This is a genomic window from Pseudomonas sp. VA159-2, from assembly GCF_024126635.1.
Classification (GTDB): Bacteria; Pseudomonadota; Gammaproteobacteria; order Pseudomonadales; family Pseudomonadaceae; genus Aquipseudomonas; species Aquipseudomonas muyukensis.
Genome location: NZ_JAMYBV010000007.1, coordinates 1 through 53,710, shown reverse-complemented (window position 1 = coordinate 53,710; position 53,710 = coordinate 1). Strand labels below are relative to the sequence as shown.

At 63.4% G+C, this 53,710-nt stretch carries 62 protein-coding genes and 2 pseudogenes (1 of these 64 cut by a window edge); 29 read left to right on the top strand and 35 right to left on the bottom strand.

All coding sequences use genetic code 11. From position 1 onward, the window contains the following. The 8 genes from NJG22_RS08905 to NJG22_RS08870 all read right to left on the bottom strand — a co-directional run. A protein-coding gene (locus NJG22_RS08905; RefSeq protein ID WP_253093812.1) for a phage terminase large subunit family protein crosses the window boundary here: on the bottom strand, positions 1-1,668 show its 5' portion. Its footprint begins 372 nt before the window's first position; only the first 1,668 of its 2,040 coding nucleotides appear in the window; its start codon is at positions 1,666-1,668; the stop codon falls past the left edge of the window. Between the two features lie 4 nt (positions 1,669-1,672). Further along, complete coding sequence (locus NJG22_RS08900; RefSeq protein WP_253093811.1) at positions 1,673-2,254, bottom strand: terminase small subunit; 582 nt, start codon at positions 2,252-2,254, stop codon at positions 1,673-1,675. A 160-nt stretch (positions 2,255-2,414) separates the two neighbouring features. After that, positions 2,415-2,762 (bottom strand): phage holin family protein, encoded by a 348-nt coding sequence (locus NJG22_RS08895; protein WP_253093809.1) that lies wholly within the window; start codon positions 2,760-2,762, stop codon positions 2,415-2,417. A 511-nt stretch (positions 2,763-3,273) separates the two neighbouring features. Continuing rightward, positions 3,274-3,639: a hypothetical protein gene (locus NJG22_RS08890; RefSeq protein ID WP_253093807.1), complete on the bottom strand. Its 366-nt coding sequence runs from the start codon at positions 3,637-3,639 to the stop codon at positions 3,274-3,276. Next, positions 3,636-5,855, bottom strand: a complete 2,220-nt coding sequence (locus tag NJG22_RS08885) for a VapE domain-containing protein (RefSeq protein WP_253093805.1) — start codon at positions 5,853-5,855, stop codon at positions 3,636-3,638. Before NJG22_RS08885 ends, NJG22_RS08890 begins: the two co-directional genes overlap by 4 nt. After that, on the bottom strand, positions 5,845-6,183 hold the full coding sequence (locus NJG22_RS08880) for a TraR/DksA C4-type zinc finger protein (RefSeq protein WP_253093803.1): 339 nt from the start codon (positions 6,181-6,183) through the stop codon (positions 5,845-5,847). The genes NJG22_RS08885 and NJG22_RS08880 overlap by 11 nt, the downstream gene beginning before the upstream one ends. Continuing rightward, complete coding sequence (locus NJG22_RS08875; RefSeq protein WP_253093801.1) at positions 6,065-6,583, bottom strand: phage regulatory CII family protein; 519 nt, start codon at positions 6,581-6,583, stop codon at positions 6,065-6,067. Before NJG22_RS08875 ends, NJG22_RS08880 begins: the two co-directional genes overlap by 119 nt. Positions 6,584-7,155: 572 nt before the next feature. Next, entirely contained in the window at positions 7,156-7,380 is a 225-nt protein-coding gene (locus tag NJG22_RS08870; RefSeq protein WP_253093799.1) for a helix-turn-helix transcriptional regulator, read from the bottom strand. A 103-nt stretch (positions 7,381-7,483) separates the two neighbouring features. On the opposite strand from NJG22_RS08870, the gene NJG22_RS08865 reads away from it, so the two are divergent. The 10 genes from NJG22_RS08865 to NJG22_RS08820 all read left to right on the top strand — a co-directional run bounded on the left by NJG22_RS08865 (position 7,484) and on the right by NJG22_RS08820 (position 14,545). Then, positions 7,484-8,152 carry a S24 family peptidase gene (locus NJG22_RS08865; RefSeq protein WP_253093798.1) on the top strand — a complete coding sequence of 223 codons (669 nt, stop codon included), beginning with the start codon at positions 7,484-7,486 and terminating at the stop codon, positions 8,150-8,152. Positions 8,153-8,398: 246 nt separating this feature from the next. Beyond that, entirely contained in the window at positions 8,399-8,710 is a 312-nt protein-coding gene (locus NJG22_RS08860; RefSeq protein ID WP_253093796.1) for a hypothetical protein, read from the top strand. A 9-nt stretch (positions 8,711-8,719) separates the two neighbouring features. Next, positions 8,720-9,004, top strand: a complete 285-nt coding sequence (locus NJG22_RS08855) for a phage antirepressor KilAC domain-containing protein (protein ID WP_253093794.1) — start codon at positions 8,720-8,722, stop codon at positions 9,002-9,004. Positions 9,005-9,162: 158 nt separating this feature from the next. Next, positions 9,163-9,480 (top strand): pyocin activator PrtN family protein, encoded by a 318-nt coding sequence (locus NJG22_RS08850; protein WP_253093788.1) that lies wholly within the window; start codon positions 9,163-9,165, stop codon positions 9,478-9,480. 53 nt (positions 9,481-9,533) lie between these two features. Further along, positions 9,534-9,941: a hypothetical protein gene (locus NJG22_RS08845; protein WP_253093786.1), complete on the top strand. Its 408-nt coding sequence runs from the start codon at positions 9,534-9,536 to the stop codon at positions 9,939-9,941. Further along, on the top strand, positions 9,938-10,489 hold the full coding sequence (locus tag NJG22_RS08840; protein WP_253093784.1) for a hypothetical protein: 552 nt from the start codon (positions 9,938-9,940) through the stop codon (positions 10,487-10,489). Before NJG22_RS08845 ends, NJG22_RS08840 begins: the two co-directional genes overlap by 4 nt. After that, positions 10,486-12,570 (top strand): DNA cytosine methyltransferase, encoded by a 2,085-nt coding sequence (locus tag NJG22_RS08835; protein WP_253093782.1) that lies wholly within the window; start codon positions 10,486-10,488, stop codon positions 12,568-12,570. The genes NJG22_RS08840 and NJG22_RS08835 overlap by 4 nt, the downstream gene beginning before the upstream one ends. Continuing rightward, positions 12,567-13,088: a hypothetical protein gene (locus NJG22_RS08830; protein ID WP_253093780.1), complete on the top strand. Its 522-nt coding sequence runs from the start codon at positions 12,567-12,569 to the stop codon at positions 13,086-13,088. The genes NJG22_RS08835 and NJG22_RS08830 overlap by 4 nt, the downstream gene beginning before the upstream one ends. Then, positions 13,085-14,077: a hypothetical protein gene (locus tag NJG22_RS08825; RefSeq protein ID WP_253093778.1), complete on the top strand. Its 993-nt coding sequence runs from the start codon at positions 13,085-13,087 to the stop codon at positions 14,075-14,077. The genes NJG22_RS08830 and NJG22_RS08825 overlap by 4 nt, the downstream gene beginning before the upstream one ends. A 213-nt stretch (positions 14,078-14,290) precedes the next feature. After that, positions 14,291-14,545 carry a hypothetical protein gene (locus NJG22_RS08820; protein WP_253093776.1) on the top strand — a complete coding sequence of 85 codons (255 nt, stop codon included), beginning with the start codon at positions 14,291-14,293 and terminating at the stop codon, positions 14,543-14,545. A gap of 11 nt (positions 14,546-14,556) precedes the next feature. Here the strand turns inward: NJG22_RS08820 and NJG22_RS08815 are convergent, their stop codons facing one another. After that, complete coding sequence (locus tag NJG22_RS08815; RefSeq protein ID WP_253093775.1) at positions 14,557-16,179, bottom strand: recombinase family protein; 1,623 nt, start codon at positions 16,177-16,179, stop codon at positions 14,557-14,559. Positions 16,180-16,349: 170 nt separating this feature from the next. Here NJG22_RS08815 and NJG22_RS08810 point away from each other — a divergent pair, with 170 nt between their 5' ends. After that, positions 16,350-16,970, top strand: a complete 621-nt coding sequence (locus NJG22_RS08810; RefSeq protein WP_253094099.1) for a LysE family translocator — start codon at positions 16,350-16,352, stop codon at positions 16,968-16,970. Positions 16,971-17,000: 30 nt separating this feature from the next. Here NJG22_RS08810 and NJG22_RS08805 read toward each other — a convergent pair. Then, positions 17,001-17,375: pseudogene (locus NJG22_RS08805) on the bottom strand (LysE family translocator); the annotation flags it as partial. 133 nt (positions 17,376-17,508) lie between these two features. Between NJG22_RS08805 and NJG22_RS08800 the strand changes: the two are divergent. Beyond that, a complete protein-coding gene (locus NJG22_RS08800) occupies positions 17,509-18,357 on the top strand; it encodes an AraC family transcriptional regulator (RefSeq protein WP_253093773.1) in 849 nt (282 codons plus the stop codon). Positions 18,358-18,394: 37 nt separating this feature from the next. On the opposite strand, the gene NJG22_RS08795 is transcribed toward NJG22_RS08800, so the two are convergent. Further along, complete coding sequence (locus NJG22_RS08795; protein WP_253093771.1) at positions 18,395-18,814, bottom strand: RDD family protein; 420 nt, start codon at positions 18,812-18,814, stop codon at positions 18,395-18,397. 146 nt (positions 18,815-18,960) lie between these two features. On the opposite strand from NJG22_RS08795, the gene NJG22_RS08790 reads away from it, so the two are divergent. Then, on the top strand, positions 18,961-19,575 hold the full coding sequence (locus NJG22_RS08790) for a LysE family translocator (RefSeq protein WP_253093769.1): 615 nt from the start codon (positions 18,961-18,963) through the stop codon (positions 19,573-19,575). Here the strand turns inward: NJG22_RS08790 and NJG22_RS08785 are convergent. After that, positions 19,553-20,239 carry a metallophosphoesterase gene (locus NJG22_RS08785; RefSeq protein WP_253093767.1) on the bottom strand — a complete coding sequence of 229 codons (687 nt, stop codon included), beginning with the start codon at positions 20,237-20,239 and terminating at the stop codon, positions 19,553-19,555. The two genes, NJG22_RS08790 and NJG22_RS08785, sit on opposite strands and share 23 nt — an antisense overlap. A 74-nt stretch (positions 20,240-20,313) precedes the next feature. Here NJG22_RS08785 and NJG22_RS08780 point away from each other — a divergent pair, with 74 nt between their 5' ends. Further along, positions 20,314-20,823, top strand: a complete 510-nt coding sequence (locus NJG22_RS08780; RefSeq protein ID WP_253093759.1) for a DUF3016 domain-containing protein — start codon at positions 20,314-20,316, stop codon at positions 20,821-20,823. A 3-nt stretch (positions 20,824-20,826) separates the two neighbouring features. Here the strand turns inward: NJG22_RS08780 and NJG22_RS08775 are convergent, their stop codons facing one another. Then, a complete protein-coding gene (locus tag NJG22_RS08775; protein ID WP_253093758.1) occupies positions 20,827-21,336 on the bottom strand; it encodes a DUF2867 domain-containing protein in 510 nt (169 codons plus the stop codon). A gap of 96 nt (positions 21,337-21,432) precedes the next feature. Between NJG22_RS08775 and NJG22_RS08770 the strand changes: the two genes are divergently transcribed. Then, positions 21,433-21,675, top strand: coding sequence for a hypothetical protein (locus tag NJG22_RS08770; protein WP_217848042.1), 243 nt, complete (start codon positions 21,433-21,435; stop codon positions 21,673-21,675). A gap of 9 nt (positions 21,676-21,684) precedes the next feature. On the opposite strand, the gene NJG22_RS08765 is transcribed toward NJG22_RS08770, so the two are convergent. After that, the gene (locus NJG22_RS08765; RefSeq protein ID WP_217848043.1) at positions 21,685-22,185 is read right to left on the bottom strand and encodes a methylated-DNA--[protein]-cysteine S-methyltransferase; all 501 of its coding nucleotides are present in this window, start codon (positions 22,183-22,185) and stop codon (positions 21,685-21,687) included. A gap of 298 nt (positions 22,186-22,483) precedes the next feature. Between NJG22_RS08765 and NJG22_RS08760 the strand changes: the two genes are divergently transcribed. Continuing rightward, on the top strand, positions 22,484-23,026 hold the full coding sequence (locus NJG22_RS08760; RefSeq protein ID WP_253093756.1) for a GNAT family N-acetyltransferase: 543 nt from the start codon (positions 22,484-22,486) through the stop codon (positions 23,024-23,026). Here NJG22_RS08760 and fos read toward each other — a convergent pair. Beyond that, a complete protein-coding gene (gene fos / locus NJG22_RS08755) occupies positions 22,999-23,409 on the bottom strand; it encodes a fosfomycin resistance glutathione transferase (RefSeq protein ID WP_253093754.1) in 411 nt (136 codons plus the stop codon). The genes NJG22_RS08760 and fos overlap by 28 nt on opposite strands. Before the next feature lie 409 nt (positions 23,410-23,818). Between fos and NJG22_RS08750 the strand changes: the two genes are divergently transcribed. Then, positions 23,819-24,541: an META and DUF4377 domain-containing protein gene (locus NJG22_RS08750; RefSeq protein ID WP_253093752.1), complete on the top strand. Its 723-nt coding sequence runs from the start codon at positions 23,819-23,821 to the stop codon at positions 24,539-24,541. 119 nt (positions 24,542-24,660) lie between these two features. On the opposite strand, the gene NJG22_RS08745 is transcribed toward NJG22_RS08750, so the two are convergent. From NJG22_RS08745 to NJG22_RS08720, 6 genes and pseudogenes are all read right to left on the bottom strand, one after another. Beyond that, positions 24,661-24,990 (bottom strand): hypothetical protein, encoded by a 330-nt coding sequence (locus tag NJG22_RS08745; RefSeq protein ID WP_253094098.1) that lies wholly within the window; start codon positions 24,988-24,990, stop codon positions 24,661-24,663. 423 nt (positions 24,991-25,413) lie between these two features. Continuing rightward, entirely contained in the window at positions 25,414-26,109 is a 696-nt protein-coding gene (locus tag NJG22_RS08740; protein WP_253093750.1) for a tellurite resistance TerB family protein, read from the bottom strand. 149 nt (positions 26,110-26,258) lie between these two features. Next, positions 26,259-26,798 (bottom strand): annotated as a pseudogene (locus NJG22_RS08735) (sulfatase-like hydrolase/transferase); the annotation flags it as partial. 116 nt (positions 26,799-26,914) lie between these two features. Next, positions 26,915-27,388, bottom strand: a complete 474-nt coding sequence (locus tag NJG22_RS08730; protein ID WP_253093748.1) for a hypothetical protein — start codon at positions 27,386-27,388, stop codon at positions 26,915-26,917. A gap of 35 nt (positions 27,389-27,423) precedes the next feature. Beyond that, complete coding sequence (locus NJG22_RS08725) at positions 27,424-28,470, bottom strand: chitinase (RefSeq protein WP_253093746.1); 1,047 nt, start codon at positions 28,468-28,470, stop codon at positions 27,424-27,426. 36 nt (positions 28,471-28,506) lie between these two features. Continuing rightward, the gene (locus NJG22_RS08720) at positions 28,507-29,142 is read right to left on the bottom strand and encodes a lytic polysaccharide monooxygenase auxiliary activity family 9 protein (protein ID WP_253093744.1); all 636 of its coding nucleotides are present in this window, start codon (positions 29,140-29,142) and stop codon (positions 28,507-28,509) included. A gap of 320 nt (positions 29,143-29,462) precedes the next feature. On the opposite strand from NJG22_RS08720, the gene NJG22_RS08715 reads away from it, so the two are divergent. Continuing rightward, positions 29,463-29,786, top strand: coding sequence for a hypothetical protein (locus tag NJG22_RS08715; RefSeq protein WP_253093742.1), 324 nt, complete (start codon positions 29,463-29,465; stop codon positions 29,784-29,786). Positions 29,787-29,865: 79 nt separating this feature from the next. On the opposite strand, the gene NJG22_RS08710 is transcribed toward NJG22_RS08715, so the two are convergent. The 3 genes from NJG22_RS08710 to NJG22_RS08700 all read right to left on the bottom strand — a co-directional run bounded on the left by NJG22_RS08710 (position 29,866) and on the right by NJG22_RS08700 (position 30,857). Then, positions 29,866-30,390 carry a hypothetical protein gene (locus NJG22_RS08710; protein WP_253093740.1) on the bottom strand — a complete coding sequence of 175 codons (525 nt, stop codon included), beginning with the start codon at positions 30,388-30,390 and terminating at the stop codon, positions 29,866-29,868. A gap of 72 nt (positions 30,391-30,462) precedes the next feature. After that, complete coding sequence (locus NJG22_RS08705) at positions 30,463-30,615, bottom strand: hypothetical protein (protein WP_253093738.1); 153 nt, start codon at positions 30,613-30,615, stop codon at positions 30,463-30,465. Between the two features lie 8 nt (positions 30,616-30,623). Next, entirely contained in the window at positions 30,624-30,857 is a 234-nt protein-coding gene (locus tag NJG22_RS08700) for a PLD nuclease N-terminal domain-containing protein (protein WP_253093736.1), read from the bottom strand. 188 nt (positions 30,858-31,045) lie between these two features. Here NJG22_RS08700 and NJG22_RS08695 point away from each other — a divergent pair, with 188 nt between their 5' ends. Genes NJG22_RS08695 through NJG22_RS08685 form a run of 3 tightly spaced genes read left to right on the top strand, consistent with a single transcriptional unit; the run spans position 31,046 to position 32,551 of the window. Next, entirely contained in the window at positions 31,046-31,549 is a 504-nt protein-coding gene (locus tag NJG22_RS08695; protein ID WP_253093734.1) for a CinA family protein, read from the top strand. Positions 31,550-31,561: 12 nt separating this feature from the next. Next, the gene (locus tag NJG22_RS08690; RefSeq protein WP_253093732.1) at positions 31,562-32,068 is read left to right on the top strand and encodes a hypothetical protein; all 507 of its coding nucleotides are present in this window, start codon (positions 31,562-31,564) and stop codon (positions 32,066-32,068) included. A gap of 39 nt (positions 32,069-32,107) precedes the next feature. Next, complete coding sequence (locus NJG22_RS08685; RefSeq protein WP_253093730.1) at positions 32,108-32,551, top strand: YetF domain-containing protein; 444 nt, start codon at positions 32,108-32,110, stop codon at positions 32,549-32,551. 3 nt (positions 32,552-32,554) lie between these two features. Here the strand turns inward: NJG22_RS08685 and NJG22_RS08680 are convergent, their stop codons facing one another. The 3 genes from NJG22_RS08680 to NJG22_RS08670 all read right to left on the bottom strand — a co-directional run bounded on the left by NJG22_RS08680 (position 32,555) and on the right by NJG22_RS08670 (position 34,266). Next, positions 32,555-32,788 (bottom strand): hypothetical protein, encoded by a 234-nt coding sequence (locus NJG22_RS08680; protein WP_253093719.1) that lies wholly within the window; start codon positions 32,786-32,788, stop codon positions 32,555-32,557. Between the two features lie 66 nt (positions 32,789-32,854). After that, the gene (locus NJG22_RS08675; RefSeq protein WP_253093718.1) at positions 32,855-33,904 is read right to left on the bottom strand and encodes a M28 family peptidase; all 1,050 of its coding nucleotides are present in this window, start codon (positions 33,902-33,904) and stop codon (positions 32,855-32,857) included. Between the two features lie 68 nt (positions 33,905-33,972). After that, positions 33,973-34,266 (bottom strand): DUF6555 family protein, encoded by a 294-nt coding sequence (locus NJG22_RS08670; protein ID WP_253093716.1) that lies wholly within the window; start codon positions 34,264-34,266, stop codon positions 33,973-33,975. A 190-nt stretch (positions 34,267-34,456) separates the two neighbouring features. Between NJG22_RS08670 and NJG22_RS08665 the strand changes: the two genes are divergently transcribed. Continuing rightward, positions 34,457-34,921: a hemerythrin domain-containing protein gene (locus tag NJG22_RS08665; RefSeq protein ID WP_253093714.1), complete on the top strand. Its 465-nt coding sequence runs from the start codon at positions 34,457-34,459 to the stop codon at positions 34,919-34,921. Between the two features lie 356 nt (positions 34,922-35,277). Here NJG22_RS08665 and NJG22_RS08660 read toward each other — a convergent pair whose 3' ends face one another. After that, positions 35,278-35,571, bottom strand: a complete 294-nt coding sequence (locus tag NJG22_RS08660; protein WP_253094097.1) for a hypothetical protein — start codon at positions 35,569-35,571, stop codon at positions 35,278-35,280. A gap of 145 nt (positions 35,572-35,716) precedes the next feature. Here NJG22_RS08660 and NJG22_RS08655 point away from each other — a divergent pair, with 145 nt between their 5' ends. Both NJG22_RS08655 and NJG22_RS08650 read left to right on the top strand, forming a co-directional pair. Then, a complete protein-coding gene (locus NJG22_RS08655; RefSeq protein ID WP_253093712.1) occupies positions 35,717-36,826 on the top strand; it encodes a mechanosensitive ion channel family protein in 1,110 nt (369 codons plus the stop codon). 153 nt (positions 36,827-36,979) lie between these two features. After that, on the top strand, positions 36,980-37,489 hold the full coding sequence (locus tag NJG22_RS08650; protein WP_253093710.1) for a ferritin-like domain-containing protein: 510 nt from the start codon (positions 36,980-36,982) through the stop codon (positions 37,487-37,489). A 40-nt stretch (positions 37,490-37,529) separates the two neighbouring features. Here NJG22_RS08650 and NJG22_RS08645 read toward each other — a convergent pair whose 3' ends face one another. The 3 genes from NJG22_RS08645 to NJG22_RS08635 all read right to left on the bottom strand — a co-directional run bounded on the left by NJG22_RS08645 (position 37,530) and on the right by NJG22_RS08635 (position 40,075). Next, complete coding sequence (locus NJG22_RS08645; protein WP_253093708.1) at positions 37,530-38,405, bottom strand: manganese catalase family protein; 876 nt, start codon at positions 38,403-38,405, stop codon at positions 37,530-37,532. Positions 38,406-38,467: 62 nt separating this feature from the next. Further along, complete coding sequence (locus NJG22_RS08640) at positions 38,468-38,821, bottom strand: general stress protein (protein WP_253093706.1); 354 nt, start codon at positions 38,819-38,821, stop codon at positions 38,468-38,470. 201 nt (positions 38,822-39,022) lie between these two features. Then, positions 39,023-40,075 carry a pyruvate dehydrogenase gene (locus tag NJG22_RS08635; RefSeq protein ID WP_253093704.1) on the bottom strand — a complete coding sequence of 351 codons (1,053 nt, stop codon included), beginning with the start codon at positions 40,073-40,075 and terminating at the stop codon, positions 39,023-39,025. 84 nt (positions 40,076-40,159) lie between these two features. Between NJG22_RS08635 and NJG22_RS08630 the strand changes: the two genes are divergently transcribed. Further along, the gene (locus NJG22_RS08630; protein ID WP_253093702.1) at positions 40,160-40,792 is read left to right on the top strand and encodes a glutathione binding-like protein; all 633 of its coding nucleotides are present in this window, start codon (positions 40,160-40,162) and stop codon (positions 40,790-40,792) included. A 2-nt stretch (positions 40,793-40,794) separates the two neighbouring features. Here the strand turns inward: NJG22_RS08630 and NJG22_RS08625 are convergent, their stop codons facing one another. The 3 genes from NJG22_RS08625 to NJG22_RS08615 form a co-directional block, all read right to left on the bottom strand. Then, on the bottom strand, positions 40,795-42,132 hold the full coding sequence (locus tag NJG22_RS08625) for an MFS transporter (RefSeq protein ID WP_253093699.1): 1,338 nt from the start codon (positions 42,130-42,132) through the stop codon (positions 40,795-40,797). Between the two features lie 82 nt (positions 42,133-42,214). Beyond that, positions 42,215-43,738: an AMP-binding protein gene (locus NJG22_RS08620; protein ID WP_253093697.1), complete on the bottom strand. Its 1,524-nt coding sequence runs from the start codon at positions 43,736-43,738 to the stop codon at positions 42,215-42,217. Positions 43,739-43,741: 3 nt separating this feature from the next. Next, positions 43,742-44,920 (bottom strand): acetyl-CoA acetyltransferase, encoded by a 1,179-nt coding sequence (locus tag NJG22_RS08615; RefSeq protein ID WP_253093689.1) that lies wholly within the window; start codon positions 44,918-44,920, stop codon positions 43,742-43,744. A gap of 141 nt (positions 44,921-45,061) precedes the next feature. Between NJG22_RS08615 and NJG22_RS08610 the strand changes: the two genes are divergently transcribed. From NJG22_RS08610 to NJG22_RS08600, 3 genes are all read left to right on the top strand, one after another. Next, positions 45,062-45,634 carry a LuxR C-terminal-related transcriptional regulator gene (locus NJG22_RS08610; RefSeq protein WP_253093686.1) on the top strand — a complete coding sequence of 191 codons (573 nt, stop codon included), beginning with the start codon at positions 45,062-45,064 and terminating at the stop codon, positions 45,632-45,634. Positions 45,635-45,865: 231 nt separating this feature from the next. Further along, positions 45,866-47,086, top strand: a complete 1,221-nt coding sequence (locus NJG22_RS08605) for an MFS transporter (protein ID WP_253093684.1) — start codon at positions 45,866-45,868, stop codon at positions 47,084-47,086. Between the two features lie 690 nt (positions 47,087-47,776). Continuing rightward, positions 47,777-48,214 carry a hypothetical protein gene (locus NJG22_RS08600; RefSeq protein WP_253093682.1) on the top strand — a complete coding sequence of 146 codons (438 nt, stop codon included), beginning with the start codon at positions 47,777-47,779 and terminating at the stop codon, positions 48,212-48,214. A gap of 251 nt (positions 48,215-48,465) precedes the next feature. On the opposite strand, the gene NJG22_RS08595 is transcribed toward NJG22_RS08600, so the two are convergent. Beyond that, positions 48,466-51,327 carry an HD domain-containing phosphohydrolase gene (locus tag NJG22_RS08595; protein WP_253093680.1) on the bottom strand — a complete coding sequence of 954 codons (2,862 nt, stop codon included), beginning with the start codon at positions 51,325-51,327 and terminating at the stop codon, positions 48,466-48,468. Positions 51,328-51,736: 409 nt separating this feature from the next. On the opposite strand from NJG22_RS08595, the gene mrdA reads away from it, so the two are divergent. After that, positions 51,737-53,632, top strand: coding sequence for a penicillin-binding protein 2 (gene mrdA, locus NJG22_RS08590; protein ID WP_253093678.1), 1,896 nt, complete (start codon positions 51,737-51,739; stop codon positions 53,630-53,632). The last annotated feature ends 78 nt before the right edge of the window (positions 53,633-53,710 follow it).

Below are 53,710 nucleotides of genomic sequence, written 5' to 3'. Positions count from 1 at the left end.
AGCGATCTTGCGCTCGGCCACACACTGCTGGAAGAACTCGTCCGGCAGGTCCTTGGCGAAGTGCAGCGCGCCCGGCCCCTTCTCGAAGCTGTAGCGGTTGTAGATCCAGTCCTTGGCCGTGTCGGTACCGACGATCCAGAGCTCGGCGCCGTTGCGCTCTGTCTGGCCTTTCCAGGTGACGTCCACCTGCGACGGGCGCTGGGCAATCACTGGGCGGCCTGGCTTGCTCGCGCCCTTGAGCGCGAACACATTGCGCCATCGGCGCACGCGGGTGAACTGGTAGACCTCGTGAGTATGGTGACCGCCGGAGTCGATGCCGGCAGCCAGGATCCCCAGGCTTACGCCGCAAGGATGGAGGTACCGAATCTTCAGGCGGTCATCCAACAGCGCCCAGGTGCGCTCGTCGGCTGGATCGCCAGGGATCACCTGGTGATCGACCACCCAGCGCTCCATGCCAGCGCCCCAGGCCATGACCATCAACTCCAGGCGGTTGGCCTGGACGTCGACGGCGGCCGTCAGCGCTAGCGCCCCCACGGGCAAGGTGCCCAGCACGTAGTCTTCTTGCAGCGCTCGGGCCTGCAGCACCTCGGCCTTGGTCTGCTCGATCGCACTGTCCCAGACCTCAGCCAGGCGGGTGTTGTAGAACACCTGCATGGGCTCGAGGTCGCCGCGATCCTGGGCACGCTTTGCCTCCTCAAATTCGCGCGCCAGCATGGCCCAGGAGTGCCAGCCCAACGGGGCATATAGCGCGTTGAGGTGGAAGCTGACCGTCTCTCCATCGCCCTCGGCGTGGGCGCGCCACTCGCCGTTTGCCAGCATGTCGGCTTTATGGTGCTCCTCGATCAGCACATCACAATCGGCCCCTTCGCACTGGTAATGCACCGCGCTGAAGTCTTGCGAGTACAACAGCCGCTCCCACTTCAGGACCTGCATGTGCCCACAGGTTGGGCACGGCACGTAGTAGTGCCGCTGATCTCCCATCATGAAGAGATCGTCGATCCGGGATGCGCCCTTGATCAGCGGGGAGCTGGAGAAATAGAACTTGGCGTTGCGGCCAAAGGTACTGCCCCGCGCCTCGGCCAGCTTGATCGGGTCGCCTTCCTGGTCGACGTCAACGTCCCAGCGGTCGACTTCGTCGCCGTAGATATAGCGGGCCGACAGCTCGGACAGGTTGGCGGCCGAGCCGGCGGTCGTCGCGTACAACGTGCCGCCCTCGAACTCCTTGGTGTCCATGGTGTTGCGGGCATCCCTGGACCGGCTCGCCGCGACGCGCGCCTTGAGCTCGGGCGTTGCCTCGATGGTCTTGCCAATCCGCGCGGAGACCCGCTTGGCCAAGGCCAAGCTGGGCAGCAGCGTCAGGATGTTGGAGGGCGCCATGTGGATCAGCGCGCCGATCCAGTTTAAGGCGATTTGGGTTTTCATCAGCTGCGAGGCGACCTTGGTCACCACCCGCTTGCACGGGTGGGCAGGCGACAGGCAGCGCATCGGTTCGCGGGCATACGGTGTGCGCGCGGTGCGGTACTTGCCAGGTTCTGCTGCCCCCGTGTCACGGGGGATCAGCATGAAATCATCTGCCCACTCATCGACCCACAGATCAGGGTCAGGTGTCAGCCCTCGGCAATACGCTTCGCGGTACACCTTTGCACCGTCTGCGTATCCGGTGGGCATAGGCTTAGCTCTGTGTGATGGCTCGGTCGAGGTCGGCGCTGTTCATCTTGGCGGCCTCGGTGAAGACGCGGCGAAAGGCCTTGTCGAGGTGCTGCTCGATTTCCCACGGGTCGCTCATCCCGGCGAGCTCGGCAGCCAATTGCGGCTTCAACCCAAAGAACCGGTCGCGAAGCATCCGGCCAGCAGTGAAGGCTGCGTCTTCAACGGCCAGCCGCTCGACCAGGCTGCCCTGGATCTTGTGGAACTCGGCCTCGGCCAGCTGGGCGAGGTAGAACTCGCGGTGCGCCTTCGAGCGCTGGAAGTTGTGGCCCGCGCCAGCCGGCATTTCCGGTGGCTGCACCGCAGGTGTGTCGCCGCCAGGTTGGAGGTGGCTTCGGACATCGCGCTCAATCCGGTTTTCTTCATGCCGGGCCGCGACGGCGGCCTTGCTCGGATCAGCCGATTCAGCCAGCAGCGCATCAGTGGCTTCGACGTCGACCTTGCCGTCGGCGCTCAGCACCAGACGCTCTTGCTTGGCGAGTTTGGAAACGTAGGATTTCGACCACCCGTTGCGGGCGGCGAACTCCGATTTGGTGAGGAAAGTCATGTCGGAAAGTCCAGTTCACCCAATGAACTCAAGGGGTTAACCAGTTCACCGCAGTTCACTAAGCTGGTGAACCGTCCGCTAACAAAGAATCGCGGGTTCCCGGTCCCGTACCCCGGCCATATCGCCAGGGTCCCCGGCCCCACCCAGGACTCCGGGCGGTTCACTGGCCTGCCTCGCTGCCTGCTGGCGGCACCTGGGCCAGCCCCAGCCGCTTGGCGGCCCAGCGCTCGTAGAGGTTGATCGCCACATCGGCGCCGGCCATCGCGGTCAAGCAACCCACCGCCGCCGCCGCCCAGACCGAAGCCCCCAGTGCGTACAGGAGCATGTTGGCCGAGAGTCCGCAGGTAACGCAGGCCCCAGACCGCAGGGCCAAGCGACGAACCAACCCCCAGCCTCGGGCGCCCGCCTTGTCCGCCCGCCACATCTCCCCCGACACACCGCCCACCAGGGACAGCACGATCACCATCCAGACCGGCAGCTCGGCTAAGGCTTGTTGCTCGCTGTTCATCCCTTCCCCCAAATGCAAAAACCCCGGCGCCAAGGCCGGGGTTTCTGGTGTGTGGCGGGCTGCTTTGTGCGCCCGCACGTCTCGAAGATGGGTACTTTTTACAGGTCGAGTTTCCTGGCAGCAAGCAAGTTTTAATGCCACCCCCCAATAAGTGGTAAACACCGGGGAAATGTCTGGCGAATGTCTGGAGAATACATCCGCCCGGCTTTCTTTCGCTTTAGTGAAGTCCCAAGAGTCCCAAGGCGTTCGCAATCGGTGGGACTAGCTGAGGCCTTTAAAATCAAGGGCTGTCCCACCGTCTAACTGTTTTAACACTTTCTCACGTATAAGGGAGGAATTATTAACACGCTGCGCGCAACGCGCGCGTAACGCTATGCATGCGCCCTACATGCGCGCCTGCGGGTGGAAGGTGGGACAGCGGGACAGTCCGCCAATTCCGTGGCCTTGGCTTGGCCGACCCGATAAAAAGGAGGCAGGACAAGAGAGGGACGGCGGGACAGAGCAACGCGGATCATGCAGCCTTCTTCCCTTTCAGCAGCCCCTGAATAGCCACATGGGCCTGGTGGAGGCGGTCATAGTACGTCTTTCTGCTGCATCTGCAATAAGCCATCTTCTGCTCGAGGAAGCTGTCCTGGTTGCAGTAGTGCTCCCTGACGATGATGTACAGCTGCGGCTCGAGGTGCTTGTTCACGATGATCTCAATATCAGCCGACTCATCCAGCAGCACCCTGCTACCCCGAGTGCCACGGATTAACTCCCCCTGGCAGTCCATCAACAGGCCCAGCATGCTACCGCCTCCTGAACCACTACCACGCAGATCCGGGGTGTGCAGCTCCTGCGCCCACAGCTTCAGCATCTCGTCGATGTGCTTGATCAAAAGCACTCCTCCTTTGCCATCGCCACAGACTGCTCGAGTGGGCTTGGTGTACCCCACCCCTTCGGCTTCTGGTAAGCCCAGGGACGCACCCCACTTTTCTGCAGTGCTGGCATACGCCGCCGACGCCACCCCAGGCGGTGCATGATGGCTCCCACCCGCATCTGCTCGGGCTTCCCCCAGTGGCCGAAATCCAGATTCAAGGCGTCCTTCAACAGCTCACTGCCCGTGACCGTTTCGCCAACCTGGGACTTTTCCAGCCAATCGAGGATTGGCCCCTCCCACTCATCTACGACGAAACGCTCCTCCTGTTCGCGCGTGAACAGCTCTTCCTCCTCACGGGCCACCCACCAGATGTCGCCGGCCAGGTAGCAGAAGACCGCCTCTGCCCACAGCTGATCCCGTACACGCCTTAACGTCTCGAGGTCGACCTTGGTGCACGCCACCGGCCAATAGCGGCGGTTCCCTGTGGCGTCCTTGAGGTATTCATCCTGGTTGGTCGTACCCACGAAAACACACTGGCGTGGCACATCGCTTGTTCTGCGGCCATAGCTTTCGCGGTATGTGTCGATGGATGCCGAAAAGAACTGCTTAGCCTTGGTGCTCTCAGCCTTGTTGAAACTATCCAGCTCGCCGAGCTCGACGATCCACTTCCCCCGGATCGCTTGGAAGGCGTCCTTGTCGCCCAGCGTGAAGGGCGTGTCCATGAACCACTCACCGCCCAGGACGCTCATGGCGGTGGACTTGCCCGCCCCTTGCGCCCCCTCAAGTATCAAGACGTTGTCAGCCTTGCAGCCAGCACGCATGACCCGAGCGACAGCCGAAATCATCCAGCGCTTGCCGACTTTGGCACTGTAGTCGTTCCTCGCAACACCGAGCACCTTGTGCAGCCAAATCTCCAGCCGCGGGGTGCGATCCCACTCGAGCTTCGCCAGGTACTCACGCACAGGGTGAAAGGCATTGTCGTGGGCCACGACACTGACGGCCTCCACCACATGCGTCGCCTTGACGCGAAGGTTGTACTGCTGGGCCAGCCACTTCATTACGCGGGTGTCATCGATATCGCCCCACTCACCCGGCTCCCCCCCATAGGGCGCGGCTCGCAGTTTCACGATCTTTGAGCTGAACGAGCTGTAGCCGATCACCCCGGCCCAGCGCTCGTCGTTGCTCAGGATGAGCTCGACGTTTTGCATATGGGCAATCAACGAACCGCTCTCAGTACGGGCCAACATGTCTTTCCAGCCGCCAGTAGCCGGGGGCTTGATCACCGCCATCACCTGACGCCGAACAGCATCCAGGCCTTCTGCACAGTGCAAGTCATTGAAGTCGGTCCACTTCACTTCCCGCTCGATGGAAAAGATCGGGGCGACCACCTGGCCGCCCACTACCACCGCTGCATTGTTAGCCTTTTCCTCACCCGGATTCCAAGGCTCGCCGCTAGGCCGCGTGGTCTTCCAGTCATCGTCGCGGCAGATGATGATGGGCCGCCCAGGGAAGCGCTCGCGCATGTGTTTGGCTACCGGCAGCAGGTTGCCGGCATCGAAGGCGATGGCCACCGCCTGGGAGGTCGCCATATGCAGACTAGCGCCGGTCGCGTAACCCTCACACACCAGCACCGGCTCGCCCGGTTCAGGATGGCCGCCAATCATGTGGAAAGCACCGTCTTTCGCCATCCCGTGCGGCCAGTAGGACTTGTCACGCCCGGTGTCGTCCTGAATCGTGGGATAGATCACCTGCAGGCCGACGATCGTGTCCTGGGCGTTCTGCATGGGGATAAGCACAGCGCCCGACTTCGGCGCATAGCGCACCCCGAACCCGACTACCTGCTTACGGTCGAGGTAGGGACTGCGCCCCTTGTCCGGCATGCGCTTGAACATGCCAGACGCCCGGTTGGAAGCTCGACGGGCAGCGTTCGCTGCGATCTCGGCGGCACGGAGCTTGGCCTCGGCCTGGCGGGCGCGCATAACCTCACGCTCTTCAGCGGTCAGCCCTCGCCCATCCGTCTTCACCTTCTGCGTCTCACCGTGGCGCCAGTCCCCGAAGCTGCCGAAAATGAGGGTATTTCCCTTCTCCGTTCGGTGCTCATGCAGGACGTACCAGCCGTTCTTCTCCTTCCCCTTGTCCTGCTCAGTACGGCAGCGAGTCAGTTTGCCGAAGACCAGCGGCTGATCTGGCTGGAGGCCGTAGTCGTGCAGCTGATCGAGAACCTTATCGAGCATATCGAGCCCTCCGACCCTCATGGATCTCCTGGCACTCAATGCAACGCACACAGCCCTTTTCTGCCACCCGCCTGGCTTCAGGGATGGGCTCATCACATTCGATGCAGCCTGCCAGGGACTCACGTACTACCCTTGCCCGGCGATCCGCTGCCGCCGCCAGAGCCGTGTCCAGGTGCCATTGAGCCTGGCTGTTCGCCCGATCGATAACATCACCCACGGTGCGCCCCCCGAGTGGTCTGGTTGACGTACTCAGCACGGCGGTACATGCCCAGCAACCCCTGGATACCCCTGAACACCTGATGCTGGATCTGGGCCAGCTCCTGATCATCGACTTTCCCGTCGCTAATGCTGTGCGCCCAGGTCTCAGACAAACTGGCAACCTGCCGGAAAAACTCAGCGAGCCCCATGGTCAGGGTCTCAGGAATGTCATGCGTGTAGACGTCCGACAGCTCCTGCCAGATGGTGTCGCCCACCATGGCATGCACGGAGTCCAGAATGCGGGGGTCCTTCGTCAGCTCGAGTATCTCGCTGAACTCTTGAACGTTGACGGTGTGGGTCGGATGAGTGGGAGAGAGTTTGTGCTGCAGGGTAGTGGCGTTTCGACCGGTGGTCGCGGCGATGGCGGCAGCGCCGCCCGGATAGTCCCGTACAGAATGATAAAGGGCGAGTTCGAGTGGCAACACCTCACGCTTAGCGCGCTCAATGCAGCTCATTGCAATTCGGCTCATGGCGTTTGTCCTTGTCGGTAGCCTGTGCCTGCGGCGAGTCGTGGTGGGACCTTCGCCGCACAGCTTGTGAGAGGGCAATGCCAGCCAGCCCAAAGGCCGGATCGGCTCCATGCCGGGGCGCCACTCCTTTGACTACCCCAGGCGAAACTATCGCCTCCTGTGGTGCAAGAGGCGCCGCTCCAGCTCCATGCCAGGGCGGTGCGATCGAAGCGCGCGGACCTATGTGGTGTGCCCGCCCACTTGTCACGCAACCCGGCAGCATCGTGGTGCTACTACCGAGCGACGGAGGCGACTACTCGCCTCCCTTCGACACCTGGCATTACCCCTAAAAGGCTGCCAGTGCCGGCGACGAGCGGTGGTGTTACACTCGCCGCATGGCTTGAGAGGGCCATACCGCTGCCCTATCTGTGGTGGAGAAGGCAGCAAACCCAGGCATTCGTGCCTGGGCTCCGTGATCAAGGCAAGTGGATACGTGGTGTGCCCGCCCAACTTGAACACGGCCCGGTAGCACTGTGGTGGTACTACCGGGGGAAACAGGGCGACCGCTGGGTCGCCTTTTTTTTTTTCCGCTGCTAGGCCGCTCGGGGCTCATCCAGTTCAGGTGGGAAGACATCATCCAATGCACACTTCGCCCCCAAATCATTCAATGCTGCCGTTATGGCGCGGCATTCGCTCAGCCCTGGCATGCGATTGCCAGACTCATAGTTACTAACTCGGGTCTGGGTCCATCCCAATCGAGCAACCAGCTCCCTTTGCTTGATACCCGCACCCTTTCTCATTTCCGCAATTCGATTCATGACGAACACTCCGGTTGGCTCGACCAAAAATGTAACACAGGACGTGGTCTTTACAACACGATTAGTGCAAAAAATACATTTCAATACGTGTTAAAAATCAGGGATGAACACACTCGCACAGCGCATCAAGCAGTTTCGTAAAGCCAAACACCTGACCCAGCAGGCGCTTGCCATTGCCTGTGGCTGGGAGTCCCAGTCGCGTGTTGGCAACTACGAGCGCGGGATTCGGGAGCCTAACCTAGCCGACATAGAGAGAATGGCCGCCGCACTCGGGGTAACCCTAGGCGACCTACTGGAAGGCTCAGAGGAGCCCGGTACAGCCCCCAGCACAAACATTTCTTTTGCAAGACGGGCCTTGGAGGGCGCGGTGCCAGTAGTGGGTTATGCACAACTCGGAGTGAATGGTTACTTCGAAGCCCTGGATTTTCCGGCGGGGCATGGTGATGGCTATCTGAATATCCACAGTGATGACCCTAAGGCGTACGGCCTCAAGGTGACAGGGGACAGCATGCACCCCAGGATCAAGAACGGAGAATATGTGCTGGTAGAACCCAGCAAGACCTTCTTCAGCGGCGACGAGGTAATGGTCCGAACCACGAACGGCCGCACCATGATCAAGGAGTTCATTTACCTACGCGATGGGATGTATCGCTTCGATAGCGTCAATGCCGAACACGCCCCGATCCACATCGCAGAGGACGAGATCGAACACATTCACCTGGTGGGCGGCATCCTGAAATCATCACGATTTATGCACACCACAAAAAAATAAAACAAATCGTGTTGACAACATAAAGCACGCCGCGTGATATTTGCCCCACTCTTCCACCACAGAGTGAGGCAACACCATGCACACCACTGCATCGCTACACGTCCACCCAGCCGCAGCATCCACGGACCTCATCTTTAAGGTCCGCCGCCTGGCCAGACAGCACGGCTGCGCGTTCTCCACCACAAAGCACCGCCCCACCACACCAATCATCCGTCCACTGACCCCTGACGATGGGGGGCATGCGGCATGAGCTATGCACTCAGTCATAACGCCTTTACTTGCCTCAAGGCACAAACCAACCTGACCGGACACTTCACACACATCCTTCGCGATGAGTCGAACGGTGCGCTGGCCAAGGCGACGATCCAGACCGAGGTCTATCTCGACCAGGTGACCGTTATCGTTCGTATGGGGCCGACAGTGAACACCCTGACACTGCCAGCGAACTGCATCGCTACTACCAGGAAGATCGCGAGTCACCTCGAGGCCATCGCCAACGGCCAACTGGACACCGCCGACATGCCCCCAATCGAGCTCTTGCTCGACGACGCCGCGTAGGGGATGGACATGGAACGCAACCTTGCACAAACCGCGAAACTGTTTGGGATCTCGCGCAACGAGCTGATCCGCCTAATGCGGGAACAAGACCTGCTGGACCAGAAGAACCTGCCTCGCTATCCCACTCGGGACCGCGACTACCTGCGGAAAAAGGAGGGCAGCTGGTTCCACCCCGTAGCTGGCATGCAATACAGCGAGTCCACCCGTGTGAAGCAGGCCGGGATCCCCTGGCTTGCTGAGCGGCTCCAACTGCAGCTTCCGACACCACCGGAAGACAAGCGCTATGCGGCCTAGGCAGTACGCGGCCCAGATCCTACAACTCAAGACCCGCGAGGAGCGCAACGCTGCGCTCCTGCAGGTCCCCACAGAGTGGCAGGCCCTGGTACGCAAACACTGCGAGACCACCTGGAACCACCCGTCACGCCACAAGCTCAGGGAGAGCCCGACGCCTGATGAGCACTCTTGACCAGCTCCCGCTGCGCCTACCACACGCACCGGACACAACAACGATTGAACTGCTTTATCGCACCTTCGGCGATGTACTCATCCCGATCGACAAAGTGCGCCTGCAGTACTTCCGCAACCTTAACGAAGACACCTTCGCCGAGCAGCTGAAAGTGGGCCGAATCTGCCTGCCAGTCACAACACTGGACACCAGCCAGAAAGCCCTGAAGTTCGCCCACATCCGCCATGTCGCCGCCCTTATCGACAGCAGGGCTTACCTGGCAGATGAAAAGCAGTCTCGACAGACCGAGCAAGAAAAGCAGTAAACACACGACCAGGGCCGCCACCACCGGCCCGCACACCACAAGGAGCAAGACCCATGACCACCCAACAGGTCATCGCCCTAATCGTCATCAGCGCATTTGTCATTGGACTGTTCGCTTACGCTTACTGGTTTGGCCGCAACGAAGGGCGAATTCAGGGCCAGATAGAGCGCGATCGCGAACACAAGGCGACCATCCAGCAACTCGAGGAGTCCCTTGAGCTCCTGCGCAACGACCACCGCCACCTAGCAGATCACGCCAAGCGGCTCGAAGACGCAAGCTCCCTGCAGGAGCACCACTACCACGTGCTTGCCGAGATCGGAGAAGCATTGCGCATTGCGGCAGACACCTGGGCCGCATTTAAAACTGGTAAGAAGCTCGAGCGCGACGGGCGTCGTTTGCGCCTGGAGGCACTCAACCTCGCCAACTTGCTGAAGCCCGCCGAGCAGGAGGCCGCAGCATGAACCAGGCCCACCACCACCCCGGCTTGCTCTTTGAATCCGCGCCGTGCGCCGGACATACCCGCATCATCGCACCGGGACAGACACCGACCCAGACCTCGGAGGAAAGCGGGTACGCGGGAAATCAGGTGAACGCCACCCGAGCCCCCGCTTTGCTCCGTGAAGCTGCAGGCGTCGACGCGCAGAAAACAAAGAGCCTCTGCTGCGTAGCAGCAGGCATTATTTCCACCCTCAGCGCCCCCACCGATTTGCAGATACCCCACGACAGGCTGCGCCAGGCAGCGCCCGCTGATGCAACGCTACTCGCTTCAGATCGCCCGCACGCGCAGCTTGCCAAGGGGTATACGCACCTCCCCTACTTCGCACTCACCGCAGATGAAGAGGCCGTATGCAACTGCATCGCCGACGCGATCAACTCGACGCTTGCGGGGAATGCTGCAGGAGTGTTCGCCTCCGTCGATGAGATGGCCCTGGCCATCCACGACGCCCTGCTACTGCAGGCCGGCGCCCTGCGCCCTGAGCACGGGCATCAGGGAGGGCAACAGGCATGACCTTAATCTCTGCAGCAAAACTACCCACCCCCCAACACTTCAAGACCCAATTCTCCCTGGCGCTGGAGCCACAGGACGACGAGTTGGTGGTCGACTTTTTCTGTGGCGGTGGCGGTGCTGGTACCGGCTTAGAGATGGGCCTCGGCCGCAAGGTTGATGTAGCCAAGAACCACAGCCCGGCCGCGATCAGCATGCACACTGCGAACCACCCGGCGGCGCGCCACTTCACCACCGACGTCTTCGAGGGAGATCCAGACGAAGAGTGCCAGGGCCGGCCGGTGGGCTGGTTCCACATGAGCCCTGATTGCACCCACCACAGCCAGGCCGCGGGCGGCCAGCCACGCAAGCGCGAGATCCGCAACCTGTCGTGGATCGGCCTCAAGTGGGCCGGCAAGAAAAAGCCTCGGATCATCAGCCTCGAGAACGTGAAGCAGATCCTGCAGTGGGGTCCGCTGATCGCCAAGCGCGACAAGGCCACCGGCCGGGTGATGAAGCTGGACGGCACTGTGGCCGCCGTCGGTGAGCGCGTACCGGTACAGCAGCAGTTCCTGGTGCCCGACCCGAAGCGACGCGGCATCACCTGGCGGCGCTTCGTGCAGCTGCTTGAGGGCATGGGCTACCAGGTGGAATGGCGGATCATCAAGGCCTGCGACTTCGGCGCGCCAACCAGCCGCGAACGCCTGTTCATGATCGCCCGCTGCGACGGCCAGCCAATCGTCTGGCCGGGGCCTACCCACGCCAAGAACCCAGCCAAGGGCCAGCAGAAATGGCGCACCGCCGCCGACTGCATTGACTGGAGCGTCCCGAGCAAGAGCATTTTCGGCCGCAAGAAGGATTTGGCCGCCGCCACCTTGCGCAGGGTAGCCAAAGGCATGAAGAAGTTCGTGCTGGACAACCCGCAACCCTTCATCGTGCCGATCGCGAACTGGTCGGGCGAACTGGCCCAGTCTACTGACGAGCCGCTGCGCACCGTCACTTCCTGGCCACGGGGCGGCTCGTTCGCCATGGCTAGCCCTACCCTGGTTCAAACCGGTTACGGCGAGCGCGCCGGGCAGCAACCGCGAGTTCCAGGACTGGACAAGCCACTCGGGACCATCGTCGCCGCCGGCGCGAAGCACGCGTTGTCGAGCGCTGTCATCCTGCCGGCCACGCACCAGGGTGCTGACCGCGTGAACGATCCAAGCGAGCCGCTGCCCACGGTAACTGCCGCCAACCGCGGCGAGCTCATGATGGCGAGTCCGGTCATGGTCGGCGCTGGCGGTCCAGTGTATGCCGGCCACCCAGTAACAGCCGATCACCCCATGGGCACCTTGATGACGCGCAGCCACCGTGCACTGGCGTCGGCACACCTGGTCAAGTTCCGCTTCAACAGCGATGGCGCGGCAATCACCGACCCGATGCCAACCATCACCAGTGGCGGAAACTACCAGCGTCCAGCCGGCGCCGCCCACGCCATGGGCATCTGCACTGCGTTTATCGAGCAGGCCAACGGCGGCTTCAACACCACCCCGGCCAAGGGCGCCGACGAGCCAATGACCACGGTCACCAACACCGGCAGCCAGCAGCGCCTGGTGACCGCCAGCCTGGCCACCCTACGCCGCAACTGCACTGGGCGCGCCGTTGATGATCCAGTACCCACCATGACCGCCTGCGCCGAACATCATGCCCTGGTCGAGTACAAGCTATCGCCGGAGCACGAAGAAGGCGCCCTGCGCGTCGCCGCATTCCTCATCAGCTACTACGGCACCGAGAACACCAGCGCAGCAGACGCGCCAGCGCCTACGGTCACCACCAAGGATCGCCTGGGCCTCGTCACGGTGTTCGTGAAGGGTGCCCCGTACGTGATCGTCGATATCTGCCTGCGCATGCTCCAGCCGCACGAGCTTTACCGCGCCCAGGGCTTCCCGGCCAGCTACATCATCGACAAGGGCGCCGACGGCAAGCCATTCACCAAGACCGAGCAGGTGCACATGTGCGGCAACAGCGTCAGCCCGCCACCAATGGCAGCCCTAGCCAGGGCCAATGACCCGTGGAAGCGCCGCATCCAACACAGCGACCAGCAAGCGAGGAAGGCAGCATGAGCCGCACTCAACACATCATATTCACCGCGACCTCGCTTGAGCACGCACTTTCATCCGTTCGCCACCTCCACGACATGAGCACAGAGCTCATCGCCCAAGAGGTGTTCCGGCAGATGTCGGAGCTAGCCGCTCATCGACTGACACCAATGACCATCTGGTGTGGCTCAGGCGGGCTGTACCAATCAAAGCTCGATGCAACTCGTAACGGCGAGCAACAGATCGAATCGGCCGTTCTGGTCGAAACTCCGGATCTCGCAGATCTGGCCGTCGACATGAACGACGCGCAGGACGCCATGAGGGCAGCCGACTTTGCCAATCGCCGATACTCCGCAGCAGTCCAGCACACATCCCCCAAGGGGGCCAAAGTGCTGGCTGATGTAGGAGGCCATGTCATTACTGTGGAAATCACTGGTCACGGCGCTTATTGGAGCAGGCCAGGCGAGCTGTTCGGCACCAATGTGAAAACCGGAAAGGCCCGGCACTTCCACCATAGACACGTTCTGGAGGTGCAGCCATGAATAACACCAATCGAATGGTCAGCGTGCCCTGCGAGCTTTTGGAGCAAGCTCTCGACGCAGCTGCAGCTGTCGGCATGCAGGACGTAGCGGACGAACTGAACCGCATCCTCACCCCGTCCAGCACAGAACGCCATGACTCGACAGCGGTGCTCTGGCGACACCGAGAGAACAAACCTGGGCGCGTCTGGAACTACACCGAGCATAAAGCAGTTGCAGAAATAGCTATCCGGCGCGAGCAAGAGGTGCAGGGCTTTGCCGACGCACGCGAGACCGAGCGACTGAGCGAGGAAAACCTGCATTACCGGAACCTGCAGATCGAAGCTGACGACCTTATCACGTCGTTACGCGCCCAACTCGACACCCTGCGCGCCCAGCTAGCAGAGCAGGATGCGCTGTTACGTGATGCAGCGCTGCATGCAAGCTGGATGGAGCCCAATAGCGCAGCTGTGCTCAAGCGCATCAAGGCCGCCCTATCCGCCAGCGCAGAGCCGAGCGACTCTCCCGGATGCACCTGGACCTTCACGGATAGCACCTTCGCCTGGGGCACCAGCTGCAGCAACAGCTTTACCCTGATGGAAGACGGCCCGCGCGAAAACGGCATGGAGTTCTGCCCCTACTGCAGCAAGTCGATCATCCAAAAGCCGACCAACGAAGAGCTGGAGGCCATCTGCGAAGGGCTCAGCAAGCCAGCCAGGCAGCACCAGGCTGCGCCAACTCCAAAGACCATACCCGCCACCTTGATGCAGGCCATGGAGAACTTGGCGGTGAGGTCCGCGGCTTCCAACCATCCGCCTTTCCTTCTGCCGGCATCGGCGCGCCAGGCGCCCTTGGTGATGCTGGGCGGAGTCTGCTTGCGAGTCTCCTACTCCGGCCTCAAGTGGTACCACGATCAGCTGATCAACGACCGCTGGGAGCCGCTGTCGGTAGATGAGTTCGAAGCCTTGCTGACCATTGCTTTGCAAGACACCACCCAGGGGAGCAATCCATGAGTCCACATGCCATTAGGCCACGCATGGCCACTCACAGCCTCGACCTGCCAGCGATGTGCGATATCTGCGGGAAAGCGCGCTCGACACGCAATCACGCTGACTGCAGCAAAGCCAGGCAGCAACGAAAAAACGTCGAGTGGCAATTCTACATGGCAAACGTGGCAGCTAAACGAGCAATGGGGAGACGGGCTTGAGCCCGCGAGGATACAGTAAATGAAAATCGCAATTCCCAACCCATCACTGGAGGGAGCAAAGCTCTCCGCGACAGTCAGCACTGGCTTTACCGCGCATACAGAATCAGGCGCCAAAGCCCGGATGGCTATCATTGATGATCAGGGCAACATCCTCGCGGCGGGCGAAGATGTTGCCTGGGCAGCTTGGCGTGTTTGTGTCGAAGTACAGGAGAATTTCTGGGAGGGCCAAGGCCACCTGGTGGTTCATACCCGCCCCCCTGGGCAACTCAAGTAACGCTGCAGTCTTCATGAAGGGCGGTCAGCCCCGGCCGCCCAGTTGCTCGTCTTCCGGTCTACCCGTAGCCAACGTTTTTGGCCAGCCTTCGAAACCAAGAGCACGTCAATATCTCGGGACTTTCGCCCGGCCGGGATCACGCCCCGCATGTAGATGACAATCCGCTCGAAAGTGTCCAGCATCAGCTGCCGGACGCGCTCACGCACAACGGTATCCAAGGCATCAACCCCGGCGGCCAGGTCGGCCCACACCTGGGCATTGGCCGGGGCCTGGCTGGCAGTAGCGGCAACCATTTTCCGATCAACTTCCTGCACCTTCGCTTTAGCCCCCTGGTAGCGCTGCTCCAGCTCCTGAAGCTTGCGCACCAACACCAACGGCGCAACACCCTCCCCCTCACCCAGCGCCAGAGCCTCAGTGAGCCGCGATATCTGGCCCTCAATCTCGTCGCAGGCGCCCTGAGCCTCAATCCTCATCTGCATGAGGCTTTTCCCCTCGAGGGCAGGCTCTTGCAGGCGCTGCAAATTCATCTGGTCCGAACAGTACGCCATCACGGCGCGCTCAACTGGGGCCACGCTGCAACTTCCTCCCGCATCACACCCTTGCCCATCCATATACGACACACACATGATCCGGCGATGCCCGTCGGCCATAGAACCGTCCGTCCGCCGTTTCTGCATAACGTTCTGAGCTGACATCGATGTACCGCAGTAGCCGCAGTAAGTGATGCCAATACCGGTGACCACACCAGGAATGACGCCCTTGCCCCTGCGCCGGAACCGCTCACCGTTCACGACCTGCAAAGCTTCAAATTCGCTGTCCGATACAAGCCTGGGGTAGTAGTCGGGCAGCGTGAATTCGTCACCGCCAACGGATATCTGCTTGGCTCCCTTGAGCGCCGGGAGCCGCACAAGGCGATAGATTCGCTCGCCACCGTTGCCGACATTTGAGGTGTCGTAGCCGCCATCGACCATGAGCTGATAGATGCGGCCGCCGCCCAAGCCCTCCAGATACCGGTCAAGAGCAAAGCGAACGGCGCGCGCGCGCTCCTGAATGAACTCCCATTTCCCATCCTGAAGCTGCAACCACCGCGGGTCACCCCCATTGCGGATCAAGCCACGATAGGTGCCGTCGATCCAGCCCTGGCACTGCCGGCGGATCGCGGCCGAGACGCGCTTGCTTTTGGTGTCGCTTTCTTCGTGCGCCCGGATCATGACCAGGAGGCTGTACACCAAGTCCATCGGTTGGGCTTTGAGCCGCTCGCGGTTGTACTCACGGCCGTCGCTGGCAGTGACCACCGTCACCCCACCGCCGATGATCTGCGCGAGTTGGGCCTGGGCCTGGATCGGCTCGGCCCGGCTCAGGCGGTCCAAGCCCTCAACAACCAGGACCGAGCCAGGCGCAATACGCCCGTCCTCGATCGCCGAGAGGAACACGCCCAGCGCGCCCTGCTTGATGTGCCGTTGGTGATATGCCGACAAGCCTTCATCGCGAAGGGTCAGCGACTCGTCGAGCGAAAGCCCTCTCTCTTTTGCCCAGGCTTTCGCGTATTGCGCCTGGCGATCGGCGCTGTGGCCGCTGGCTTGCTTGGGGTCTGAAAATCGTAGGTAGCTGTAAACCTTCGGCCCGGCTTGCACTGCTGTCGGCTCCAATTGGGAAAGGCGGGGCCGTGAGTATATAGATTCTCAAGCGCTTGGGTGTCTCTCAGCCACCTGCCACCTCAACGGGAATTGCGTCTGATGCATTGCTACCAGCGCCGGCTTGATGAATGATGGCAACCAAACCACAAGACCATGATGACCAACCTATGAACGCCTCGACACTACTCCTTTTTATACCGGCGTGTTTTGCTTTGAACATGGCCCCTGGCCCAAACAACTTACTTTCAATCAGCAATGCCACACGGTATGGGTTCTTGGCGTCTTGCGTTGGTGGAGTTGGCCGACTATTAGCATTCACCGCAATGATCGCTCTTTCGGCTGCGGGTCTGGCTGCGGTACTTGAAACATCTGAATTGGTTTTTCAAGCAATAAAAATATTAGGCGGAGGATACCTAATATATATAGCGATTAAGCTGTGGACAGCTAACACTCAAGAAGAGAACTCGACGGACACCGCACAAAAGAGCCTGCTGCAACTTGCCAAACAAGAATTCCTTGTTGCCATTGGAAATCCGAAAGCAATTTTAATATTTACGGCCTTTCTGCCACAATTCATAGACCCCAGCCAAAGCATCGGCCCTCAATTTGCTGTGCTGGGCGCACTGTTCATTCTGCTTGAGCTAGTTGCTCTGGCTGGATACGCGATGATCGGCCTGCACCTACGGCGCTGGTTCAATCGTCCATCGGGTAGACGGCTGTTTAATCGCACATGTGCGGTCCTGCTTGCCGGCGCTGCCACGCTTCTGCTGACTGCGCGCCGCGCCTGAATCAAGGCGTTGTAGGGGTATATATTCTCAGGCCCTCGGGTTGCCCGCCGCCACCCAGAACTCCTGGCGCGCCAGCTTCCAGGTGCCGCGAGGCTGCTCGCCGGTTCCTGCCGCCTGCGCCAGCGGTGCCCGCCACAACTGCCAGGCGATGTAGAACAAGTAGCCGGCGCCCAGCACCTTGATCGCCAGGAACAGGTATTCGCTGGTATGCAGCACCACCGCCAGGCCCATGGCCGCCAGGACGATCATGCCGCTGAAGGCCAGCAGGCGCCCGGCACCGGCCACGCAGGCGATGCGCAGGCCATAGCGGCTGGCGTTGTGCAGCGACAGCAGGTTGTTCGGCCCGGGGGCCATGTTCAGGGCAAAACAGGCAGGGATGAACAGCAGCAGGCTCGACAGGTCCATTCTTATTCTCCTTCGCGGGCTCGCAGCGTCGCGCCCGTGGGGTCACGGCGTCAAGCACAGCGACGCGCCGAATGACCGGCACAGTGGCCAGCAGGTAGACTGCGGTTTTCCGCCAGCCTCCAGGCCGCCAGCCATGTCCCCTCACCGCAGCGAAATCTGGCACGACCCGGCCCTGCCCTACGTCGAAAGCCGCCGCGCCTGCCAAAGCCGCGCCTGTTACCGGGCCCATAGCCACCCGAGTTTGTCCATCGGTGCGGTGGACGCCGGGTTCAGCCGTTTTACCGGTGCCGGTGAGGGTGAGGTGCGACTGACCCCGGGCACCTTGGTGCTGGTGCCTGCCAAGCGGGTGCATGCCTGCAACCCCGAGCCGGGGCAGGCCTGGAGCTACCAGATGCTGCACCTGGATGCCCAATGGCTGCGCAGCCTGCGCCTGGAGTCTGGGGTGGCCGCCGGGGAGCCGGGGGCCGCGGCACGGATCGTGCGATCGAGGACTGTCTACCAGCAGTTCTGTGCACTCAACGCGCTGCTGTTTTCAGCGGCGCCGCCGCTTGCGAAAGAGGCCGCGCTGGTGGCGTTCATCGGCGAACAGGATTTTGCCGCGCACCCGGCCCTGCTGCCGGCGCCAGCGCTGCAACCATCGCTGTTGGGCGAACTGCTGGGACGGCTTGAGGCGCAGGCGCTGGACGGGGTTAACCTGGGGCAGTTGGCCGAACAGGCCGGCATGGGGCGTTACCAGCTGATTCGCGCCTTTGCCGCCGCCACAGGGCTTACGCCCCATGCTTACCTGCTTAACGCCCGGGTGAACCAGGCGCGCACGCTGTTGCGCCAGGGGCAGGCGTTGGCGGAGGTTGCCTACCGCCTGGGGTTTGCCGACCAGGCGCATTTCCAGCGGGTGTTCAAGGCCCATGCCGGGGTGACGCCTGGGGTGTACCGGGCATCCGCCATTCCCCCAGGCGCCGCGATGACGGGCAGCGGCCCGTAGGCGCCAGCCTTGCTGGCGAACCAGGCGACGCGCGGCCTCAGGCCTTGATCACGATGGTGTTGGCCAGCATGTCGCCCAGCCGCTTGCGCGAGCCGAAGAAGATGAAGATCCAGTCGAAGATGCTCAGGAACGGCGTCGTGATGTTACGCACGAACGACTGCCCAAGGCTGCAATTGAGGTAGCTGCGCTCGTCCACTACACAGATCCCCAGCAGTTTCTTGCCCACGCTCTGGCCATTGGGCAAGGCATCGGAGAACAGGTAGTACGCCAGCGGCACCCCCAGCGCGAGCAACGTGGCCATCTGCTCTGGCAATGGCAAGCATTCGACGACCCTGAAGGTCACGAAGAAAATCGCGTAGGTTACCAGCACATCGATCATCTGCCCGCCCCAGCGCCGGCCCAAGCCAGCAAGGTTCTTGGGTTTCTGATAGGTGGGCGGGGTATCGGAACTGCTCATGAATCCATTCCATTGCAAGGGGTGAGCCCTTGTATCGGCCAGTGTTCGCGCGGGTTTAGCGCCGTCTCGGTGCCCTTGCAATAATCTTCAATACCCCGCGTTCGAGCACCGCCAGACTGCGGTTTTGCCTGCAAGGAAACCGCCCCATGCAACAGTTCCTGATCATCGCCGCCGCCCACTTTCTCGCCCTGCTCTCCCCCGGCCCGGACTTCTTCCTGATCGCCCGCGCCGCTGCCAGTGCGGGATGGCGCGTGGCCAGCGGCGCGTGCCTGGGAGTGGCGCTGGCCAACGGCGTGTTCATAGCCGCAGCCTTTGCCGGGATGTCGTTCCTGCAGGCCGGCAGCGCCCTGTTCGTCACCTTGCAACTGGCCGGCTGCGCCTACCTGCTGTACATCGGCCAACTGTTTTTGCGTCATGCCGGGCACAGCCGCCTGGAGCCAGGCCAAGGCCCTGCAACGGCCACGGGGTGGCTGGGCAACCTGGGCATGGGTTTTGCGTCGGGCATCCTCAACCCCAAGAACGCCCTGTTCTACGCCAGCCTGGCGAGCATGGTCGCCGGCAGCGCCGCCCTGGTGAAGCTGGCCTACGGCAGCTGGATGTTCAGCGCCGTGCTGCTCTGGGACTTACTGGTGGCCATGGCCATCGGCAATCGCCGGGTGCTACGCCGCTTCGGCCTGGCCCTGCCCTGGCTGGAACGGGCCTCGGGGGTATTGCTGATGCTGCTGGCCATTGGCGTGCTCATGCATCTGCTGTGGGGCTGACCACGGTCAGGCTGGCAAGGTCCAGCAGGCTGAAACAGCCACTGCTCCAGCCACGGGTGTCCAGGTGCCAGACATTGCCCAGCACCTTGACCGCAGGCACCGGCGTATGGCCCACCAGCAAGGCGCGCAACCCCTGCACAGGCGTGCTGTCGCCCGCCTGCAGGCGCCGCCGCGACCACTGACACACTTCCCGAACCGCCGCATCGTCCAGCCCCGCGGGCACCTGCGCCCAGTCGCTGAAGGGGCTGTCGGCGTGCAGCAAGCCAACCGGGCCGTCGGCGGTTTCGACCTGCAGCGCGACGGGCAGTCGCTGGAACGCCTCGACGAAAGGCCGCTGCGCCTGCGCTGGTAGATCGAGAAACCAGCCGCCACCGACAGCGCGGTAGGTTTCCAGGTCGACGCGACCGCCGCACAGGTGATTGATCGCCAGCGTCTCGTGGTTACCCTGCACGGCATGGAACCAGGGCTTGTCCAGCCACGCCAAAACCTGCAGGCTGTCCGGGCCACGGTCGACCAGGTCCCCCACGCTGAAGAGGCGATCGAGCGCAGGATCGAACCCCACCGCGTCCAGGCAGGCCTGCAAACGCCCGAAGTGCCCATGGATGTCCCCCACGGCCAGATCGCGCCCCAGGGTATTGGCGGCTAGCCGCCGAAAAGCGTTCATTGCATCGATCCTCTGCTAGGTCGCGACAGCGGCGTAAAATAGACAGGCAAGCCGTCCGCCCCCGGAGGTGCATCATGCGTACCGCCCTGGCCTGTAGCCTGCTGATGGTGCTGGCATTCGACAGCATGGCACAGGGCACCCCGACCGCGCAGGTCGAGGTGCGTTTCGACCACCCGCAACGCTTTCGCGACGCCAGCCTCGAAAGCCCCGGCTATTCACGCGGCGCCGACCCGCAAGTGCTCGAGGCGCTCCGCCAGCACTTGCACAAACTTGGCCAGCGCTACTTGCGTCCCGGGCAGCACCTGCTCATCGATATCCGCGACATCGACCTGGCCGGGCGCTTCGAGCCCTGGCACGGCAATGCCTACGATGTGCGTTTCATGCGCGATATCACCTGGCCGAGCATCGACCTGAGCTACACACTGGAGCAACCCGGACAAGCGCCGCAAAAAGCTGAAGAGCGCCTGAGCGACAAGATGTACCTCAGCCGCCCGGGGCGTCTTGGCAGCAGTGACCGGCTGTACGCCGAAAAAGCCATGCTCGACGACTGGTTCCGCCTGCGCTTCGCCAGGCCCGCGTCCTGACCGTCAGGCGCGCAACCGACGCAGGGCGATTGGCGCGATCAGGCGATGGAATGGCGCTACCGGCAGCATGTACAGCCGCCCCAGCCAATTGTGGGTGCGCACCACCGTACTGACCCGTACTTCGCACTGGCCTGCGGCGAGCGGGCGGCGCAGCAGGGCGATATGCACGTCCAGGTGACGGTCGCAATCGGCAAGCAGCACCTCGTGCGCCTGGTTGGCGAGCAAGGTGAAGATCCCCACCCGCTCGCCCGGCTGGTAGCTGTCGGCGCCACGGGCGGGATCGATGGCGGTCAGACGCCCGAGGTCCTTGAGGCCCAATGGCGCCACCAGGCGGTTGCGCAGCGCCATCAGCTGGTCGATCCAGCCCGGCATGTCGGCCATCAGCCGCAAGAACAGGGCCATGGCCGGCTGCTGCTCATCGGCCAGGACGATAGCCCGACAATGGCGAAAACTGGCCTGGGCCGCATGCGCGGCGATGAGTGAGTCGGCGGGAATGGTGGCGGTACGGGTCATCGATGCTCTTCCATGAAATCCAAGCCTGGCGCCTGGTGAAGGCGGCTGCGCCGATAGTATCCTCGGGGCTTGTCTCAACGCCAAGGAAGCGGCGACATGAAATACCTGTTGTTGACCCTGACCAGCTACGGCGCCAGCTACTACCTGGTGGGTTTGCTGATCCGCGGGCGCCTGGCCGACCTGGCCGAAGGCCTGCGCCACCGCCCTGACGCGCCGCCAGCTGGGCAGTACCTGCGGGAAGTCGAGGAACATGCGCGGCGTGCCCATCGGCACTACAGCCTGTTTGTCGGCACGGCTTCGACCTTGCTGCTGGTGAGCCTGGCGGCCTGGCTCGGCTGAACACCTGGCTCAGAACGCCAACGCCAGGCTTTGCCGCCCCTCGAGCGCCAGCAGGTACTGCTTGGCCGGCAGGCCGCCGGCAAACCCGGTGAGGCTGCCCGAAGCGCCGATCACCCGATGGCACGGGGCGATGATCGAGATCGGGTTGCGCCCGTTGGCCGCGCCCACCGCCCGCACCGCGCTGGGGTGGCCGATCTGCTGGGCGATATCGCGGTAGCTGCGGGTCTGGCCAAAGGGGATGCTCAGCAGCGCCGCCCATACCTGGCGCTGAAATGCCGTGCCGGCGAAATCCAGCGCGAGGTCGAAGCGTTGGCGCTGCCCGGCGAAGTACTCGCCCAACTGCCGGGCCGTTTCCCGCAAGGTCGGGTGCTGGTCGTCGCGATGCAGCGCGCCCAGGCGCACCCGGTTCTCTCGCTCCTGCTCCCACAGCACGGCCGCCAGGCATTCGCCGCGCGCGACCAGGGTGAGGGTGCCGACCGGCGATTGCAGCAAGGTGAAGGCACAGGACATGGACAGGCTCCGGGCAGTGGCTGATCGAGGCACTCTACCCAGGCCGGGGTGGATGCGCACTCGGTTTCTTGCTCTGGCAGCGTTTCTTGGCCGCGCCGTACACTAGTGTGGTGTTTTGCAAATACGACCAATAATTCGCGAGTGATTTTTGTGCCCAAGCAAGGCGTCGCGACGAGTCGTAGCCCAGCTACGGCGAGGAGCGACAACGCAGCATGGGCGCAAAAAGCACCGTGAATTGTGGTCGTTATTTGTGAAACACCACACTAGCTTGCCACTGGTCTTGCCAAGGATGAATAAAGTGCCCTCGCCCAACCCGCAGATTACCCTCGAACGCTTTGCCGAAGCCCATGTGCCAGGCGTCACCGCGCTGTACAACGAAGCGGCGGTATGCCGCCAGGTCCTGCAGATGCCTTTTCAGTCGGCCGATGCCTGGCGCAGGCGCCTGACAGGGGACAGCGAACGGCACTTGCAATTGGTGGCGCTGCACCAGGGCCAGGTCATCGGCAATATCGGCCTCGAGCAAGTGAGCCGGGTGCGGCGCATGCATGCCGGCGTGCTGGGCATGGGCGTTGCCACGGCCTGGCAGGGCCAGGGCATCGGCTCACGGCTGTTGGCGGGCGCACTGGAGGTTGCCGACAACTGGATGAACCTGGCGCGCCTCGAGCTCACCGTCTATGCCGACAATGAAGCCGCCCAGGCGCTGTACCGCAAGTTCGGCTTCGAGGTCGAGGGCCGTCTGCGCGACTATGCGGTGCGCGACGGCCAGCTGGTCGATGCCCTGTACATGGCGCGGTTGCGCCGCCCGGCGGCGCCTCAATCGAAGAACTGCATGCCCTCGTAGGGCTTGGCCCGGCAAGCCGCCAGCCTGGAGCGCAGGTCACCGACATGGGCTTCGAGCTGGTGGCCGTCAGGGTCGAGAAAGTACAGCGACTCCCCCTCGCTCTGGTCCTGCTTCCACAGCGCCACACCGGCCTCGCGCAAGCGTTGCGCGAAAGCGCTGAAGTGCTGCTGGGTGATCGAGAACGCATAGTGGGTGTAATTGCGCGGCAGGTCTTGGGCCTGGACCTGGTCGAGCGCCAGGCACAGCCACAGATCACCCAGGCTCAGGTAGGCGCCCCGGGCCCAGCGAGCCTCGAGCCTGAAGCCCAGCACCTGGTGGTAGAAATCGACACTGCGCGGCAATTGAGCGACCGCCAGGGTCAGGTGATTGAAACCGGCCAGCATGGCAAATCCCTGTAGGAGCCGGCCTTGCCGGCGAAGCTGACCACGCGCCCTGGCGTGTTCGCCGCGACTTTACCCAGAGGAGGCTTCACCAAACAAGCCGTTTCACTCCCGCCCCTCATGACGCAACGCCGCTCATGCAATATTTGGCAACATCCTCGCTGCCTGCCACCATGAAACCGAACGGACCCAATGCTGTCCCATTGCCATCGGTAACGGCAGAGGTCGTTGCAACGGGCCAGCCCCGGACGCCCTCGAGCCCTGGTTACCGGCGGGTGGCGCAAATGCTGCCCTTTATTTTCAAGGCTGAAAAGAGCGAATCATGAAACAGAATCTTCTCCTCGTGGCCGTATGTGCCGCCCTCCTCCAGGCCTGCACTTCGGCTTCCACACCACACGAAGGATCGCCCTCGATGCCTGCAACCAGCGCCACTGTCGCCGCCCAGCCGGCACTTCCTGCCTACTATTGGAACCTGGTATCGGCCACCGACGCCTCGGGCAAGCCCATCGCCGCCCTGGCCAAGGGTGTCGAGCGCAAGTTGCGGCTGACCTTCGGCGAACAGAACCTGAACATCAGCGGCGGCTGCAACGGCCAGTTCGGTGGTTACAGCTACCAGGACGGCGTGCTCAAGGTGCAGTCCCTCGCCTCGACCCTGATGGCGTGCGAAAAAAGCCTGATGGACCTGGACGCCCAGGTCGGCCGACTGCTCAAGGGTGACCTGCGCACCGCCATCAGCGGCCAGGCCCCGCAGCCGCTGCTGCAGTTGACCACCCAGGACGGCTCGGTCCTCAAGTTCCAGGGCGAGGCCACCCCAGAGACCCGCTACGGCAGCAAGGGCGAAATCAAGTTCCTGGAAGTGGCCGCCAAGACCGTCCAGTGCAACCACCCGCTGATCCCGAACTACCAGTGCCTGCAAGTACGCGAGCGCCGCTATGACGACGCCGGCCTGCAACTGCCGACCCAGGACGCCTGGCACCCGCTGTACCAGTCCATCGAGGGCTATGAGCACCAGGACGGTGTACGCAACGTATTGCGGGTGAAGCAGTACGCATGGAAGAACGCCCCCGCCGACGCACCGTCGCAGGTCTATGTCCTGGACCTGGTGGTCGAGCAGGACGCTTCGGGCAAGCGTTGACAGCCCCCGGCAGGCCATCGCCGATGGCCTGCCGCCTCACCCCGCTGGCAATGAGCGGGGTCACCTGTGCGGGTGCGCGCCCATGCCCAAGCCTCACCGTCACTTCGCGGTGAATGCCTTCAATCCAGGCAGGCTTTAGCGGCCTGGCGCAGGTGGTTGGTCGACAGGAAGCTGCCTTTGTAGAACGTGGCGCGGCTGCCATCGTGGGATTTGACGACTTCCAGCACATCATCGGAGGTCACCGAGCTGGACGCGGTGATCCGATAGCCATTGGAAATCGATTTCTGCGTGGTCTGCGGCGCCAACGCCTGCCACTTGGGTAGCACACAAGCGGCATATGCCTCTGGGGTTTTGCGAGTGAGCTTGCTACCGGTTGGCTCGCCGGGTGTAGCGCAGCCTGCAAGGGAAGCAAGCATGGCCGAACAGATAAGAATACGAAAAATTGGCATTTGCAATTGATCCCTATGAGCTGCCGGATTCTAACAATTGCCGTCAAGGACCGCCAAACAACCAAAGTAGAACTTCGAGGCTTTTGCTTATCGAGTATGCGTTAGGCAAAACTACGACCCATCCTGAGTGACAAACGCCATGACCCAAGCCCTACAAGGCCCCCAAGCGGCCGTCCGCTCATTTCAGAAGCGATGGCGGCTTGAAGCAGTTCTCTGGGCTCCTCCGCTGACAAGCCCGCGCCAGCCACGCCTCCACACTGCTGATGCGGTTCGGGTGGAACTCATCCAGCAGGCGTAATCGCGCTGAATGATGTTGTGATTCACCTCGGCCTTCTCCCCGCTGGTGCAACCCTCCAGGTCCCAGCTGCGGCTTACGCCACGTGCCGCCGACAGATTGGCGAGCAGCGCAGGCAACTCCCCGGCTCAGGCGGTGCCCTTGGCCTGCTGCTCCAGATGCACCTGCAAGGTCGGGTCGATTTGCAGGGCGCTGGCCAATTGGTCAAGGTAGGCACGCTCTGCGGCCTGCTGGTCATCCACCAGCATTACGCTGGCCAAGTACATTTCCGCGGCCATGGCCGGATCCTGGGCCGATTGCGCCACCTCGGCGGCGTCGAGGGGTTTGCTGAGTTCCTCATCCAGCCATCGCTGCAGTTGCGGATCGCTGGTGTGGCCTTTGATTTCGGCGCGGATCAGTTGCTCTTCTTGCGGATCGATGCGTCCGTCAGCCTTGGCGGCGGCAATCAGCGCGCGCAGGATGGCATGGCTGTGATCGTCGGCCTCGGCGCCGGACAATTGATCCACGGTACGCACGGCCTGTTGCGGGGCTGTCGCCTGGCTGCGCTGCCAGCGTTGATAAGCCTGGAACGCCATCATGCCCAGCGATGCCAGCGCGGCGTAATTGACGCTGCCCGTGGCGCCTCCCTGGCTAGCGCCGCGCCCGCCTAAAAGGCCGCCCAGCAAATCACCCAGGCCAGCACCTGGCGTTGCCCTGCCGCGGCCCAGCAATCCCCCCAGCAAACCGCCCAGGCTGTCTGGCCCTGACAGGTTGCTGCTCCCTTGTTGCGCCTGCGAGCCCTGCCCGGCCCGCAGCAACTGTTCCAGTAGATCACTCGTGTTCATGGTGCCGCCCTCGGTCGGTAGTCACTGCTCGGTCCAGCAACGATAGTCCCCTCGAGGCGATCCGCCATGACCGTCGGGCCGGCGGCTGGCCTGGGTTGACCGAGTACAGCGCACTGCCATGCCTGCGGGGCCCTGCATTGCCCGGCGCACTACTGGACGGCGGCCATCTTGCCTTGGCAGTGGTGCAAAATATCCAGCTGTGGCTGGTACAGACTTGTCTGTACGCCGTATAGGCCCAGTACCGTGTGGAACAGATTGTCATGGCTCAGCTCGGCGCTGCCGGCTTGCTGTTGCAGGCAACCGCGATCAACGCCCATGCCGCCCAATGCACCGTTGCCGAACCACATCAGCATAGGCACGTGGGTCTGCGCTTTCGGCGCAATGGCGTAGGGCGCGGCATGCAGGTAAACGCCGTTCTCGCCCAGCGACTCGCCATGGTCGGAAACATAGAGCATCGTGGTATCGAAACGCGTTTCGTTGTGCTTGAGCAACGCCACCACCCTGGACAGGAAATAGTCGGTGTAGAGGATGGTGTTGTCGTACACATTCACCAGCTCCTCGCGGCTGCAACTGCCCAACTGGTTGGTGTGGCACACCGGGGTGAAGCGCTCCATGGCCTTGGGGTAGCGCTGGTAATACTCCGGGCCATGACTGCCGTCGGCATGCAGGACGATAAGCGCGTGATCCTGCTGGCTGTCGATGGCGCTTGCCCTCGGACATTGAACGCACTCCTTGCATCGAGCGTCGGATAAAAGACAGGATCAGCGATCTTCATGACCGTGGGCCTAAATCTAGCTGGCATTCGTCAGATAGCTGCCGAGTCGATATCTTTTTTCCAGGGGCCGGATTGGCCCGTTGCGCGCAGTGCCGGGAATGCAGCCAGGCCATGGCGAGCAGACTGCAAGGTGCGCCTGGCAGCCGCGATCAAGCGATCGGAGCGCTTGAACACCGCGCTCGCCTCCAATTGCGCCGTGTGGGTCGCGAGGGCTGGGAAATCGTCGGCCTTGACCCACTCGGGCACCCTCTGTTGCACGAACGACCAGGCCACCGCGGTGGTGAGCGCCGCCTGGTCTGGCCGCTCGCCTTGCGCCGGCCGCGCCACCCGGTGCCTGTCGAGCTCGGCACAGGCCGCCAGCAACTGCCCGCAGATGCGCTCGACCCTTAGCTGACCTGCCACCGCGTCGCCTGTACGCCCGCCGTTTTGCCCGCACCGAATGTAAAACAATCCGCTGCCTCGCGGCAGCGGATTGTCATGGCAGGCCACTTGCGCAACGGGCATCCGGCACGTCTGCCGGGCGCCGCTGCGGCCAACGGCTAGCGGGCGTTGGCCGACACCGCCTCATGGGCGGCCTTGGCGCCGTTGATCAACGGCCCATAGCGCCGGCTGAACTCCTGGTTGTAAGGCACATGGTCCTTGTTGACCCCACTGTCCCAATTGACCGACCAGGTCATCAGCCCCTTGATCGACACACCCTTGGCATACAGGCGCTTGAACGCATTGGTCAGCGCAGTCGGGTTGCTGACATAGCCGGTGGCTGCGGCGTCGACGTTGGCCGGCAGGCCGATCACCAGCTTGTCGGGGGCAATGCGGGTGAAGCCGCGGGTGCCAGTGGCCAGACTTTCGCTGAGGTAGAAGAGGAAGTCCTCCTTCAGCGCCTCGTTGTTCTGGGCAATCCAGGCGCCGCGGCCATTGTTGGCCTCCTCGACCCACAGCCCATCGCCACCCTGGTTGTAGAACTGCGGGGCGATGAAGTCGTAGTACCCCTCCAGCGCCTTGAGGTAGTCGACGTAGCGCCCGGCGCTGGTCAGGTAGGGGAACTCCGGCGCCATGCTGATGATGAAGTGCTTGCCCTGGGCCTTGTAGTGGTCCTTGACCAGCTTCAGTGCGGCAGGCAGCACGGTCTTGTTACTGGCGAAATCAATCGCGCTCTGTTCAAGATCGATGTCCAGCCCATCGAAACCGTAGGTTTCCACCAAGCGGATGATTTCGTTGGCCAGTGGCTGCTCATGCCCCTTGTTCAAGGCGATATGCGCATCGGCGCCGCCCAGGGACATCAACACCGCCCGGCCCTGGCTGTTGAGCACGCCCACCTGGCGGCGGAACTCGGCGTCGGACAGGTTGTACGGCTTGAAGGTCGGGATGCCGCTGCCTTTCATGAACGCCACTGCCACCACGTTGTAGTCGCGCGGTACCTCCTCCAGGCTCATGTTGGCGAACTGCCCGCGTTGGTAGCCATCGGCAGGGCCAGCCGGCCAGTTGTGCCAATAGCCCATGAGGATCTTCTTGCCTTCCAGGCTCGGCATGCTCGAGGCGGCATCGTCCTGCCCCGCGGCGTGTTGGTTGAAGTCAATGTTTGCCATGTTCTAGTCCTTCAGAACGCATGGAAGATGGCCGGCTTACTGGAAGTCGACGTCGAAGGCCTGGTAGAAGGCGTTGCCGGTGTTGGCGACGATCCACATCAGCACGATGACGTGACGGCCTTTCTTGTTGGCCGGCAGCTTCACCTCGTGGTCGACCTTGGCCTTCAACTCGCCGGCATGGCTGTAGTACGGCACCTGCGGGTAGAAGTCCTCGGCGAAGGGTTGCGCGTCGAGCTGCGCGCGGCTGATGCGCTGCTTCGGGTCCCAGCCATCCTTGGTGATCAGCCAGCGATAGCCGCGGGTGGTGTGGGGCGCGGTGTACTTCCAGGTCACCTTGAACACTTGCCCGGCGTCGACCTTGATCAGCGGCCAGGTGAAGGCGCGGTTGAGCTTCTTGCTCATTTCCTCGTCGGTGAAGTTGACGCAGTCGCGGGCATCGGTCTTGCCGCCGCTGAGGATGTAGCCATCGGCCGGTGGCGCGACGCTGGGGTTGTCGCTTTGGAACGGCGCCGGGAACGGACCGGCGGCCAGGGCTGGGAAGTTCTTGCCGCCTTCCATTTCATCGACCTGCCAGCCGCTCAGTACACCGAGATCGATGGCGACCATGCCGCGGGAAGCTGGGGTGGTGACACGACCGTGACGCAGTGGGCCTTGGGTTTGTGGTTTGTTCATGGGTATTGCTCCATTGAGTTTGAGAACTCTCCCTTTCCAAAGGAGAGGCCTTCACCCTAACCGAGCTGTTTTTTCTGTCCACGGGGGCTTTTTGCGCGCAGCAACGCCTTGGCACCGGACCGGCCAATGAATACTGGATATTTATACAGTTATGGCGTCACATGCTGACTGTAGCCGAGGCAAATGTCCTACATAACGAAGGGATATTGTGCGGTAGCGCGTGCTGCCGCCCCTGCGGTGTCCGCCGCCCATCGGTTCGACCGCACCCACGGCGCCGGATGAGCGCCCAATGCCTGTATGCATCTGCTTGGAGACACATCATGAACAGCATGCCGGCAAAATCCCTGCTGCTCGCCCTTTGCCTGGGCGTCAGCACCCCCCTTGCATGGGCGGCCAGCGACCTGGAGCAAAACAGCCCAGGCGCGCCCGGCACTCCAGGTGCCAATAGCGGCGCGCCACAGGGCAGCGGGCCAAGCGGTTCAGGCACGCCGGGAGACGCAATGGGCAACGGTAACGACACAGGTCGCAATGGCACCGACAACACCGGCGGCGACGGTACCGACACCCCCGGCATGGATGGCGGGGGTTCGGGGGGCAGCGATACCGGCGGCAGCGGTGACGCCGGTGGCCGCGGCGGCAGCTAGATCGCAGTGGCCTGTCGGCACGGCCGGCATCGGCTCTAGCGCTGTTTCCCGGCGCACCCGCTGCGCGCCAAGCCGTCCTTCAGGCCAGTTGAATGAAAACCGAATAAGCCCCCAGCACCATCCAGAACACCAGGAAAATCCAAGGCGTACGCAAGGAAAACAGCAACGACTTGCGATGCACCGCACGGGATGTTTCCGCCTCGCTGAACAAGGGTGACTCGTCGTACGCCAACCCCATGATTGGCTCGCTACGCAACAAGTGGCTTTGCTTGAGCTGCCAATGGTCGATGATGCGGTACGCGGCATGAATGCCCGGCCAGGCATTGAGCGAGCTGAGCACCCCCAGCAAGGCGAGAAACGGCGGTACCAGCAGGGTGAACATTTCGCCCCAGCTCTGGTTGAGGTTGCTCATGGATGACACGAAGGCGATCACCAGAAAAGACTGGGCAGTCAGGTAGGCATCGGTACGGTTGGCCAGGATGCTGGTCTCGTACTGGATCTCCCGGCGGTAGAAGTCCAACCGCTCCTTGGGCGAGCCGAACATGTGCGCGTTGTGTTCGGTGACCAGGTGTTCCGGCGTCGTCGGCGTGATGATGCGTGGCACAGGCAGCTCCTGTTCAGGGGCAGCCCTCGTTGGCAAGACAAGGGTTGCCCACGAAGGCTCATGGCAAAGCGCTCAACGCCTGTTCTGGCCTTGCTCACGCGCGGTTTTCTGGGCCGTGGAATCATGGGCGGTACCGCCTGACCCGTCCGGGCGCTGCGCGTCGTTGTCACGTTCCTGCTCGCCCTGGGGCCTGGCCTGCGGCTTGAGCTTGTCAGTTTTTTTCATACCCCCTCCTAGCCTTTGCTGTGCTCGGGCGACGACGGCCCGGTGCCACGCTTGATGCCGCGTGGTCCGAAAGCGCCCCAGATGGCCAGGCCAACGATTGGCAGCACCACCAGCAGCAAGGCCCACATCGCCTTGGTGGCATCGGATTTGTCGCTGCGAAATACGCTGACGATGGCCCACAGGTCGAGCAGCAGGATGATCGCCACCACGGCTATCCAGAAATAGGTCACAGGATCAGTCATGACTCTCGCTCCTCTTCAGCTTGCACATGCCGCCAAGCCCGCGGGCTGCGGCTCCTACAACAGGGAAGGCGGCAAGCGGGGCAAAGTTCAGGACGATTGCCGGGGGCATGACGGACGGGTCATGCAAGCCGACTGAACCAACCGCGGCGCAGGCACGTCCATTCACAATAACGACGCGAGTCCCAACGATGACCTGCAATCCTGTGCGTGAAACCCTGGCCTACCTCAAGGCCCACAAGCTGGTGCTGACCACCGCCGAATCCTGCACGGCCGGCGCGATCGTCACCCTGTTGGCTGCCGAACCCGGGACCGGTGAAGTGCTGGAAAGCGGCTACGTGGTGTACTCACCCAGCGCCAAGAAACGCCTGCTGGGTGTGAACCCCGAGACCATCGAGCGCTACGGCCTGACCAGCGAGGCAGTGGCCTGGGAAATGGCACTCGGCGCGCTGCAGGACAGCGAAGCCACGGTCGCCATCGCGACCACCGGTGTGGCCGGCCCGGCTGCCGAAGGCAGGATCCCGCCCGGCACCCTGTGCTTTGCCTGGGCCTTCGTCGGCGAACCGGTGGCGGTCTTCACCCGGACCCAACGTTTTTTCGGCGAGCGTGAGCAGATCATGCGCCAAGGTGCGCTCCATGGGCTGTCACGCCTGGCCCATTATCATCAACGCTGGTTGCGCGGCGAACGTGCCTGAGGAACCCCGGCCATGAGCGACGATGAACTGATTTCCCGCCAGCACCCTGTCGCCGAAGACATGCGCATGCAGCGCAGGGTCTGGCGTTTCGAACGGGTGGGCTGGTATGTGCTGGTGCTGATCGTGTTGCTGGCGCTGGCCGGCCTGTTCGGCAATGGGCCGCTCAGCGATGCCGAGGTGACCAGCAGCGACGGGCGCGTGCAAGTCGAATATCAGCGCTTGAGCCGCAGCGGCACCACTGAGAACCTGCGCATCACCGTGCGTGGCACCGCCGGCGAAGCCGTCACGGTGTTGCTGGGGGGCTCGCTGTTGCGCGAGGCCAGTATCGAGACGCTGCAGCCCGAGCCATTGGCCTCGTTGTCCCATGGCAAGGCGCTGATGCTGCAATTGGGTACCAGCAAGGACGGCATCGCCACCCTGTACCTGACCTTGCGCAGCGAACATGTCGGTAGCCTCGAAGGGGTGGTCAGGGCCGGCTCCCGCAGTGCCGTGCGTTTCAACACCTTTCTCTATCCTTAGCGGCGCACGCCGCCACCGGCATGAATCGAGGTTCGGGCCATGGATTCGATCCTTCGCGCCGCCGCCATGTACATCGCCCTGATGCTGTTGTTTCGCGTCGCGGGGCGGCGCTCGCTGGCCGACCTGACCACCTTCGACTTCGTGCTGTTGCTGATCATCGGCGAAGCCACCCAGCAGGCCTTGTTGGGCGAGGACTTCTCGTTCACCAATGCCATGCTGGTGATCGCCACGCTGATCGTGCTGGATGTCGGCCTGTCGCTGGCTAAACTCAACTCGCGCACGCTCGCCCGGCTGCTCGACGGCCATGCCACCCTGGTGGTGGAGCATGGGCGCTTCCTGCATCGGCGCATGCGCAAGGCGCGCCTGACCGAGGACGATATTCTCGAGTCGGCCCGCGACAGCCAGGGCATCGAGCGGGTCGAGCAGATCAAGTTCGCCATCGTCGAGCGCAACGGCAAGATTTCGATCATCCCCCAGCAATGACGGTCAGCGCATCAGGATCGCCTGGTGCGGCTCGATGCCGGGGATCGTCACCAGGGCACGCCGCTGCACGAGCCAGGCGCGCATCCGCCCGGCATCGAAGATCTGGCCCTGTTCCATCATGCTGCGCACCAGCGCCTGGGATATCCGGTAACTGCCGCATAGGGCGCAATGGCGCTGTTCCCAGCCCGGCGGGCAGGTAATGGACTCGGCATGGCCGGCGCAAATCAGACAACTCATGACAACCCCCACTGTTGTTATTGGACGGGAGAACAAAGCGATGAACCTTGGCGCCTGGCCCGGCGCTCAGTTCGGTTTGAGCAGGTACTCCACCAGGCTCAGGGCACAGGCGTGGATACCTTCGACCAGCACCATCTCGAAGCCGTGGGTATTTTCGGTGGGGATGGCGAGACAACCTGCGCGCGCATCGATACCTTGGCTCATGACGGCACTGGCATCGGAGGCGAAATCCACCAGTAGCGCCACCTGCGGCGCATAACCGGCCTTGCGCACGGCAGCCTCCAGCGCCTGCACCACCGCGCGGCTGTAATAGCCTTTCTGATCGCCTGTGTTGATGATCGGGTCGGCGCTCAGCCGCGTACCATACTCCTCCAGTACCGGCCCCACCTCTACTGCCAGGGTGGTATCGCCCGGCAGCCTGGACGCTGCATACATCGCACCGGCATTGGATTCCTCCTCCAGGGTTGTGAGCACGAACCAGACGTCCTGAGCAAGCTCGCCCCGCCTTTGACCCAGCCGTCGCGCGCATTCGATGACAGCGGCAAGCGGCGCCCGGTCATCAAGGAAGTGCGCCGCCAGGCAGTCGTGCACCTTGAACGGCCGGCGCCAATGTTGGCTCAGCACCACCCGCGTACCGGGGCGTACCCCTGCCTGGCCCAGCACTTCAGGGGTCAGGCGCGTGACCACATAGACGTCCCGCCATTGCACCGCGCCCTTGAGCACATCCTGGCCATTGGCCGTGCCGCCGCTGTTGTGCATCGACCCATAGGACAACACCCCTGGCAGCACCTGTTGTTCGCCGAGGATATCAACCGGGCAGACACCGAAGCTCACCGGCTGCGCCCCGCCCAGGGCGAGCACCTCGAGCGTGCCATCGGCGCGAACGTGCTTGACGATCATGGCAATCTCGTCCAAGTGCGCCATTACCCGGATGGCCTGGCGTGGATCGGCCTCAGCCGGGCCACGCATCAGCCCCAGGACGTTGCCGGCGCCATCGATGCTCACCTCATCGCAATACGCTTTCAGCGCCCGCTCGCAGATGGCCCTGACTTCATGCTCCTGGCCACCCGGGCCGCGGGCAAGGAGCAACGCTTCAAGCAGTGAAAGATCTTCCATGGCCGGGCCTCGACTCGGATCAGGGCAGTACAGGCCAGGGCGCATGTCCGCCCTGGCCACGCGCAGGGTCAATGCTCCGAAGAGCTTGCGGAAAACTTCTTTACATCGATCGGCGGCGCGACGAATTCCGGCCCCTGGCCCGCAGGGCGCCAGCGCACATTGCTCAGGCCATAGCGCTCGGCCATCGGTCGGCTGACCTTCTTGATCTTGTGTTGGCCAAAGCGGGGAATGATGCCCACCCCCGCGTCGCAACTGGCCCAATGCCATGCCTCGGCGTTGTCCATCCGTTCCAGACGAATGATGAACGTGCGAAAGGCTCCGTGTAGCTCATACTCGATCACATACAACTGCTGTCCTGCCATGTGGACGCTCCTCCATCGGTTCAGGCTAATGGAGCGGACACCTATGCAAAAGATTCAGTTATTTTGACCCACTGGTCATCATCGCCGCTGCCGAGCCCTGGCTGCCGACCATCATCGCCATTGAACCCTCGCCTCGCTGACCGACTCCACTCCTCGCAAGCCCGTGATTTCAGCCAACGACGAGGTCTTTATGAACGCCATCGACTTGTTGACCCAGGACCACAAACTGGTGAAGAAGCTGCTCGAGGAGTTGTCCGCCACCACTGAGCGCGCCGTGAAAAAACGCGCCGAGCTGCTGCAGCGCATCGAACTGGAACTGCGTATCCACACCGAGCTGGAAGAACAGATCCTCTACCCGGCCATCAAGCAGGCCGGCGGCAAGGAGGAAGAGAAGATGTACTACGAGGCCAAGGAGGAGCACCGCACCGTAGACTCGCTGGTGCTACCCGACTTGCTGCAGACCGAGACCGGCACGGTGGAGTTCGCGGGCAGGGTCAAGGTCATGAAGGAACTGCTCGAGCATCACATCGAGGAAGAAGAAAGCGAGCTGTTCCCGACCGCCAAGAAGTTGCTCGGCAAGGTCGCGCTGGAGGAGATGGGCCAGGCCATGGAGGCACAGAAGAAATTGCTCAAGGGCGAACAGCGCGCGGCCTGAGCCGCCAAGGCCGGTGGGAGCGGGTTGCTCAGGCTTACCAGGCCCCTCCCACCGGTCGTGCAAGGCCGTTGCTTGCCGGCTGCCTGCTCCGACTGTCGCTCGACCAGCCCGGCTCGCTCGCGCCATCACACTCGGTTTGAACATCGGATTGAACAGCGGTGACTGGCTTGCGGCCTAACCTTGGTAACCCTTTACCCAGGAGCCACCCATGGCCGACCCCAGACGCCTCGATCCTTACGTCGATGAAATCCCTCGCGACCCCGGCGAGCCCGTGCCAATGCCCGAGCCGGACCCGCCGGCCCCCGACTGGCCCGAAGGTCAAGTGCCGCCCGAGGAACAATCCGACGGCTGAGCCTTCATCTCATCCCGACGTGCGCCTGCCCCACCGTTGCGCGGGCCACGCGCCGAGCGTATGCAACCCCCCACACCAGCGCCCGGGCCATGGATTCGCCGGGACGCTGGTCATAGGCGCGCTCGCACCGCAGAACGCCATCGGGCCCATAGACGCCAATGAACAACTGCGTAGCTCCCGTGCGCGAGAGGCGTGTCTGCACCTCCAGCGAGGTACCGTCGCCGAGGGTTTCGACATGGGTCTGGTGATGCAGGATCGGATCGTGCCATTGCCGATATGCCTGGCCTCTTCGTTTCATCGAGTTGTCCTCGCTGGATCTGTCCTCGATAGAGTCGAACCGCGCCATGAACGGTCATTTGCGCCGACAAAGGGACCGCCGAAGAACGCACATACATGAACAGCATCATGCCAATCCCTTCACCGGCTACCAGGAGGTACACCCCATGAACGATCGCATCGCCACGCTTTTCACCGACACCGCGCTGTTCGGTATCTCCATCCTCAACCTGCTGCTGGCGCTGGGGGTCGCACTGCTGACCTTCATCGTCGCCCGCGCGGCCATCAGTTTCGTATTGCGCCGGGTGCAACGCTGGTCCGAGCATGACGGTGCGTTCAGCCAGGTCCTGGCCAAGGTGCTGGCCGGGACCAGCAATGTGCTGTTGCTGCTCGCGTCACTATTGATAGGCCTGGGCATGCTCGACCTGCCAGAGCGCTGGCTGAACCGGGTCGGCAGCCTGTGGTTCGTGGTCGCCGCGCTGCAAATCGGTCTATGGGCCAACCGTGCCATCGGGCTTGGGCTGCGCCGCTACTTCGTCCGCCACGCCAGCAATGGCCTGAATCAGGGCAGCGCGCTGGCGACCTTGGCCGGCTGGGGGGCACGCGTACTGCTGTGGTCGGTGGTGCTGCTGGCCATGCTGTCGAACCTGGGGGTGAACATCACCGCCTTCGTCGCCAGCCTCGGCGTGGGCGGCATCGCCGTCGCGCTGGCTGTGCAGAACATCCTCGGCGACCTGTTCGCCTCGTTGTCGATCGCCGTGGACAAGCCTTTCGAGGTCGGCGACTTCATCGTCATCGGTCCGCTGGCCGGCACCGTCGAACACGTCGGCCTGAAAACCACGCGTATCCGCAGCCTGGGCGGCGAACAGATCGTCATGGCCAATGCCAGCATGATCAGCAGCACCATCCAGAACTACAAGCGCCTGCAGGAGCGCCGTATCGTGTTCGAGTTCGGTCTGTCGTACGACACGCCTACGGAGGCGGTGAAAAAAGCGCCGGACATCGTCGAGGAAGCGATCAAGGCCCAGGCGCAAGTACGTTTCGACCGCGCCCACTTGCGCGGCTTCGGCAAGGAAGCGCTGGAGTTCGAATGCGTGTACATCGTTAAGGACCCTGGTTACAACCTGTACATGGATATCCAGCAAGCCATCAACTTCCGCCTGCTGGAACGTTTCGCGCGGGTCGGAGCCAAGTTTGCCGTGCCGGTTCGGGCGATCAAGGTCACGGCGCTGCCACAGGACGCCAGCCTCCAGAGCCCGCGCATCGAGGGGGCGTAGCGCACAGCCAAAGGGTGCCCCCCCTCTGCCGCCATGTGCAAGGCGATCCACGACCGGCTTGGCGCACTGCTGCCACCCGTCGAGCCAACCGATCCTTCCCTGCTCCCTGGTATCACAACCAGTACCCACCACTGGAACGAAGAGGTATCGCAAATGGCAACAGTCAAAGACAACCTGCTCGACTGGCTACGTGACGCACATGCCATGGAGCAGCAAGCTGAAAGCATGCTCAAGGCTCAAGCCGAGCGCCTGGAGCATTATCCAGAACTCAAGGAGCGTATCGTCCAGCACATCGAGCAGACCCAGGGCCAGCAGCGGACCTTGCTGCAATGCATCGAACGCTTGGGCGGCAGTACCTCCACCCTCAAGGACATGGCCGGCAAACTCATGGCCTTCGGCCAAGCCGTGGGCGGTATGGTGATGAGCGACGAGGTGGTCAAGGGGGCGATGTCCGGCTACGTATTCGAGAACATGGAAATCGCCTCCTACACCGTGCTCATCGAAGCTGCGCAAGCCGCAGGCGACAGCGCCACGGCGCAAGCGTGCCAGTCGATACTCCAGGAAGAAGAGGCAATGGCCGCCTGGCTGAAGGATCACCTGCCGGCGATCACCCGGGCGTTTCTCGCCCGCTCCGCCGATCCGGACGCCGAGGCCAAGCGCTGAGCCATCGGCCCCGCACCGGTTCGCCCGGTGCGGGTAACGCTTACGGCTGCTTGCCGTTGACCTTGCCCAGTTCCGCCCCGGTCAGGGGCTGGGCATCCGGGTTGGATTGGGTCCTGATCTTCATCGCCTCGACCGTGGCGGCCGAGGGCTCGTCAAGCTGCACGGTAGCCATGCCATCGCCTCCGTCCACGGCCGGCTGGGGCTGCTCGACATACTCCCAGTCCTGCCCCTGGTTCCACGCCCCACGCGTCTCCAGGCCCTGGGACATGTTGAAGTAGGTGCGGTTGAACTCGGGATCGCCGGACAGTTTGCCTTGCGGGAAGTTCGGCTGTATTGCATGCAGGGCCTTCTCGAAGGACATCTGGTGGGCGATTTCACGGCTCATCAAAAAGCCCAGCGCATCCTTGATGCCAGGGTCGTCGGTGACGTTGATCAAACGCTCGTAGACGATCTTGGCACGGGCCTCGGCGGCGATATTGGAACGCAGGTCGGCCGTCGGCTCGCCAATGGTGTCGATATAGGCCGCAGACCAGGGCACGCCTCCTGAATTGATCAAGGCGGCGCCGCCGCCATACAGCAAGCTGGTAATGTGCGAATCGTTACCGGCCCCGGTCAGCGAACGGTACAGCTCACCCTCGGCCTCGATGCCTTCGGCCAGGCGCCCCTTGGCACCCTTGTTGAGCATGACCACGATAGAGCCGATGATCTCCAGATGGCTCAGCTCTTCGGTGGCGATATCGAACAATAGGTCCTTGCGCCCTGGATCGTCCTCGCTTACCGCCTGGGTGAAGTAGCGCATGGCCGCGGCGAGTTCACCCTGGGGCCCACCGAACTGCTCCAGCAGCAGGTTGGCCAGGCCAGGGTTGGGCTCGGCGACACGGACGGTATATTGCAGTCGCTTGTTGTGCATGAACATAGGCAATCCCTCATCGGCAAACGGGGCAGCCAACCGACCGCCCCGGTTCGCTTCACGGACGGTTAGCGGTTGTCATCGCTCTTGCGACCGCCGCCGTGGCTGTGCTGGCCGCCGACGCGGCCGGCTTCGGAGGCTTTTTCACGGTCGTTGGCGAAGTTGCCACCCGAGGCCTGGCCACCCTTGTGACCCGCCTCGGCAGCGCGCTCTGGGTCGTTCTTGAAGTTGCCACCGGACATCTGGCCGCCCTTGTGCCCAGCCTCGGCGGCGCGCTCCGGATCGTTCTTGAAGTTGCCACCGGACACCTGGCCACCCTTGTGCCCCGCTTCGGCAGCCTTCTCGCGATCGTTGGCGAAATTGCCTGGGTTGGTATTGGCGTTACCGCCTTGGTTACCACGGTTGTCTTGATTGTTAGCCATGATCAACACCTCATGTCGGTCACACAGGAAAGTCTGTGTTCAGTAGTGACATGGGCCAAGCGCCACGTAGCTCAAACAGTTCAAGGTTCGCTGACGAAATGCGCCAAGGATTGCCGCCGCGGTTTTTAGGCCTCGGGAAACGGGGCCATGGGCTCATTGAGCAGCTGTATCGGTGGCAGTGCCCGTTAGTACGCTTGCGGCCTACCTCAAGCCATACCGACGCAGGGCCTGGCGCAGCGCGTCAGTACCGACCGTGCCCTCACAGGCCAAGGCCTGCAGCGCAACGAAGGTAATCCAGTTGCGCTCCAGGTGTTGGTCGGCGGCCAGCGTATCGGCGCCCAGGGCGCTGAACGGGGCATCGACATGCGCGCCCAGCTGATTGACCACGAAAGCGTCATAACCGGTCACCGCCACCACCGGCACCCCTGAAGTACCCAGGCATGCGTGCAGGTGCGAGCGACGGGCGTCGCGCTGGCGGTGGCCACGATTCCAGCGTTGCACGGCGGCCGCCTCGCGGGCCAGGCGCGTGTAGCTGGGGCAGCTCCATACCTCGCAAGTCACGCCCCAGTGCTGTTCGAGCTGGCGTGCAGCGGCGCGGACCTCCTCAAGCATCTGCCCCGCCCCCAGCAAGCGCACCTGTGGGGCTGCGCTGCCGCACAAGCGGTACATGCCACGGTAGGCATCGCGACGGTCGCATGCCGGCGATTGAGCCGCTGCATCGTGCAGCGTCAGGTAGCAAAAACCCGGGCGCCCCTCCAGGTAGAACTCGCGCAGCGCCCCGGCCATGATCGCCTGCGCCTCGGCCCCGCAGGCCGGATCGAACGGCAGGCAGTGCCAGTTGGCTGCCAGCCACAGGGGTAACCACGGGTGCGCGCCCTTGGCCCAGCGCGAAGGCAGTGCCTCGATGTCGTTGAGGATGATGCCGCGATCGGCGGTCTGCGCCGTCAGCATCTCCAGGTGGGCCGAGGTGGCCGAGCGGGTGAAGTAGAACAGCGGCCGCTCATCGTTGCGCGCGCTGTCGCTGAACCACAACGGCCAGGCACTGATGGCCAGGCCCGGCTGCTCGGGGTCGGCGCGGTCGTCGATCAGCCAGAACTGGCCGTGGCTATGCCGATCGCGCCGCAGTGCCTCGACCAGCCCGAGCGCTGCCCGGCGCGGCGAACCGGGCTCGAGGGCCGTGTGTTCAAGACTGCGCAGGCAGGCCGCTGCCGCCTGGCAGGTGTGTTGGGTGCGTTGCAGATGCAGGGTGTCCATGGGGCGTCCCTCCCGATACCGCCCTTGCACGGGCGTGGTGGATGAGGCAATCTGATTGCAATTGCAATCAAAAAGGTAACACCGATGAAGACCTCCGCGCCACTGCACCTGTACACCGCCGACACCCCCAACGGCCAGAAGATCTCGATTGCCCTGGAAGAGCTGGGCCTGGCCTATGGGCAGACCTTCGTCGACCTGAACAAGGGAGAGCAGAAGACCCCGCAGTTCCTGCGGCTGAACCCGAACGGCAAGATCCCGGTGCTGGTCGACCAGACCCGCGACCTGGTGCTGTTCGAGAGTGCCGTGATCCTTACCTACCTCGCCGAACGGCAAGGCGCGCTGGCAGGCGACAACGCCGATGAGCAGCGCGTCGTGCAGCAGTGGTTGTGTTTCCAGATCGCCAGCGTCGGCCCCATGCTCGGGCAGCTCTGGTGGTTCCGCCACGGCTCGGGCAGCGACAACCGCGAGGCGCTGCAGCGCTACAGCCGCGAGGCGTTGCGCTTGTATGGCGTGGTCGAGCAGCAGTTGGCCGAGCGGCCGTTCATTGCCGGCGACCGCTACAGCATCGCCGACATCGCCCTGTTCACTTGGCTACGCACCCACGAGGAGCTGGGCCTGGAGCTGCAGCCATTCCCCGAGGTACGCGACTGGCTCGAGCAGATCGCCCAGCGCCCGGCGGTCAGGCGTGGCCTGGCCCGCTCGGGCGGCTACGCCTGAACTCAAGCCTGGGGTTCGGCCAGCAACTGGGCCGCCGGTTCGCTCGCCTGGGCCCGATGGGGGGTGGCCACGAAGTCTTCCTTGCGCAGCAGCAACAGCGCCAGCAGCGAGGCGACCCCGGTGGCCACGTAGAAGTACCAGGGCGCGGAAATATCGCCGGTGAGCTTGATCAGCCAGGTGGAGATCAACGGCGCGCTGCCACCGAACGCGGCCACCGGGATGTTGTAGGCCACGGCAATGCCGGTGGAGCGGATGCGCGTGGGCAGCAGTTCGCTCATCAGCGCATAGGTGGACGATGCATACAGCCCGAACAGGATCGCCACCGCCATCAGCGGCCAGAACAGCGTGGCCGGCGTGGCATTGGGCGCGGCCTTGAAGAACCAGTACATGGCCAGGGTCGCCAGCACGCCGATCACCATCAGGAACGGCTTGCGTCCGTAGCGGTCGGTGAAGGCGCCGCCGAACGGCATCACCAGCGCCGCCGACAGGCTGGCGACGAACACGTAGAGCAAGGTGGTGCCGCTGTCGAACTTCAGGGTGTTGGACATGTAGGTCGAGGCGAAGGTCAGCACCAGGTAGAAGATCGAGCTGTGCAAGGTGATGATGAAAAACACCAGGGCAATCGCCCGCTTCCACTGCCACACCTCGCGCAGCGGCGCCTTGGAGGTCTGGCCGGCCTCGACCAGGGCGACGAACTCGGGGCTGTCTTCGAGCTTGAGGCGGATATACAGCGAGATGAAGCCCAGCGGCCCTGCCACCAGGAACGGAATGCGCCAGCCCCAGTCCTGCATCAGCTCGGCGCCGAGCATCCAGGTCATGCCATTGGCCACCACCCCGCCCAGCACCAGGCCCAGCACCGCGGTCACCATCAGCCAGCAGGTGGCGAAGCCCCGCCGCCCAGGGCCGGCGTATTCGGAAATGAAACTGGTGATGGTGCCGATTTCACCCCCGGCGGAGAAGCCCTGCACGCAGCGGATCAGCACCAGGATGATCGGCGCGGCGATACCGATGCTGGCGTAGGTCGGCAGCAGCCCGAGCAGGAAGGTCGAGCCGGCCATCATCACCAGCACCGTGACCAGCGTCTTGCGCCGGCCGATCTTGTCGGCCAGCGGGCCGAAGAACAACCCGCCCAGGGGGCGAATGAAGAAGCTCAGGGCAAAGGCCGCGAAGCTGGCCAGCAGGCTGCTGGTGGGGTCGTCGGAGACGAAGAAGGCCTTGCCGATGTACAAGGCCAGGAAGCCATAGACGCCGTAGTCGTACCACTCGATCAAGTGGCCCGAGGTGGCGCCGAGAAACGCCCGGCGCCGCTGGCGCAGGGTAGTGGAAGGTGACATGCCCATCACGGGAACTCCTGTCGTGAAACTGTCCATGAAAATGCAGCGTTTGAGCGCTGGCGTGGGTTTTTATGGGTGAAACACCCCACTACGCCAAGGGCTCGGTCGGGTCCTGCAACCACTGGCGCAGGCGGGTTTTCAAGATCTTGCCGTAGCTGTTCTTCGGCAGCTCGGCACAGAACAGGTACTTCTTCGGTTTCTTGAACGAGGCCATGCGCGCCAGGAACCACTGGTTCAGCACCTGGGCGTCGAGGCTGGCGGGCGAACGCGGCACCACGAAGGCCACCACCGATTCGCCCCACTCGGCATCGGCCTCGCCCACCACACAGGCTTCGAACACCTCGGGGTGCTGCATCAACACCTCCTCGACCTCCCGGGGATAGATGTTGCTGCCGCCAGAGATGATCACGTCCTTGCTGCGGTCGGTGAGTGTGAGGTAGCCCTGGGCATCCAGGCAACCGATATCGCCGGTGCGCAGCCAGCCATCCACCAGGGTGGCCGCGCTGGCCTGCGGGTTGGCCCAATAGCCGTGCATCACCGCCGCGCCGCGCACGGCGATCTCGCCGGCCTGGCCGGGCGCCAGGGGCTGGCCGGCGGCATCGAGCACGCGCACCTCAACGCACGACTGGGCGCGGCCCACCGAGGCGGCGATGCTCGGCCAGTCCGCTTGGCTGCGGTCGGCAATGCGCTCACGGGACAAGGCGGTGATGGTCATCGGGCACTCGCCCTGGCCGTAGATCTGCACCAGCCGCGGGCCAAAGGTGTCGAGGGCCTGGGCCAGGTCGGCCAGGTACATCGGGCCGCCGCCGTAGACGATGGTCTTGATGCCTTCGCCGGCATAGCCCTGGTGGCGGGCCTGTTCGACCATGCGCTTGACCATGGTCGGCGCCGCGAACAGGCTCACCTGGCCCAGCGCCTGGGCCAGCTCGAACAGTTCCTCGGCCTGGAAACCGCGCGACGCGGGCACCACGTGCCGGGCACCGCAGCGCACATGGATGAAGTTGTACAGGCCGGCACCGTGGGACATTGGCGCGGCATAGACCACGGCATCGTCGGCCGCCACCGGATCGACGTCCAGCGGGTAGCACAACGACATCGCCACCAGGTTGCCATGGGACAGCATCACCCCCTTGGAACGCCCGGTGGTGCCTGAGGTGTAGAACAGCCAGGCCAGGTCGGCATCCAGGCACGGGTGCGGCGCCAGCAGTTGGTCACCGGCCACTGCCGCGTCCTCGGTGGGCGCCGCCAGCTCGCGGCAGTCGCCAGGCAGGGCATCGAAGACACCGCCGTGGTCGGTGTAGATCAGCCGCGCCCCGGCATTGCCGGCAATCCAGGCCGCCTCCAGGGCGTGCAACTTGCTGTTGATCGGCACCGCCACCGCCCCGCTCCACCAGATGGCGTAGAGCAGCTCGAGGTAGCCGCAGCTGTTCTTCATCAGCAGCGCCACCCGCTGGCCCGGCGCGATGCCGTGCACCTGGCGCAGCTCCAGGGCTCGAGCCCTGACCCGGGCGGCGAACCCCTGGTAGTCGGCAACCTGGCGGGTGCCTTCGAACAGCGCCGGGCGAGTGGGCCAGCGTTGCGCCGCGTCGAGCAGCCAATGGGCGATATTCATGGCCTATACCCGCACCGCCTGCAACACGCTGGCATAGTTGGCCACGGCCATGCCGCCCATGTTGAACAGCAAGCCAAATTCCGCCCCTGGCACGCCCAGGCCGATGGGCCGGCCCGTCAGTTGGGCGAAGCCCAGGGCATGCATCGACACCCCGGTGGCGCCCACCGGGTGGCCCTTGGCCTTGAGCCCACCCGACAGGTTCACCGGCAAGCGCCCGCCCTGGCGCACGATGCCGTCGTCCAGCGCGCGGTGCCCCTCGCCACGCGGCGCCAGGCCCATGGCCTCGTAGATCAGCAGCTCGGCGATGGTGAAACAGTCGTGCACCTCGGCGAAACTCAGGTCGTTCAGGGTCACCCGGGCCTGGCGCAGCGCGCCATGGATCGCCCGTTGCGGCCCCTCGAAGGCCAGCACATCGCGCCGGGTCAGCGGCAGGAAGTCGTTCACCTGGGTCATGGCGCGAATCGCCACCTGGCGGCGCATCCTCCGGGCGCGCTCGGGCGAGGCCAGGATGATCGCCGCCGCGCCATCGCTGATCAGCGAGCAATCGGTCAGGCGCAGCGGCGGCGCGACCAGCGGGTTGCCCGGCGACACGTTGTTGCAATGCTCGAAGTCCATCACCCGGTGCATCTGCGCCAGTGGGTTGGCCATGGCGTTGGCGTGGTTCTTCACCGCGATCGCCGCCATCGAGGCATAGGGGCTGTGGTAACGGTCGGCATAGGCCTGTGCCACCTGCCCGAACAACTGGGCAAAGCTCAGCCCGGCCTCGCCTGCAGCGTTCTGGTAGCCGGCGCCGGCCAAGGCCTGGGTGACCTCGGCGGTGCTGTTGTGGGTCATCTTCTCGGCGCCCACCACCAGCACCAGTTCGGCGGCGCCGCTGCGGATCGCATTGATCCCGGCCTGGATCGCCGCCGCGCCGGAGGCACAGGCGTTCTCGCAGCGGCTGGCGGGTTTGAAGCGCAGTTGCGGGTCGGCCTGCAGCATCAGCGACGCCGGGAAGCCGTCGGCTACCAGGCCCGAATTGAAGTGGCCGAGAAACAGCGCGTCGATCTCATCGGCATCGATTGCGCCGTCCGCGAGGGCATCGCGGGTGACCTGGACAATCAGGTCTTCGAGGTTTTGCCCTTGCAGGCGACCGAACGGGCTGTGCGCAGCCGCGACGATGGAGACTGAATCGTGAAACATGGTGATATTCTTCTGTCCTTGAAGCGAGTATTCCCTACAATGGGCCAGCGGCCGAACCCCAGGCTAGTTGGGGCAACTACCTACGTCAGTAAGTAGTGGCCGATTCCCGGCATGGCCCCAAGCACCGAGGCAGGACGCCCGATGACTGTCGACACCCTTCCCCTGCAGGACCTCGAGCGCGTGGCGTTCCAGGCCTCCCCCGCCCCGCAGATGGTCACCGCCCATCGGCGCATGCTCGATTGCAACCAGGCGTTCGTGCGGTTGTTCGGTTATGAGCGGGAGGAACTGCGTGGCAACCTGACCTTGCTGCTGTACCCTTCCCACGCGGATTACCAGAGTATCGGCGAACGCAGCGAGCACTGGTTGAAGACCGGCCCAGGGGCGTTCTATACCGATGAGCGCTTCATGCAGCATCGCAATGGCGAGGTGTTCTGGGCCCGCGCCCACGGTTTCACCTTGACCCTGGACGACCCTTTCAGGCTGATGGTGTGGCATTTCGAGCGGCTCGACCGGCAACCGGCGCCAGCGGTGCGATTGACCCCGCGGGAGCGGGAGATTTCGTTGCATATCGTCAATGGCCTGACCTGCAAGGAAGTGGCGCGAGCGCTGGGAATTTCCCATCGCACGGTGGAGGTGCACCGAGCGCGATTGATGAGGAAGTTGCAGGCCAAGAACAGCGCGGAGCTGGTGTCGAAGATCATTTTCATCCGTTGAGTGTGCCGCGCCATGGTCAGCGCTCGATCTGCCAGGCGCAGCAAGGCTACCGCCCTGCCCCCGCAAGCCCCCCAAAAATGCTCTACCCAGCCCGTTTCCATCGATCACACTGATGATCACTATCACCCCATCCACCTGTTGAACCCGCCGAACCGGCTTTTATAATCGCGTCCAATTTTCCCCTCCCCCTCGCCTGCATCAGGCGACTGTCCCGCTCGGAACCCCATACCCATGCCCAACCCTTCCCCCCACAGCCCTCCCGAACACAGCCAGCAAAGCCGCAAGCAGCAATGGCTGGCGATCCTCTCGGTCGCCGTGGGCGCCTTCGCCCTGGTGACCAGTGAATTCCTGCCGGTGGGCGTGCTCAACGACGTCGCCGGCGACCTGGGCATCAGCGCCGGCCACGCCGGCCTGATGGTGACCCTGCCCGGGGTCATGGCCGCCCTCGCCGCGCCCTTGCTGTCGGTAGGCATCGGCACCCTGGACCGGCGCTACCTGCTCAGCGCCCTGACCCTGATCATGATCATCGCCAACGCGGTGGTGGCCTACGCCACCGATTTCAACCTGCTGCTGCTCGGCCGCGTGCTGCTGGGCATCAGCATCGGCGGCTTCTGGGCCACCGCCATTGCCCTGAGCGGACGCCTCGCGCCCAGGGGCGTAGGGGTGGCCCAGGCCACCTCGATCATCATGGTCGGCGTCACCCTGGCCACCGTGCTGGGCGTGCCGGTGGGTACCTGGCTCAGCGGCCTGATGGGCTGGCGCATGACTTTCCTGGTCACCGCCCTGCTGGGTATACCGGTGCTGCTGGCCCAGGTCCTGCTGCTGCCACGGCTGACCCCGGACAAGGCCATCCAGGTCAGGGACCTGCCGGCGCTGTTCGTCAACCCCCTGGCCCGGGTCGGGCTGATCGCCGTGTTGCTGATCGGCTTGGCGCACTTTGCCGCCTACACCTATGTCGCGCCCTTCTTCAAGCACAACGCCAACTTCGCTGGACCGACGATTGGCTCACTGCTGTTGCTGTATGGCGTGGCAGGGGTGATCGGCAACCTGTTCGCCGGCTTCGCCGCCAACCAGAGCGTGCGCCACACCTTGATGCTGGTAGCGCTGATGATCGGCATTGGCACCGCGCTGTTCCCCTACTTCGCCACCAGCCTGACCGGCGCCGCCATGCTGATCGCGCTGTGGGGCTTCGCCTTCGGCGCCTTCCCGGCCTGTGCCAGCATCTGGATGTTCGTCGTCGCGCCCAAGGATGTCGAACGCGGCATGCCGCTGTTCGTCGCCATGTTCCAGGTGATCATCGCCCTGGGTTCGTTCTTCGGCGGGCAGATCGTCGACCAGCTAGGCAGCGCGGTGCTGTTCAGCCTGGCCACCGCCCTGGTCGGCTGCGGCCTGGTCACGGTGCTGGTGCTGGGGCGCAATGTCAGCAATCGCCTGGCGGCCCAGCCTTCCTGAAGGAAAGTTGACGGCGACCTGCGCATGGGTTTGTAGGAGTGGGCCAGCCCGCTCCCTGGCGCCCGTTGTCACGGGACAGGCCCAGACTTTCGCATCCTCGCGATAAAGGTTCGCAGTTGAGGTCGTTGCAGGTTGTCGCTACGAGCAACTAGGTAGTAGGTAAAGCGCGAAGGCCAGAACCAATCCTCCCCACCAGCCTGCCACTGCGCAGCACCTCTTCGACGTGCTGCGCCGTTACCACCGCAATACCCAGGTTACTGGCCGCCGCGCGCAACGACAGCAAATATTTATCAAAGCTCGGCCCCCACCAGGTGTCCGCCGTAATTTATGTAGCGCCTGGCAGATCGAGCGCCGCCCGCGCGACGCATCGCGGATGAATCCGCTCCCACATTTTTTTTTGCAACGTGGCCATGCCTGATAGGCCATGGCTGTGAGCCTTGTGCGCTCGATGCGATTTTTGCGTGGGCGTTGAAAGAGGCGATCAATATCGGCGCTCGTAAATCGATGGTGTGCCAGGAAGTAGAATTGACGCTGCAGCGCTGGACTAAAACCCTAACGGGTTGACGCGACAACCCCCTTAAAATACAGGATTAAAGAAAGCCATAAACTAGTAAATTTACCAGTTGCCATCATCCATAAGTGTCTTACCATGTCCATGTGTCGATTGACACTCAACCTTGGAGAAATGTCATGAAAACCGCATATTCATCTTTAGATGAGGCGAAAGACTATACCCTCAATTCGGGTGATCAGCCATGCAGCGCCCCGCAGCTGATTAACAACGAGAAAGGCGAAATAGCCGCACTCACACATCTCGGCACAGGCAGCTCGAAAAGCAAAAGCTTCGGCGTAGAAAATTCGAGAGTGGGTGACAACTTTGTCAGCAAAGCGAATCTTGAAAAATACAAAGCCATATACCTAAAAGCCAGAAACAATAAAACGGGCCGATTCTTACTCCGCATTGATAAGAGCGGAAGTGACAAGAGCCTGTATTACATCCAGGTCACCAATGACTATAATGGTTTCTGGAGTGAAGATGCGCGGGTGTCGGGCCTTAATGGTGTATTCCCGGCCAGTTTCAGTAACGAGACTGAATTCGATGTATACGGCACTAACGATGCCTCTTAAAAATTAGATTTTCTCTATTGCCTAGCCGTTGTAACTCAGGCACTGAGCTGGTGATCTGTGTAGACCGTGAAGGTGCTAATTTGCGCATATCCACGGTCTTTTTCCATATGCAGCTTTCCACCCGGGTTAATTCGAAGACCGTAAAACGCCGAGGATATGCGGTAGTCACTCCAGAGCCTGACAGGACCTGACCCTGGCGTTCAATCTTCTGTGGCGGTTGCCTTGCCGCTATTCCCCAGCCAGGCCGGCGTCTACAAAGGCGCGCCAGATACCTCGGGCTGCAGCTGGCCCAGCCAATAGCCCACATCCACCTCGTCGATCTGCTCAGGCCGCAGGAACCGCTCGGCGTACTCCCGGTACACACCACCGCTGAGGAACAGCCGCAACAGCTGGCCGTCGATATGGTTGTCGCGGGCCATGAACACCAGGATCTTCACCGACTCCGACAGGGTCTTCGGCGCCTTGTAGGGCCGGTCGGCCGCGGTCAGCGCCTCGAAGATATCGGCAATCGCCATCACCCGTTCGGCAATGCCCAGGTCCTCCTTGGCCAAGCGCCGCGGGTAGCCACTGCCATCCATCTTCTCGTGGTGGTTGCCGGCAATCGCCGGCACCCGCCGCAACTGCCGGGGGAACGGCAGCGAGGTGAGCATGATGATGGTCTGCACGATGTGCTCGTTGATCTTGAAACGCTCTTCATCATTGAGCGTGCCGCGGCGGATGGCCAGGTTGTACAGCTCGCCATGGTCGCTGGCATTGGCCGGCAAGCGCATGTCGAAACCCCAGGTGTTGCGCGGGTCGTCCCTGGCCACTGGCGGCTTGCGCTCGCCCCAGGGCACCTGGTGTTCGGGGCGGTCGGCCAGCAGATATTCCTCCACAGGCAATGACGCCGGCGGCTGGCCGGCGAAGCGACTGTGTTCGTCGCGGGAGATGCCCAGGCGGTTGTCGAAATGCCGCAACCAGCGGCGTTGACCAATGCGGCGCAGGCGCGCGATGTCTGCATCCTCCATGAACTCGCCGCCGATGTTGGCCTTGGCGACGAAGGCGAACTCTTCGCGCAGCTCGGCACGGCATTGCGCCAGTCGCTGCTGCAACGCCGGCTCTGCCTCGCCCTGGCTCAGCCCCTGCCAGTAGGCGATCTCGGCGTCGCGCCAGAGCACCTCGAAGCGCATGCGCACTTCATGGATACGGTTGTACAGGGTCTCAAGCTTGGTGGCCTTGTCTACCACGTACTCGGGGCTGGTGACCTTGCCGCAGTCGTGCAGCCAGGCCGCCACGCGGAATTCGTAGCGCTCGGCTTCGCTCATGGTGAAGTCGGCATAAGGGCCACGGTCGGCCTCCACCGCCTTGTCCAGCAACATCTGCGCCAATTGCGGCACGCGCTCGCAATGGCCACCGGTATAGGGGCTCTTGGCGTCGATGGCATCGGCCAACAGCTTGATCATGCCGTCCAGCAAGCGCTGTTGGGCCTCGACCAACTGCCGGGTCTCGATGGCCACGGCGGCGGCGCCGGACAGCTCCTCGACGAAACGGCAGAACGGCTGGCCCATCTCGTCCTGGATGTGTTCGAGCTGCAGGACCAGGATGCCGAGCAACTGCTTGCCGCGATCGTTGAGCACCACGGCCAGGCTGCGGCCTTGCAGGGCCAGGGCCTGGGTCACGGTGGCCGCCAGGTCGTCGCCGTCGCTGACCTCCAGTTGCGCGGGGTAGGCCTCGCCCCGGCAAGCAGCGGCCAGGCGCAGGTGGCCTTGGTCGGCTTCCAGCAGGTACACCGCCCCCGCCGCCACGCCGGCGGCATCCACCAGGTGGCGCAACACGCCGTCTAGCATGCGTTCGAGCTGGCTCTCGCGGCTGAGGGTCAGGGTGATCGCCTGGAAGCTGCGGATCGTGACGGACATGCGGCTGAGCACACGACTCAGTTCGCGCACCTCGCTGACCCGCGAGGTAACGCCCACCTCGCGGCTGAAATCGAAGTCGGCCAGCCCCCGCACCTGCTCGGCCAGCAAGCGCAACGGGCGGCCGATGCGCTGCCCGAGCAAGCCTCCGAGCAACAGCAGCAAGGCCATCAGCGCCGCCGTCCACAGCAACTGGTCGAACAATACCTTGCGCGCCCCGGCCAGCAGTTCGTGGGCCGGCACGGCGATCAGTACTTGCAGGTTCTGCCCAGCCAGCGCCAGCGGCACGCGCATGCCGTACCAGGTCTGGCCATCCACCTGGTAAGGCTGCGGTCGGCTGCCTTCGGGCAACACGGACTGGACCTGCTGCAAGCTGGGCACCCCCAGCTCGGCAATATGCGACAGGCGCACGGCCTCGCCCTCGCGCACGATCACCCGTTGCAGGTCGGGATAGGCCACCACGCTGCCCTGATCGTCGACCACGGCAATTTCGGTACCGGGAGTGATGCGCAGGTCGCGGCTCTCGCTGGCCAGGTCGTTGACCGAGACATCCATGCCGATCACCGCTGCCCCGTCGACGCTGCGCAGGGCCATGCTCAGGCCGATCTCGCGGGTGGTGAAGAACACATAGGGCCGAGTGAGCACGGTGCTGGCTTGCCGGGAAGCTTCGACGAACCACGGACGCAAGCGCGGATCGTAGCGGTAGTCGGGTTTGTCCAGGGTCTTGAGCAGGGTCAGCGCGCGGTCGTAGAAGCGCCACTCGCCCAGCCGTGCGCCCCCTTCGCCATGGCTGACGCTCTGCACCAGGAAAGCCGTGCCAGGCGGCGCCTCGAGGCGCTGCAGCAACTGCCGGTCGCGCAGCCGTCGCACCAGCAGGAAATCGCCATTGGGGTAGCCGACATAAGCCGCGCTGAGCATGCGGTTGGCGTTCAAGCTCTCGGCCAGCTGGGGCAGGCGCTCCAGGCGCTGGGCCAGGTTGCCGGCAACCGGGTTGAAGGCCAGCAGGCGGATGCTGCTCTGCGCCGGTTCCACCAGGCGCCGGGCACGCTCCTCGATGGTCTTGCCCACCTGCAGGGCCGCATCGCCGGCGGTGGCCACCAAAGTTTGCCGCACGCCAAGGTAACCCTGCCAGGCCAGGGCCGCGCCGAGCAGCAACATGCCGAGCATGATCGCCAAGGCCACCAGCAGTTGCAGCGAGATACTGCGCCCACGCTGGTTCATGGCTGTTCGCCCCTGCCCTGGCCGATGGCGCGGTACTGCGCAAGCCCCGCTGCACGCTCAATCAACACGTAACCCATCCCAGGTACTCCCAGTGTGGCGGTTTCAATAGTGTAATCAGCCAAAGCGATTGTGCCGGCCTGATGTGAAACCGCAGGCAGCGAGGCGACCTGAATACTGGCACATTGACACTTAGCCCTCCAGTGCCCGCTTCCGGCAAGAGCCGGCCAGATGAACGAATCTTCATGAAGTGTCCAACCGCCCTGCGGCTGGGGCCGCAGCTTGCTGGACGGGCCGCGGCCCGCCCCACGCGCCTTGAGCGCCCTTGCCCGCTTGCGTAGCATCCCCACGCTTTTTCTGCGAACGGGCTTGCCTCGCCCCCTATGCGCCCTGCCCCAAGACACGAGCCCTCATGCCCCAACCCATCCCCCTCAAGGACCACGAAAAGGAAAAGCACCTGGTCAACCGCCGGCTGCTGGCCTGCGCCGTCCTGGTGATGAGCCTGTGCGCGGTGCTGGTGGGCCGCCTCTACGTGCTGCAAGTGCTGCAGCATGACCAGCAGAGCGCGGTCTCGGAAAACAACCGCGTGCACGTGCTGCCGATCCCCCCCGAACGCGGGCTGATCTACGACCGCAACGGCGTGGTGCTGGCCGACAACAAGCCCAGTTTCAACCTGACCATGACCCGCGAACGCGCCGGCGACTCGGCCAAAGTGCTGGACAGCCTGCGGCAGATCCTCGGCTTGTCCGAGGATGATCGTCAGCAGTTCGACAAGGACCTGCGCCGAGGCCGCAAGCCTTTCGAACCGGTCACCCTGCTGGTGGGCCTGAGCGAGGAGCAGATCGCCCTGATCGCGGTCAACCAGTTCCGCCTGCCGGGGCTGGAGGTCGAGCCGCAGTTCATCCGTGAATACCCGCTGGCCGAGCATTTCGCCCACTCGGTGGGGTACGTGGGACGCATCAACGAGAAAGAAGCCAAGACCCTCGACAGCACCGAGTACCGAGGCACCCAGTCGATCGGCAAGACCGGCATCGAACGGTTCTATGAACAACAGCTGCATGGCCAGGTGGGCTACGAGGAGGTCGAGACCAATGCCCAGGGCCGGGTGATGCGCGTACTGCGCCACCACGACCCGGTGCCGGGCAAGGACATCGTGCTGAGCCTCGACGCCCACCTGCAACAGGCCGCCGAAAAGGCCCTGGGCGAGCGCCGTGGCGCAGTGGTGGTGCTCGACCCGGCCAACGGCGATGTGCTGGCGATGGTCAGCAACCCCAGCTTCGACCCCAATTTGTTCGTCAAGGGCATCAGCTACAAGCAGTACGCAGCGCTACGCGACTCCATCGACCGGCCGTTGTTCAACCGCGTGCTGCGCGGGCTGTACGCACCCGGTTCGACGGTCAAGCCGGAGGTGGCCATCGCCGGTCTCGACAGCGGCGTGATCACCCCCGCCAGCCGGGTGTTCGACCCGGGCTACTACGAACTGCCCAACTATGACCACAAGTACCGCAACTGGAACCGCACGGGCGATGGCTGGGTAGACATGTACAGCGCGATCATGCGCTCCAACGACACCTACTTCTACGACCTGGCGCACAAGCTGGGCATCGACCGCCTGCACGACTACATGGCGCAGTTCGGCCTGGGCCAGAAGGTGTCGCTGGACATGTTCGAGGAGGCCCCTGGGCTAATGCCGTCGCAAGCCTGGAAGCGCGCTACCCGGCGCCAGGCCTGGTTCCCCGGTGAAACACTGATTCTTGGCATCGGCCAGGGCTACATGCAGGTCACCCCGCTGCAATTGGCCCAGGCCACCAGCCTGCTGGCCAGCAAGGGCGCCTGGCACCGGCCGCACCTGGCCATGACGGTGGGCGGCGAGCAGCCGGTCGACCCTCAGCCGATGCCAGATATCGTGCTGCACGACAGGCGTGCGTGGGACCAGGTCAGCCAGGGCATGCAGATGGTCATGCACGACCCGCGCGGCATTGCCCGGGCCTCGGCTGCCGGTGCCCAGTACCGGATCGCGGGCAAGAGCGGCACGGCGCAGGTGGTGGCGATCAAGCAGGGGGAGCGCTACAACCGTGACAAGACCCTGGAGCGGCACCGCGATAACGCCCTGTTCGTCGGCTTCGCGCCGGCTGAACGTCCGGCGCTGGTGGTGGCTGTGATGATCGAGAACGGCGAGGCTGGGGGGCGGGTGGCGGGGCCTGTGGTACGGGAGGTGATGGATGCCTACCTGCTGGATGAGCAGGGGCATCTTAAGGCGCGGTTTGCCGGTGGATTTGGCGGCGGAGGTGGTGGGGGGCATGGGTAGGGTTCGGGTTCGGGTTCGGGTTCGGGTTCGGGTTCGGGTTCGGGTTCGGGGATTGTTTTGGTTTTTGTATGCGCATTC

Coding starts and splice junctions, on each gene's coding strand:
- NJG22_RS08870 (WP_253093799.1), bottom strand. CDS start 7,380: ATGAATCGAATTGCGGAAATGAGAAAGGGTGCGGGTATCAAGCAAAGG.
- NJG22_RS08695 (WP_253093734.1), top strand. CDS start 31,046: ATGACCTGCAATCCTGTGCGTGAAACCCTGGCCTACCTCAAGGCCCAC.
- NJG22_RS08775 (WP_253093758.1), bottom strand. CDS start 21,336: ATGACCCGTACCGCCACCATTCCCGCCGACTCACTCATCGCCGCGCAT.
- NJG22_RS08770 (WP_217848042.1), top strand. CDS start 21,433: ATGAAATACCTGTTGTTGACCCTGACCAGCTACGGCGCCAGCTACTAC.
- NJG22_RS08615 (WP_253093689.1), bottom strand. CDS start 44,920: ATGTTTCACGATTCAGTCTCCATCGTCGCGGCTGCGCACAGCCCGTTC.
- NJG22_RS08640 (WP_253093706.1), bottom strand. CDS start 38,821: ATGGCTAACAATCAAGACAACCGTGGTAACCAAGGCGGTAACGCCAAT.
- NJG22_RS08765 (WP_217848043.1), bottom strand. CDS start 22,185: ATGTCCTGTGCCTTCACCTTGCTGCAATCGCCGGTCGGCACCCTCACC.
- NJG22_RS08750 (WP_253093752.1), top strand. CDS start 23,819: ATGCCTGCAACCAGCGCCACTGTCGCCGCCCAGCCGGCACTTCCTGCC.
- NJG22_RS08705 (WP_253093738.1), bottom strand. CDS start 30,615: ATGAAAAAAACTGACAAGCTCAAGCCGCAGGCCAGGCCCCAGGGCGAG.
- NJG22_RS08650 (WP_253093710.1), top strand. CDS start 36,980: ATGGCAACAGTCAAAGACAACCTGCTCGACTGGCTACGTGACGCACAT.
- NJG22_RS08670 (WP_253093716.1), bottom strand. CDS start 34,266: ATGGCAGGACAGCAGTTGTATGTGATCGAGTATGAGCTACACGGAGCC.
- fos (WP_253093754.1), bottom strand. CDS start 23,409: ATGCTGGCCGGTTTCAATCACCTGACCCTGGCGGTCGCTCAATTGCCG.
- NJG22_RS08745 (WP_253094098.1), bottom strand. CDS start 24,990: ATGCCAATTTTTCGTATTCTTATCTGTTCGGCCATGCTTGCTTCCCTT.
- NJG22_RS08665 (WP_253093714.1), top strand. CDS start 34,457: ATGAACGCCATCGACTTGTTGACCCAGGACCACAAACTGGTGAAGAAG.
- NJG22_RS08725 (WP_253093746.1), bottom strand. CDS start 28,470: ATGGCAAACATTGACTTCAACCAACACGCCGCGGGGCAGGACGATGCC.
- NJG22_RS08840 (WP_253093784.1), top strand. CDS start 9,938: ATGAACCAGGCCCACCACCACCCCGGCTTGCTCTTTGAATCCGCGCCG.
- NJG22_RS08680 (WP_253093719.1), bottom strand. CDS start 32,788: ATGAGTTGTCTGATTTGCGCCGGCCATGCCGAGTCCATTACCTGCCCG.
- NJG22_RS08780 (WP_253093759.1), top strand. CDS start 20,314: ATGCGTACCGCCCTGGCCTGTAGCCTGCTGATGGTGCTGGCATTCGAC.
- NJG22_RS08675 (WP_253093718.1), bottom strand. CDS start 33,904: ATGGAAGATCTTTCACTGCTTGAAGCGTTGCTCCTTGCCCGCGGCCCG.
- NJG22_RS08685 (WP_253093730.1), top strand. CDS start 32,108: ATGGATTCGATCCTTCGCGCCGCCGCCATGTACATCGCCCTGATGCTG.
- NJG22_RS08635 (WP_253093704.1), bottom strand. CDS start 40,075: ATGGACACCCTGCATCTGCAACGCACCCAACACACCTGCCAGGCGGCA.
- NJG22_RS08865 (WP_253093798.1), top strand. CDS start 7,484: ATGAACACACTCGCACAGCGCATCAAGCAGTTTCGTAAAGCCAAACAC.
- NJG22_RS08730 (WP_253093748.1), bottom strand. CDS start 27,388: ATGCCCGTTGCGCAAGTGGCCTGCCATGACAATCCGCTGCCGCGAGGC.
- NJG22_RS08600 (WP_253093682.1), top strand. CDS start 47,777: ATGAAAACCGCATATTCATCTTTAGATGAGGCGAAAGACTATACCCTC.
- NJG22_RS08790 (WP_253093769.1), top strand. CDS start 18,961: ATGCAACAGTTCCTGATCATCGCCGCCGCCCACTTTCTCGCCCTGCTC.
- NJG22_RS08835 (WP_253093782.1), top strand. CDS start 10,486: ATGACCTTAATCTCTGCAGCAAAACTACCCACCCCCCAACACTTCAAG.
- NJG22_RS08715 (WP_253093742.1), top strand. CDS start 29,463: ATGAACAGCATGCCGGCAAAATCCCTGCTGCTCGCCCTTTGCCTGGGC.
- NJG22_RS08625 (WP_253093699.1), bottom strand. CDS start 42,132: ATGGGCATGTCACCTTCCACTACCCTGCGCCAGCGGCGCCGGGCGTTT.
- NJG22_RS08830 (WP_253093780.1), top strand. CDS start 12,567: ATGAGCCGCACTCAACACATCATATTCACCGCGACCTCGCTTGAGCAC.
- NJG22_RS08660 (WP_253094097.1), bottom strand. CDS start 35,571: ATGAAACGAAGAGGCCAGGCATATCGGCAATGGCACGATCCGATCCTG.
- NJG22_RS08795 (WP_253093771.1), bottom strand. CDS start 18,814: ATGAGCAGTTCCGATACCCCGCCCACCTATCAGAAACCCAAGAACCTT.
- NJG22_RS08850 (WP_253093788.1), top strand. CDS start 9,163: ATGAGCACTCTTGACCAGCTCCCGCTGCGCCTACCACACGCACCGGAC.
- NJG22_RS08630 (WP_253093702.1), top strand. CDS start 40,160: ATGAAGACCTCCGCGCCACTGCACCTGTACACCGCCGACACCCCCAAC.
- NJG22_RS08900 (WP_253093811.1), bottom strand. CDS start 2,254: ATGACTTTCCTCACCAAATCGGAGTTCGCCGCCCGCAACGGGTGGTCG.
- mrdA (WP_253093678.1), top strand. CDS start 51,737: ATGCCCCAACCCATCCCCCTCAAGGACCACGAAAAGGAAAAGCACCTG.
- NJG22_RS08845 (WP_253093786.1), top strand. CDS start 9,534: ATGACCACCCAACAGGTCATCGCCCTAATCGTCATCAGCGCATTTGTC.
- NJG22_RS08645 (WP_253093708.1), bottom strand. CDS start 38,405: ATGTTCATGCACAACAAGCGACTGCAATATACCGTCCGTGTCGCCGAG.
- NJG22_RS08820 (WP_253093776.1), top strand. CDS start 14,291: ATGAAAATCGCAATTCCCAACCCATCACTGGAGGGAGCAAAGCTCTCC.
- NJG22_RS08655 (WP_253093712.1), top strand. CDS start 35,717: ATGAACGATCGCATCGCCACGCTTTTCACCGACACCGCGCTGTTCGGT.
- NJG22_RS08825 (WP_253093778.1), top strand. CDS start 13,085: ATGAATAACACCAATCGAATGGTCAGCGTGCCCTGCGAGCTTTTGGAG.
- NJG22_RS08880 (WP_253093803.1), bottom strand. CDS start 6,183: ATGATCAGGAGCTGGCCCAGATCCAGCATCAGGTGTTCAGGGGTATCC.
- NJG22_RS08855 (WP_253093794.1), top strand. CDS start 8,720: ATGGAACGCAACCTTGCACAAACCGCGAAACTGTTTGGGATCTCGCGC.
- NJG22_RS08700 (WP_253093736.1), bottom strand. CDS start 30,857: ATGACTGATCCTGTGACCTATTTCTGGATAGCCGTGGTGGCGATCATC.
- NJG22_RS08620 (WP_253093697.1), bottom strand. CDS start 43,738: ATGAATATCGCCCATTGGCTGCTCGACGCGGCGCAACGCTGGCCCACT.
- NJG22_RS08610 (WP_253093686.1), top strand. CDS start 45,062: ATGACTGTCGACACCCTTCCCCTGCAGGACCTCGAGCGCGTGGCGTTC.
- NJG22_RS08860 (WP_253093796.1), top strand. CDS start 8,399: ATGAGCTATGCACTCAGTCATAACGCCTTTACTTGCCTCAAGGCACAA.
- NJG22_RS08720 (WP_253093744.1), bottom strand. CDS start 29,142: ATGAACAAACCACAAACCCAAGGCCCACTGCGTCACGGTCGTGTCACC.
- NJG22_RS08785 (WP_253093767.1), bottom strand. CDS start 20,239: ATGAACGCTTTTCGGCGGCTAGCCGCCAATACCCTGGGGCGCGATCTG.
- NJG22_RS08875 (WP_253093801.1), bottom strand. CDS start 6,583: ATGAGCCGAATTGCAATGAGCTGCATTGAGCGCGCTAAGCGTGAGGTG.
- NJG22_RS08595 (WP_253093680.1), bottom strand. CDS start 51,327: ATGAACCAGCGTGGGCGCAGTATCTCGCTGCAACTGCTGGTGGCCTTG.
- NJG22_RS08800 (WP_253093773.1), top strand. CDS start 17,509: ATGTCCCCTCACCGCAGCGAAATCTGGCACGACCCGGCCCTGCCCTAC.
- NJG22_RS08895 (WP_253093809.1), bottom strand. CDS start 2,762: ATGAACAGCGAGCAACAAGCCTTAGCCGAGCTGCCGGTCTGGATGGTG.
- NJG22_RS08740 (WP_253093750.1), bottom strand. CDS start 26,109: ATGAACACGAGTGATCTACTGGAACAGTTGCTGCGGGCCGGGCAGGGC.
- NJG22_RS08810 (WP_253094099.1), top strand. CDS start 16,350: ATGAACGCCTCGACACTACTCCTTTTTATACCGGCGTGTTTTGCTTTG.
- NJG22_RS08605 (WP_253093684.1), top strand. CDS start 45,866: ATGCCCAACCCTTCCCCCCACAGCCCTCCCGAACACAGCCAGCAAAGC.
- NJG22_RS08690 (WP_253093732.1), top strand. CDS start 31,562: ATGAGCGACGATGAACTGATTTCCCGCCAGCACCCTGTCGCCGAAGAC.
- NJG22_RS08885 (WP_253093805.1), bottom strand. CDS start 5,855: ATGCTCGATAAGGTTCTCGATCAGCTGCACGACTACGGCCTCCAGCCA.